This is a genomic window from Arthrobacter wenxiniae (assembly GCF_013376105.1).
Lineage (GTDB): Bacteria > Actinomycetota > Actinomycetes > Actinomycetales > Micrococcaceae > Specibacter > Specibacter wenxiniae.
In genome coordinates, this window is sequence record NZ_JAAMFM010000012.1 from 1 (window position 1) to 57,671 (window position 57,671).

The following is a 57,671-nucleotide window of genomic DNA, read 5'->3' on the forward strand; positions in this document are numbered from 1 at the left end:
TTTGGCGACGTCAGCGATTTCGCCCAGCGTTCAAGATACGGAAGTAGGGTGTAAATCCCGAGCTCCCGTCCGCCTTCCTCTTTGAACAAGGATCCTACCTGGCTGGTTGGAAAGGTGAACTTCGCGCCATGCGCCTTTAGTAGACTGTGGCCTGAGTCGGCGGCCATAAAACCGAAGTCGCGAAGGCCCTTAATCACGCGCCTAATGTCACGGATCTGAGAAATTTTGGTTTCAGGATCGCTCAGCGCGACGTCCAGATAATTACTGAGGAGAATGAAGCGCCAAGCATTTCTCGTGCGGACGGCACCCTGTGGCTCACCCGTCTTCAATTGAGGAATCTCGGCCAAAGGGAGATGAGACGCGTTTTTCATGCGCGCGAAGTAGCGGCCCTTCATGCTGGTCTTCTCGATGTACAGGCCTAGCGCCGATTTTCCTGTGCCCTTCGGTCCCAGAATAAGGTTGACTTCCCCGCTGACTACTCGCTCAATTGCGCCGTTCACGTCCACGTAGCTCTTGATGAAGTCCTCGGGGTTTGACCTCAACTCATGGTTGGGATCACTCTTTCCGAAGTACAGCTTCGTGAATGGCGTCTGATCCATGGCTCCTCGTTCGTTTGCTTTCTCGCATGTGACGATAGCACCACACAACTGTTATGTTCCGGAAGTGGGCCGAGGGTGAGGCCATCTGCACTTATACAGCGCCCTGAACAACGCAGTTCGTTGAAATACGACGGCCCGCTCTCAAAAATCGGTGACATGCCGCCTACCATGTCGAGGAACCTGCAAACGGCGATCAAACGGCGTCTCCGGCACTGTGCTGCAGGGCCTCGTCACGTTTTTGCTCACGTTCTTGAACCACAACACACGCCAATCCATGGCATACCAAAGGGGCACTGTCGTCCCGCACTACCCCGGAACCCGGCGGTTTTTGGCGTGTATCGAAGGCGGTTAACATGAGGTTCCTGAGTTTCTCTTGGCCGCCGGTTCGAGTCCGGCCCGGGGCACCAAATGTGACCCTGACCTGCGGTTATGTTCTGCGGTTCAGGGCCGCCAAGGACAATAATTGCTCCAACTCATCTTTTACTCATCTTTTTCAACGAAAGATTGCTCACGATTCCTGGCGTGTTTTCAGCCCAAAGGGGTGACCGTGTGCTCATCTTTTTCGACATCAGACCGCAAAAAATGCCTAGATTCCGCGGTTTTTACGTGCCTGAGCACCTTCGCGTTGCTGCGGGCATGAATCGAGCCTGCGATCCTCCTACTCTCGCCACTGACGACCATCGGTTTTCCCGGAACTTCCATCGAGACTGCCGGTGTCCCGGCACGGCAGACTTGATCTTCCAGCTCCCGCGATCGCGATCCCGCTGGCCAGACTCCCAACTCCTCCCCATTGAAGGAAGCATCACCGGATACCGAAAGACCGCGACCGAATGAAATCGCTCATAGAAGTCCGCCACACGGCGCGGACGATCATTGGTATTCTTCGTTCAAGGGAATCGAGGCCATGACATGGGCATTTTGATCCGTGATGCGAAGAGCGGTTGGCGTGAGCCCGCCGGCATGGGCTACGAGAATGAAAATGCCCTACAGCAGATCTTGCACGACCACCCAAACCTGGTGCCCGGTGTCTCCGAGCAGGCAGTGGCGTGCCGCGAATTCCGGTCCGGTCCCGATCGGGCGGGCGTCGTCATCTTGGACGCCCAGGGGAAGCTGACCCTCGTAGAGTGCAAGCTGGCTGCGAATCCGCAGGTGCGCCGCGAAGTGATTGGGCAAGTCCTCGACTACGCATCCAGAATGTGGCGCATGGACGTGGACGAGTTCGAGCGGGTTTGGCGGCGCACCGACGGCGGCAGGGTCTCCCCGTTCGAGGAGCTGGACGATCAGGATGGCCGAATTAGGACTGCGGTGAAGGAGAACCTCGCATCCGGCCGGTTCAATCTTGTCCTCGCCGTCGACGATCTGAACGACGACGTCAAGCGGATCGTCGAGTTCCTCAACGCCGTAACCGTCCCCGCAACCGGGGTAATCGTCGTCGAATTCACGCATGCTCAGGATCGGGGCGTCGAGATCCTCATCCCCACCGCATACGGTTCCGATCTCGTCGAGGCGAAGGCCGCAGTGCACGCCGCGAATGAGCGGACCTGGGGAGAGGAAGACTTCCTGACTTGGTGCGATGCCAACGACCCGACGGCGACGCCGCTGATCCTCGAGTTTTTAGGCGCCCTGCGCTCCGCCGGGTTCCAGATAGTCGGCGGCAGAGCACAAACCCCATCCCTGAACTGCTCGATCAGCTCGCCTCGCGGCGTGAGATGGCCGGTGGCCCTGTATACATCCGCCTCCGCGAAGGAGGTCTCGGCGAAGGTCGAGGTGAGGTTCCCCGACTATCGAGGGCAGCCCGAAGTGCGGGAGGCACTCGCGCAGGGAGTGGAGGCGATCCCCGGAATCCCGATCCCAGTCGACCTCGTACGGCAGACCGACTTCAGGAGGCGACCGAACATCCCCGCCCGAGACTTTACGGCCGAACAGCTGCGGGCGCTGCCATCTGCGGTGGCGGCCGCAATCCGAGGCTAAGCCTTCACCACCTTCCACGGTGTTGCAAGCCCGACTTTCCCAGGTCTGCTACCTGTGAGCGGAGGAGAGGAAGAGGATCCAACCGGGACGCGCACACGCTTCGCACGTACCGGAACCACCGTGACACGCTAATTTCGGCGCAACTCCCAGGGCGCGTGTGTTAGACAGAATCGCGCGGATGCCGTCAGTTTCCGAAGTCGCCTGAACAAATGACGGGGCCTTCTGCCCACCCTTCAATCAGAGACCGCATGCGCCCACTTGTGGGTCGTCTTCCGGACGATCCAAGCGCTGACCGGCACTGTCGATTTAGCACCTCGCTGAGCGTCCGTTTGGCCCCGTCCAGTGACTCGTTCGATGACGGGGCGCCATACGGTACGGTTCTAGACACTTACTGACTGGTGCAGTGCATGTGTGCGGAAGGACGGCCATCACTCTTCGTCGGATTGGGGATTAGCCTCGTGGGTTCGTCTGGCGTGGACGGATGCCGGGGACAGACGTACCCATCAACAGCACGCTGTGGCAGCGATGAGCGCATTTCTCATCTGTGATGTGCCGTTATAATTTGGAAGAAGAAGTTTGCTTGCATAGCAAGCCTTGGGTATTAGCTTGCGCAGCAAGCGCGGGGGATTAGGAAATTTCATGAAGAAGTCTTTTGCACTGATTGCCGGTGCGTCAGTGATTATCGCGCTCAGCGGGTGCGCAGGAACGACAACCGCAGCAACACCAGCGAATAGCAGCAACTCATCGACGATGAGCGCTCCGGCTGCTTCGATGGCTCCAGCGCAGGCCAGTGTTGTTTTTAAGGATGGCGTACTCATTACACCGGAAATGAAGATTGAGATCACTGATCACAAGATCATTCCAGTTGGTGCTCCCGGAAATGAATACGGCAAAAAGCCGGTCATTGCATTTTGGTACAAAATCAGCAATCTGACCGATAAGAAGATCTCGCCGATGGACTTCCTGTTCGTTTTCACGGCCTTCCAGGACAACAACCCAAACGCTGAGAACAAGCTTAATGTTGGCGCCCTCCCGGATGAGAAGTTCCTTGATTCTCAGACAGAGAACATCAAGAAGGGCGGGACCGTTGAAAACGCGGTGGCTTATGAGCTCACCGACGCAACAACTCCCGTGGACCTGGTCGCATCAAACGACATGGGCATGACTCAAATCGGGAAAATGACCTACAAGCTAAAGTAGGCACCGGCAGGAGAGGTCACTCATGTTGTCCTCTCCTGCCAAGGCTCGTCCCTGCATGCGTCGTGAGCCGGTGATGCCCGAGCTCCGGGCCTGAGTGTCGTCAGTCATGGAGCTGGTCATGGACGAACTTGGCGAACCGTTGGCCCACCCTGACGGCGTAGTCTTCGGGCGTTGGCTTTTTTAACTGACCTGTTCAGATTTGCCCGTGATGGAAAACCCAGGCTCAGTGATATTGGCGCGTCCCCGTGTTGCTGCCGATACCTCTTGCCCATCATAGTTGACGAACATGACCGGGCTGAAAACCGGAGGTGGTGGACGTAGATTCAGCCACGACGGCTGTGCCGTCAAGGTTTCGGGCGCGTCTTCAGGGTGGCGCCGATTTTCTCCACGGACGCGAACCAGGAGAGCAGGTCTTGGTCGATGGCGCCAATGACTGTCCTCATGTTGGCCAGCTGTGCCGCAATGCCGCTATTGATCAGTGGCTCCAAATGAGCAACGCGGTTGCGTAACCGGTAGACGCCGTCAACGGCCCGTTCAAGTTCGTGGACCGGTCGCCGAAGATGCGGAAAAGCATGGTGGAGTGCTTCATCCCAGAGCAGTTGCTTGCCCAGGTCCTTGCGGCCCGGAAGGAGAAACCGCCAGGTCCCCATCGACAATGCGGCAAGAATGTCAGCATGCAACGGATCGCGCTGGTCTTTGGGCCGGGTCCTGGTTGAATGGACGGCGCGATATTCTGCTTCGGGTATGTCCCGGCCAACAATTCGTTCCAACAAGATCGAGGGATCCAGAAGCCAATCACTGGAGTGCGGCTCTCCCGTGGTCGGAACAATCTGACCGGCGTTCCAAACGCAGAGTTGCTCGTCCAGGGCGTTGCGCAAGACGACCTCGAAAATATGCAGCGCCTCGTACACCGCACCGGACAGCTCCACGTTCCACCGGTAGAGCCGCACAGCACCCTGCAGGCTCCCTGCCGCATCCAAGTACGGCGCCAACCTCGGCGGGCTCAGCCGCCTCAGCAGGACGGCCTCAACACTTATTTGTTCACGGCTGTTCACAGTAGTAAACTGTAGTAGAAGACAGGGGCAGGTTCCCTGTTATGGATTACTGAGAGTCCCGCGGCCAGGAGCTGCGGGGCCCTCAGCTTTTAACTCCTTATTGGTGCCTGCCGGGCCACTGCATTCGTCATCATCCTCACCTGTTCCGTCCTCGGCAACACCGCGGGTGATCTCCTGTCTACCACCTATTCGCTCATAAACCGTCCGCAGTTTGGCGTGCGAAATTGATCCCAATTTAGGTTGACCCGGTCGGCCAATCGGAGACAAATGGACACCAAATTGGGGCGGATGGTGCTCCACTCACCCGGCAAAGCGTCAACAAAAATCACGTTTCACGGCCGACAATGGCCACACGGCTGGTGGGACCGAGACCACGCCTCAGACAACAGGAATTGTTGAACAGTGACGGACCCCCTCGCAACCAGCGACATGCCATCCGCCGTGTCGATGAACCTGCAAACGACCATCAAACAGCAGCTCCGGCGCCACGCTGCAGAGCCTCGTCACGTTTTACTCACGTTATTGAACGAAAACCAATCGCAGATCATGGCATATCGCCACAGCAATTGCCCGCTGGGCGCAGTATGGGGGTGGGCACCTTATGTTCGAAGTATCAACTTCCGGCTCCCTGAATTCCGCCTGGCCAGGAACCTTCATGATGCGCTTAGCGGGCTGAATCCTCTCGCACCGGCATTGGGTGCAAACGAAATCGGATACAGAGAATATGTCGGTTCTGTGGGATAGCGTTGACTTGTGGAAGCAAACAGACTTGCCGCGGCGGAGCTGCGGGCCGCCGATCAAACCTGGCTCCACGTGTTCCTCCGATTCGGCTTTCAGTGACCCATCGCCTCAAGGAGCTGAGGGAAATCGAATCAGTGACTACGCCTGAACACAGACACGTCGGGGGGAATGGGGACACGCCAGTGACAGGAATTTGTGGGCACTGGCAGCCAGCGTGAGACCAGCGCTTTTCAGCGACGGCGGAGCGTTCTCCGTACGGGCCAAGGGTACGACGGTGGGTGGCGACCTTTCAAGGGAAGGGCCTCCACCCGCCGTCGTACCTTTGTAGGTCCCTAGACAGCCGCCAGGGCGTCCTCGCGCAGCGACTGCAGCGCGCGCGTCCACGGCACCAGCTGGTCAAGCATGGGTGCGAGCGAGGCAGCCTGCAGCTCGGTGGGCTTGAAGGTGGAGAAGTTCTCGAAGTCGGTGAACAGGGAAAACATGCCGGTCTTCTGCACGTGCGCCACCTGGAGCTCGGAGAGGATGGCGCGCAGGTGCTCTGCGGCCCGCACGCCGAAGGCGGAGCCGTAGCCGACAATGCCGGCGGCCTTGTTGTTGAATTCCACGTTCAGGTAGGAGATGGCGTTGGCCAGGGCGGGCTGGACCGAGTGGTTGTACTCGCCGGCGATGAAGATGTAGCCGTCAAATTCGGCGATCTTGGCGGACCAGGCCTTCGTGTGGTCGTTCTGGTAGTTCTGGAAGCCGGCGGGGTAGGCCTCGTCCAGGACGGGCAGGTTGAAATCGGCAATGTCGACAATTTCGTAGTCGGCGTCGCCACGCTGCCGGGCCTGGGCCAGGACCCATTCGGCAACGCCCTTGTTGATGCGGCCGGGGCGGGTGGATCCGGTGACGATGGCGATCTTGGACATGGGTGCTGCTCCTTGGAATCAATGGCCGCCAGCTAAGTAGATGACGTGTCAACTAAAACTTGATGTTTTCCATCCTGCACTGCGATACTTGACATGTCAACAAATATGTCGAATTGTGAGGTGCTTCATGCCAGGGCAGGAACCCACAGGCGGCGCGGAGGCGTTTACGCGCTGGCTCAGCACGGACGAACAGCACCTGTGGCTGGAGCTGCGGGAGTTCCTCTCCGGCATGCCGCGGGTCGTCGACCGCCAGCTCAGCCGGGACTCCGAGGTTTCCGGCGTGGAGTATGCCGTGTTGGCAGCCGTGTCGGAGGCCCGCCCGGAGGGCGTGCGCTCCGGCGACCTCGCCGCGATCCTGGAATGGGAGAAGTCGCGGGTGTCGCACCTGCTGCGGCGCATGGAGTGCAAGGGCCTGGTGGGCAGGTGCGCCGCCAGCGACGACGGCCGCGGCCAGAAAATCTCGCTGACCGACGACGGCTGGGCCACCGTCCGTGCCGCCGCGCCGGGCCATGTGAGCCTGGTCCGCGAAACTATTTTCGACCCGCTGACGCGTGCCGAACTCGCCCAGCTGCGCGCGTCCCTCCAAAAGATCCGCGCGGCCGCCGTTGAAAAGGGCCTCTGGTAGGGGCGCCGGCCCGCTGCGCGCCCGTCGTCGGGTCCGGGAGCGGTTGGGGAATACTGGAAGCATGCAGCATCGCAAAGTGATCATCCTCGGCTCCACCGGTTCCATCGGCACCCAGGCGCTTGACGTCGTCGACCAGGCGACGCTCCCGGACGGCACGCCCCGCTTTGCCGTGACTGCGCTCTCCGCGGGCGGCGCCAAGCTCGAGCTGCTGGCCGAGCAGGCGGTCCGCACCCGCGCGCTGGCCGTGGGCATTGCCACGGACGACGCCGGCCCCCTCCGTGCGCTGATCGCCACCCGGGCCGCCGCGGCCGGGCTGGGCGGCTACGCCCCCGAAATCGTGACCGGCCCGGACGCCTCCACCGCGATCGCCGCCTGGGGCGCAGGCACTGGCGACGCGGCCGACGTCGTGCTTAACGGCATCACGGGCTCGATCGGGCTGGCCCCCACGCTCGCAGCCCTGGGAACCACGGCCATCCTGGCCCTGGCCAACAAGGAGTCGCTGATCGTGGGCGGCGCGCTCGTCAAGGGTGCCGCGTCGCCCGGGCAGCTGGTTCCCGTGGACTCCGAGCACTCCGCCCTTGCGCAGGCACTGCGCTCCGGCACGGCCGGCGAGGTGGAAAAGCTGGTCGTCACGGCTTCCGGAGGGCCGTTCCGGGGCCGTTCCCGGGACGAGCTGGCCCATGTCACCCCGGAGCAGGCCCTCAAGCACCCCACCTGGGACATGGGCCCCATGGTCACCACCAACTCCGCCACCCTGGTCAACAAGGGCCTGGAAGTCATCGAGGCACACCTGCTCTTTGACGTGCCGCTGGAAAACATCGAGGCCGTGGTGCACCCGCAGTCCGTGGTGCATTCCATGGTGCAGTTCACCGACGGCTCCACCATCGCCCAGGCGTCGCCGCCGGACATGCGCCTGCCCATCGCCCTGGGGCTCGGCTGGCCGGACCGGGTGCCAGGCGCCGCGCAGCCGTGCGACTGGACCAAGGCCGCCACGTGGACATTCGAGCCACTGGACAACGCCGCGTTTCCCGCCGTCGAGCTTGCCAAGAATGCGGCACGGAGGGGGAGTACCTGCCCCGCCGTCTACAACGCCGCCAACGAGGAAGCCGTGCACGCCTTCCATGCGGGGCGGATCGGCTTCCTGGACATCGTGGACACCATTGCTGAAGTTCTCAGCGAACATGCACCCGTTTCCGAGCTGACGCTAGAGTCCGTGCTGAACGCTGAAGAGTGGGCCCGCCGGCGCACCAACGAGGTGCTGGCAGCCAAGGCACCGGCAGGCAGGCGGCCGGACGCAGGCGGCCGGACGCAGGGTAGTTGAAGGGAAGGGCCTGAGGGGTGTTTGCTTGGAGAGGGTCGCGAGACGCGCCCGGACGACTGCAGCGAGAAAGTTCATTGTGACGGTATTGCTTTTCATCGGCGGCGTGCTCTTCGTCGCCATCGGCGTGGTGGTCTCCATTGCGCTGCACGAGGTGGGCCACCTGGTTCCCGCCAAGCTCTTCAACGTCCGCGTGACCCGGTACATGATCGGCTTCGGCCCCACCATCTGGTCCCGGAAAAAGGGCGAGACCGAGTACGGTCTCAAGGCCATTCCCGCAGGGGGCTACGTGGCCATGATCGGCATGTACCCGCCCAATCCGGTCGACGGAAGTGTCCGCCCCTCCAGCACCGGCATGTTCCAGACCATGGCCACGGAGGCCCGCAGCGTGGCCCACGAGGACGTCGGCCCGGAGGATGGAAACCGGGTGTTCTATGGGCTGCCCGTGTGGAAAAAGATCATCATCATGCTCGGCGGGCCCACCATGAACCTGTTGATCGGGATCGTCCTGACCGGCGTCCTGCTCATGGGCTTTGGCTCGCCCCAGGCCACCACCACGCTGTCCCAGGTCAGTGCCTGCCAGGTGGCCTACGGCGCCCCGGAGCCTGCCGACATGGCCAAATGCACCAAGACGCCCGCGGCCGCCGCGGGCCTGCTCCCCGGCGACACCATCAAGACCTTTGACGGCAAGGCCGTCACCGACTGGGCCGCCCTGACCGAGTGGATCCGGGCCTCCGCCGGCAAGTCAGTCGAAATGAGCTACCAGCGCGGGGACCGGACCATCACCACCGCCATCACCCCGGTCCGCACCGCCCGCCCGGTGCTGGATGCCAACGGCAACGCCAAGCTTGATGCGAGCGGCAAGGCAGTGACTGTGGAGGCCGGCTTCATCGGCATGGGGCCCACCTCCGCCCTGGTGCCCGAATCCGCCGCCGCCGTGCTGCCGGCGGTCGGCAACAGCATCGCCCAGATTGGCGGCGTCGTCTTCCAGCTGCCGCAAAAGCTGGTGGGCGTCGCCCAGGCCGCCTTCAGCTCCCAACCCCGCGACCCCAACGGCCCCATCTCCGTGGTGGGTGTGGGACGCGTGGCCGGCGAGGTGGCCTCGATGGAGCAGGTGCCGCTCGGCGCCCGCGTGGGCACGTTGGTCGGCCTGATGGCCGGGGTGAACCTGGCCCTGTTCGTCTTCAACCTGATCCCGCTGCTGCCGCTCGACGGCGGACACGTCCTGGGCGCGCTGTACGAAGGGGCGCGCCGGACCCTTGCGAAGGTCCTCAGGAAGAAGGATCCCGGCGCCTTCGACATCGCCAAGATGCTGCCCGTGACCTACGTGGCCGCCAGCCTGCTCATGGTCATGGGCGCCCTGTTGATCTACGCTGACATCGTCAAGCCGGTCAACCTGTTTGGCTAGTCCCGGACTCGGGCCGCCTCACAATCATTCAAATATGGTTGATAATTTGATATCAACCAATTATGATTCAGTCATGTTTGTCATGACGATCGACCAGCGCGGCAGCCGCAAGGGCGCCGACCTGGTGCCCGAGCTGTTGGCCGGGCTCCGGGACATCCCCGTGGTGCTGCCCTTTGAGCGTTCTGTGGGCGACGAGATCCAGGGCGTCCTCGACGATCCCCGGTCCGTGGTGGAGGTGGCCATGCGTGCGCTGCGCACCGGCCACTGGTATGTGGGCATCGGGATCGGCCCGGTGGGCCTCCCGCTCCCGGCGAGCCCCCGCGAAGGCAGCGGCGCGGCATTCGTGCTGGCCCGCCGCGCCGTGGACAGGGCCAAGAAGGCGGGGGAGCGCGTGCCGCTTTCCGTCCAGGCCGAGGAGATGGTGGAGTCCCGCGGGGCCGGAACGCCGGGGACGGACCCCGGGGGTTTCCGCGGCGGCCACGCCGCGGCGGCGGAAGCCGTCCTGGTGCTGGTGGGCGGGCTGGTCCGCCGGCGGACCGTCGCCGAATGGCGGGTGCTGGACGCGCTGAACGAGGCTGGCTCCGGCCGTCAGATCGATGCGGCCAAGGCGCTGGACATCAGCCCGCAGGCCGTCAGCAAGGCCATCCTGCGCTCCGGCCGGCAGGAGGAGCAGGCCGGCCGCGGGGCCGCCGAACTGCTCCTGGCCCATGCCGACCGCCGGTTCCGGCCGGCACGGCCCGGCGTCCAGGGCGGCGTCCAGCCCGTCGCCGCCGGATTGTCCGCCCGACTGGCTACGCTGGGAACCGAACTGGAGGACGAGTGACAATTCTGTGGATCGCACTGACGGCGGCCGTCGCCTGCCTGGGCGGCTGGCCGCTGACCGCGGGGGTCCTGCGGCTGGCCAAGTCCCGCCCCGTCCGGGCGGCCGACGCGCACGAACTCCATGCCGGCCACGCACCGGACGACGCCGGCGACGCACCTGAGGTGCGCCCCGCACCTGGGGCTCCCGACACCACCGGCGCGGGAGTCCTGCGAGGGGGACTGTTGATCGGCGTGTTGGAGAGGGCCGCCGTCGTACTGGCCATCCTGGCCGGCCAGCCCATTGCCATCGCCTACGTGGTCGCCATCAAGGGCCTGGGCCGGTATCCGGAACTCAAGCAGGCGCCGGCCGCCAGCGAACGGTTCATCATCGGGACCATGGCGTCGCTGCTGTGGGCGGCCGTGGTGGCCACCGCGGCCAAAGTCCTCCTGCTATAAGGTGAAAGCATGACGATCTTTGCTGTTGAATACGTTTATGGACCCGAAGCCGAGGATGCCCGCACGGAGCACCGGCCCAAGCACCGCGACTGGCTGGCGGCGCAGGCGGACGCCGAAGTGGTCCTGGCATCGGGCCCGTACGCGGACGGTGCCGGCGCCCTGCTGATCTTCAACGCCCCCGACGAAGCCACGCTCCATGAAATCCTCAGGCAGGACCCCATGAGCGCCGGCGGAGGCGTCACGGGCCTGAAGGTCTCCGAATGGAAGCCGGTCATCGGCCAGCTGAGCAAGTACCTGCCATAGGCAGCGCCGCCCACCCCGGCGCCAAGGCGCCTACAATTTAGAACAGACGATGCGCGAACCCATCGCGGCGCCCGAATCCAGGCGCCGCCAACGCATCGGCTGAAAAAACTTCAAGGAGCATATTTTGACCTCGGTCAGCCTCGGAATGCCGCCACTGCCGCCTCCTGTCCTCGCCCCCCGGCGCAAGACCCGGCAGATCAAGGTCGGCTCCGTCGGCGTCGGCTCGGACTTCCCCATCAGCGTGCAGTCCATGACCACCACCAAGACCACGGACATCAACGCCACCCTGCAGCAGATTGCCGAGCTCACCGCGTCCGGCTGTGACATTGTGCGCGTTGCCTGCCCCTCGGCGGACGACGCCGAGGCGCTGCCGATCATTGCCAGGAAGTCGCAGATCCCCGTCATCGCGGACATCCATTTCCAGCCCAAGTACGTTTTTGCGGCCATCGAGGCAGGCTGCGCGGCCGTCCGCGTGAACCCGGGCAACATCCGCAAGTTTGACGACCAGGTCAAGGAAATCGCGCAGGCCGCCAAGGACCACGGCACCTCCATCCGCATCGGCATCAATGCCGGCTCCCTGGAACCGTCCATCCTCAAGAAGTACGGCAAGGCCACCCCGGAGGCGCTCGTCGAATCCGCCGTCTGGGAAGCGTCCCTGTTTGAGGAGCACGGCTTCCACGACTTCAAGATCTCCGTCAAGCACAACGACCCCGTGGTCATGGTGGCCGCCTACGAGATGCTCGCCGAGCAGGGCGACTGGCCCCTGCACCTCGGCGTCACCGAGGCCGGACCCGCCTTCCAGGGCACCATCAAGTCCGCCGTCGCGTTTGGCGCGCTCCTGTCCAAGGGCATCGGCGACACCATCCGCGTCTCGCTCTCCGCACCCCCGGTGGAGGAGATCAAGGTGGGCGACCAGATCCTGCAGTCGCTGAACCTGCGCCCCCGCAAGCTGGAAATTGTCTCCTGTCCCTCCTGCGGCCGCGCCCAGGTGGACGTGTACAAGCTGGCCGAGGAAGTCACCGCGGGCCTGGAAGGCCTGGAAGTGCCCCTGCGCGTGGCCGTCATGGGCTGCGTCGTCAACGGCCCCGGGGAAGCCCGGGAGGCGGACCTTGGCGTGGCCTCGGGCAACGGCAAGGGCCAGATCTTCGTGCGGGGCAAGGTCATCAAGACCGTCCCCGAGGACCAGATCGTGGAGACCCTGATTGAAGAAGCCATGAGAATCGCCGAACAGATGGAGTCCGATGCCGACAATCCGCTCCCGGGTGGCCCCGTGGTCAGCGTCTCGTAAGGGCGCCAACCAGGGCCCTGTGCGCGTGCTGGTCCACGAGGACACGGCCGCGCTCCGGACCCTCGTGGCCCGCGACCCCGTGGCCAACGTCTTCATTGACTCGTTGCTGACCGCGGGCGGCAGCGCCGTGCCCGCGCAGCGCGGCGCCGTGATCCTGGGCTTTTTCGAGCACGACGGCGGCCAGCTGGCTTCGGCCTGCTGGGTGGGCTCCAACGTGGTCCCCGTGGGCGTCGAACCCGGCCAGGCGGCGCACTTTGGCCGTTGGATTGCCAGCCACTGGGAACCGCACGCCTCCATTTTTGGACCCGCCGGCGCCGTCCTTGGCATCATGGATGCCCTGTCGGCCGCAGGCATCAATGCGCAGGAGGTGCGGGCCAACCAGCCGCTGCTGGTCATCGAGGGGATGCCGCTGCTGGCACCGAACCCGGCCCTGGAGCCCAGTGCGAGCGGCCGCTTCAACGAGGTGCTGGCCGCGGCGGCCGCCATGTTCGAGGAGGAGGTGGGCTACTCGCCGTTTTTGGGCGGGGAGGAAAACTACCGCCGCCGGGTGGCCTGGCTGATCACCAACGGCCACTCCTTCAGCCACTGCGAACCCGACGGGGAGGTGGTGTTCAAGGCCGACCTCGGCGCCGTCACCCCCCGCGCCACCCAGGTCCAGGGCGTGTGGATGAACCCGCGCTACCGGGGACTGGGACTGAGCGCCGGGTACATGGCCGGCGTGGTGCTCTTCGCCCAGCGGCTGGCGCCGGTGACCAGCCTGTACGTCAACGACTTCAACCACCGCGCCCGCGCCGTCTACGCCAAGGTCGGCTTTGAACAGGCCGGCACGTTCGCCACCGTGCTGTTCTGACCGCTCCCGCCTTCCGCGATACGATTATGCAACTTGTTGCGCAAAGGAGTGCACGAATGTCTGCTGGCCGGTATCCAAACCTGTTCACGCCCCTGGACCTGGGCTTCACCACGCTGCCCAACCGGGTGCTCATGGGGTCCATGCACGTGGGGCTTGAGGAACTCCCCGGCGGCTTTGAGCGCCTGGCAGCGTTCTACGCGGAGCGGGCCCGCGGCGGGGTGGCGCTCATGGTCACGGGCGGCGTCTCGCCAAACGACGCCGGCCGTCCCCTGAAGGGCGGGGCGAAGCTCAGCACGCCCGAGGAGGCCGGACGCCACCGGGTGGTGACGGACGCCGTGCACGCCGAAGGCGGCAAAATCGCCTTGCAGCTGCTCCACTTTGGCCGCTACGCGTCGCAGCGGGACCTCGTGGCGCCCAGCGCCGTGCAGGCACCCATCAGCCCGCTCATGCCCCACCCGCTCAGCCAGGATGAGGTGGAGCAGACCATCGAGGACTTCGCCGTGGCTGCCAAGCTGGCCCAGGGCGCGGGCTACGACGGCGTGGAGGTCATGGGCTCCGAGGGCTACCTCATCAACGAATTTGTGGCCCAACGCACCAACCAGCGGACGGATAAATGGGGCGGCAGCTACGAAAACCGCATGCGTTTCCCGGTCGAAATTGTCCGCCGCATCCGTGAACGCGTGGGGGAGAACTTCATCATCATCTACCGGCTTTCCATGCTGGACCTCGTGGAGGGCGGCTCCACCCTCGGGGAAGTGGTCCAGCTGGCCCAGGCCGTCGAGAAGGCCGGGGCCACGCTCATCAACACCGGGATCGGCTGGCACGAGGCCCGCATCCCCACCATCGCCACCTCCGTGCCGCGGGCCGGCTTCGCCTGGGTCACAAAAAGGGTCATGGGCAAGGTTGGCATCCCGCTGATCACCACCAACCGCATCAACACCCCGGAGGTGGCCGAGGGCCTGCTGGCGGACGGCCACGCGGACATGGTCTCCATGGCCCGGCCCTTCCTGGCCGACCCCTTCTTCATGCGCAAGGCCTCCGAGGGCCGCGGCGACGAGATCAACAGCTGCATCGCCTGCAACCAGGCCTGCCTCGACCACACCTTCACGGGCAGGACCGCCTCCTGCCTGGTCAACCCGCGGGCCGGCCACGAAACGGAGCTTTTCATCGAGGCTGCCGGGCACCCCAAGCGGCTGGCCGTGGTGGGGGCCGGTCCGGCCGGGCTCGCCTTTGCCGTCACGGCGGCGGAGCGCGGCCACCGGGTGGTGCTGTTTGAGGCCGCGGGGGAGATCGGCGGCCAGTTCAACATCGCCAAGCAAATCCCCGGCAAGGAGGAATTCCACGAGACCATCCGCTACTTCAACCGCCAGATCCAGCTGCGCGGCATCGAGCTGCGGCTTAACACGCACGCCACGGCGGAGGCGCTGCTGCGGGAAGGCTTCGACGAAGTGGTCCTCGCCACCGGCGTCCTCCCGCGCATCCCCGAGATCGACGGCGTCGACCACCCCTGCGTGCTCAACTACCTGGACGTCCTTCGCGACAAGAAGCCGGTGGGGACCAATGTGGCCATCCTGGGCGCGGGCGGCATCGGTTTCGACACGGCCGAATACATCACCGCCAACGGCACCAGCGCCACCCTGGTCCCGGAAAAGTTCTACCGCCAGTGGGGGATCGACCCCGCGTACGCCGGCCCCGGCGGCATCACCGAGGCGGATCACCCGCGCCCGGACCGCCGCGTGGGCCTGTTCCAACGCAAGGAAACCAAGGTTGGCGCCGGACTCGGCAAGAGCACCGGCTGGATCCACCGCAACGAGCTGCGCGCCAAGGGAGTCCGCATGGTCCCCGGCGCCGAGTACCACAGGATTGACGACGCCGGACTCCACCTGCGCGTCAACGGCACCGACACCGTGCTCGCCGTCGACACCGTCATCCTGTGCACGGGACAGGAACCGCGGCGTGAACTGCAGGCCGCGCTGGAAGCCGGGGGCGCCGCGGTCCACCTCATTGGGGGAGCGGACGTGGCGGCCGAACTGGATGCCAAGCGGGCCATCGACCAGGGCACCCGCCTCGCGGCGCGGATCTAGCGGGCATTTTCGATGTCGCTGCCGCACGCGATCCTGACGTCACTGCTCGAAAAGCCGTGCACGGGCGCCGAGCTGGCCCGACGCTTTGACAAGTCGCTGGGCCACTTCTGGCCGGCCACCCACCAGCAGATCTACCGGGAACTGGGAAAGCTTGAGGAGGCCGGGCTGATTTTGGCCCGGGGACTGGCCACGGCACGGGGGAGCCAGCGGCATTTTGACGTCCAAGCTGCCGGCAGGGCCGAGCTGGAACGGTGGAGCCTGGCGGCCGCCGAACCCCGGCCCGTCCGCGACGCGCTGCTGGTGCGGCTCCGGGCCGCCGCCGTGCTGGGCACCGTGGACCTGGGCGGGGAAATTCGGCGCCACCGTCAGCTGCACGCGCAGACCCTGGGGCGGTACCGGGCCATCGAGGAGCGCGACTTTCCGCCCGGGAGGGCTCTCGACACCGCCGGCGGGCTGCGGCGGGCGGTGCTGCTGGCGGGCATTGCGTTTGAGGAGTCGTGGCTGGCCTGGTGCGCGGAGACGCTCGCAACAGGGTAGCGGTTGATATTGGCGGTTGGACGGTTCCTTGTCCGCGGCCCGGGTGTTCACAGCCCAGGCGGCAGCGGTTGTTCCGCGCGACGGGCTATCCATGGCCCGTGCCCGGGACAGCCGATCCGGTGCCGGGCAGCGGCCCCGTCAGATAGTGCTGCAGCACGGGTGCGATCAGAGCCGCGAGCTCGTCGTGCCCGGCCGAGGCGAGGGGTTCGGCCCGCAGCAGGTACCGGGCCACCATGAGCCCGATCATCTGGCTGGCCACCAGGACCCCCCGCCGCTCCAGCTCCGCCGCGCTGCCCGGCAGTCCGGCCATGGCCAGAGCCAGCATCCGCTTGAACAGGACCTGCCTGATCAGGGCGGCCTGGGCCTTGGACCCCGTGACGTTGCGCAGGAGCGCCAGCAGTGCCGGCTGGGCGGGGGAATCCCACAAGGTCAGCAGTGCACGCAGCAGCGCCTCACCCCTGAGTTCCGCGGGCAGTTCGCCGACGTGGCCCAGCACCTGCGCCGGATCCGCCGGAAGCTCCACGCAGGCGTTGAACAGTTCCTCCTTGCCGCCAAACCAGTGGTGGACCATGGCCGGGTCCACGCCGGCGTCGCGGGCAATTTCACGCAGGCTCGTGGCCGCGTAGCCATGTTCGGCAAACAGTTTCCGGGCGCTGCCCAGGATGAGTTCGCGCGAGGTGGTGCGGCCCTGCCTGCGGCCGCGCTGCGGCGGGGTCCGCACTGAACTAGGCCGTCCGGCGTCGGAGTGTCAGGGACGCCAGGAGCAGGACCGCCACCACGAAGCCGGCCACCACCACCAGGTCCGTGGCCATGGACGATGTTGCCTGCGAGTTCTTGGCAATTTCCTGCAGGGCGTCCACCGAATACGTCAGCGGCAACACGTTGGAAATGGCCTCCAGGACGTTATTCATCTGGTCCCGGGCCACGAACAGCCCGCACAGCAGGATCTGCGGGATCACCACCACGGGCATGAACTGCACGGCCTGGAACTCCGTGGTGGCAAAGGCCGAGCACAGCAGCCCCAGCGCCACGCCCAGCACCGAGTTCACGACGGCCACCAGCACCACCCAGCCGGCGTTGCCCAGAATGCTCATGCCGAACACCCAGTAGGCCACCGCCGTGGCCACCACGGATTGGAGGGCCGCCATCAAGGAGAATGCCAGCGCGTAGCCAAACAGGAGGTCACCCTTGTGGATGGGGGTCGTCAGCAGCCGTTCCAGGGTGCCGGAGGTCCGTTCGCGCAGCATGGTGATGGAGGTGACCAGGAACATCACGACGAACGGGAAGATGGCCAGCATCATCAGGCCCACCCTGTCAAAGGTCCGCGGCACCCCGGGCGGCAGTGTCTCATTTTGGTACAGCCAGTACACCACGGCCAGCAGCACCGAGGGCACCACCAGGATCAGGGCAATGCTGCGCGGGTCGCTCCTGAGCTGCTGCAGGACCCGCACGGTCGTGGCCCACATCATCCGCCAGTTCATCGCGCACCGTCCACGGCCGTGGTTGTCCCCGGGCCTGCCTGCGCCCGTTCATCGGCCTGGATCAGGCGCAGGAATGCCAGTTCCAGGTCGTCGGTGCCGCTGCGGCTCCGCAGCTCGGCCGGCGTGAGCCGGGCGAGCAGCCGGGCATCACGCAAGAGCAGCAGCGCGTCGCAGTGTCCAGCCTCCTCCATGACGTGGCTGGAGATCACCAGCGTCGTGCCGGACGCCGCCATGGCCGCAAACTGCGCCCACAGGTCCGCCCGCAGCACGGGGTCCAGGCCCACGGTGGGCTCGTCGAGAAAGAGCAGCTGCGGCTTGGAGACCAGCGCGCAGGCCAGGGAGACCCGGTTGAACTGCCCGCCGGAGAGGTCGCCGGCCTTGCGCCTGAGGAAGTCGCCCAGCCCGACGGCGGCCACGGCCTCCAGCGCGTCCGCCCGGCTGCGCGCGTGCATGGCCCCGAAATACCTGACATTGTCCAGGACGCTCAGGTCCCGGTAGACGCTGGGCGCCTGCGTGACGTAGCCGACGTCTTTTCGCAAGGTGGGGTCCCCGGCCGGGCGTCCCAGCACGCGCACCTCCCCGGAGGTGATCCTCTGCACCCCCACGAGGGCCCGGATCAGCGTGGTCTTCCCGCTGCCGGACGGTCCCAGCAGGCCGGTGATGCGCCCCGCAGGAATGCTGAAGCTGACGTCCCGCAACACGTCCGTCCTGCCACGGTGGACCACCAGCCGGTCCACCGTGACGCTGTCTGTCATGTGTCCGTTGGCTGCGGCGCCTGCGGGGACATGCGCGGGCACCGGGGGGTGCACCACGGCACCGTGGCTTGGCAGCTGTGCCCTGTGTGACATGCGTCCTCCCGAAAGCAGTAATTCACCATCTGATGAATTAAAGCTAGCCCTCCCGGCTGCCCTTGTCCACAGCGGGCCCCGAAAGTTTGTTGGCCAGCTGCTTTAGCGGCGGCTTCCCAGCCAAGACCACGGAGCTGTCCAACCCTTGTGGCATGGCGTGGCATGGCATGGCAGCGGCGGCGCCGTCCGGGCGCGGCTTCCACCCGGCGGAGCACGCTCACACGACGGAATGACACCCACCATGGCTGTTTGACGTTGATCTTGCGGGGGTGCTCGGGAAGGAATTTGAAGGCGGGTCACTCAAGGAAATCCTCGGTGTCCCACCAGCCGCGCTGGCGGGACTCGCCGGTGCCAAGGCCGCCGCACTCAAGGAGCGGCTGCGCATCGAGGCCATCCGTGAGCCGGGCAGCAACAAGTATTTTGCCGTCCCCGGCGTCCCGGTGGCGCTTGAAGGCATGACCGGCCGGCCCCCCCTTTATTCGATCCGGCGGCACCCCCGGCGCGGAATTTCACCGCGGCTGGTGTGCCGCCCTCCTGCTTCCTACCGGTAGATTGGTACTGGCCCTCCAACGCAAGGCGGGCGCCCAACTGCTCAAGAAACGGAAAATTCGCGTGGCCCTTCGCCTTTCCACACTCTTCCTCCGCACCCTCCGCGAGGATCCCGTTGACGCCGAGGTGGACAGCCACAAGCTGCTCCTGCGCGCCGGCTACATCCGCCGCGCCGCCCCGGGCATCTACACCTGGCTGCCGCTGGGCTTGCGCGTGCTGCGCAAGGTGGAGGCCATTGTGCGCGAAGAGATGGACGCCATCGGCGCCCAGGAAGTCCACTTTCCCGCGCTGCTGCCCAAGGAACCCTACGAGGTCACCAACCGCTGGGTGGAGTATGGCGACGGCATCTTCCGCCTGCAGGACCGCAAGGGCGCCGACTACCTGCTGGCCCCCACGCACGAGGAAATGTTCACGCTGCTGGTCAAGGACCTGTATTCCTCCTACAAGGACCTGCCGCTGTCCATCTACCAGATCCAGAACAAGTACCGCGACGAGGCACGCCCCCGCGCCGGGCTGCTCCGCGGGCGCGAGTTCATCATGAAGGACTCCTACTCCTTCGACATTGACGACGCCGGACTGGACGCCAGCTACATGGCCCACCGGGGTGCCTACCTGCGCATCTTCGAGCGCCTGGGCCTGGACGTCATCCCCGTCGCCGCCACGGCAGGTGCCATGGGCGGCTCCAGGAGCGAGGAATTCCTGCATCCGGCGTCCATCGGCGAGGACACCTTTGTGCGGTCCGCCGGAGGCTACGCGGCGAACGTGGAGGCCGTCACCACCGTGGTGCCCGAGGACATCGACTTCACGAACGCTCCGGCAGCCGAGGTTCGGGACACGCCGGACACCCCCACCATCGACACCCTCGTGGCGGCAGCCAACGAGCTGGCTCCCCGCGCCGAGGGCAGCTGGACGGCCGCGGACACCCTGAAGAACGTGGTCCTGGCCATCGACCTGCCCACCGGGGAACGCCAGCTTGTGGTCATCGGCGTCCCCGGTGACCGTGCCGTGGACCTCAAGCGCGTTGAGGCGAACATCGGCGCCCACCTCGCCATTGGCGGGGAAGTCGGCGTCGAGGCGGCCAATGACGTCGACCTGAAGAAGCACGCCGAAATCGTCAAGGGCTACCTTGGCCCGGGCCTGGCCCTGGATGCGGCCCTGCTCGGTGCCGAAGGCAGCTCCAAGCTGCTCTACCTGGTGGACCCGCGCGTCGTTTCCGGCACCACCTGGATCACCGGCGCCAACGAAGCCGGCAAGCACGTCTTCGGCCTGGTGGCCGGCCGTGACTTCGGCTGGGACGGCACCATCGAGGCAGTGGAAGTGCGCGAAGGCGACCCGGCCCCCGACGGCTCCGGCCCCCTGGAGGCGGCCCGCGGCATTGAAATGGGACACATCTTCGCCTTGGGCCGCAAGTACAGCGAGGCCCTGGACTTGAAGGTGTTGGACCGGAACGGCAAGCTGGCCGTGGTCACCATGGGCTCGTACGGCATCGGCATCACCCGCGCGGTGGCCGCCCTCGCCGAGTCGAACCATGACGACAAGGGCCTGATCTGGCCCGCCAACGTGGCACCCGCCCACGTCCACGTGGTCGCCGTGGGCCGCGGGGCCGAGATCTTCGAGGCCGCCGCAGCCCTGACCGCCGAGCTGGAGACGGCAGGGCTGGAAGTCATCTACGACGACCGCCCCAAGGTTTCCCCCGGCGTGAAATTCGGCGACGCCGAGCTCCTGGGCGTCCCCACCATCCTGGCCGTGGGCCGCGGACTCGTGGACGGCGTCGTCGAAATCAAGGACCGAACGACCGGCAACGCCGAAAACGTCCCGCTGGCCGACGCCGTCAAGTACATCCTCGACCGCCAGTAGCGACCCTCCGCCCGTCCGCCGGCTGGTCGAGCCCGCGGTGGCCGGTGGTCGGGCAGCGAGCCCTGCGAGCGCGTCGAGACCCGGCGTGGCGTGGTTGCGTCCGGCGGCGCGCACGCGGTGGCCGGGCCCGGACTTGATTGGGGTGACGATTGAGGGGGATGCATGATTTCCGGCTTTGAGGACATCACGACCGCCACGATTTTGTTGATTCTGGTGGCCGGCTTCGCCGCGGGCTGGATTGACGCCGTGGTGGGCGGGGGAGGGCTGATCCAGCTGCCGGTGATGTTGATGGTGCCGGGGATTTCGCCGGTGCAGGCGCTGGCCACGAACAAGATGGGCTCGATCTTTGGCACGGCCACGAGCTCCGTCACGTACTATCGGCGGGTCAAACCGGACCTGCGGACCGCCCTGCCCATGGCGGGGGTGGCCCTGCTGGGCAGCGTGGGCGGGGCAGTGGTGGCGGCGAGCCTGCCGGGTTCCGTGTTCAAGCCCATCATTGTCGCGGCACTGGTGGCAGTGCTGCTGTTTACGGCGTTCAAGCCTCTCATGGGGGAGGTGACGGCGCTTCGGCACTCGGGCCGGCGGCACTACATCCTGGCCGGGGGCATCGGCGGCATCATCGGCTTTTACGACGGCCTGATCGGCCCGGGGACGGGATCGTTCCTGGTGATAGCCCTCGTCAGCCTCATGGGGTACGCGTTCCTGGAAGCCAGCGCCAAGGCGAAGATCGTCAACCTCGCCACGAATGCGGGCGCGCTGATGTTCTTCCTGCCGCACGGCTCCCTGCTGTGGGGTGTGGGGCTGGTGCTCGGCGCGGCAAACATGGCCGGCGGCTACCTCGGGGCGCGCACGGCGGTCAAGCAGGGCAACAAGTTCATCCGGGTCGTGTTCCTGGCCGTGGTGACGGTGCTGATCGTCAAACTCGGCATTGACGTCTGGAACGAAAACGGGGTCGGCGCCTGGGCGACCGCCGTCCTGGGCGTCTAATCCAGCGTCTTGAGGTCGTGGGCGGCCGGAAGGCCCGGAAGCGACCTGCCGGCCATGGTGCCGGCCACCCACAGGGAACGCTGGGCGTCGCCGCCGTGGTGGGCCGATTCGAGGTACGAGAGCGCGTTCTCCACTTCCCGGACCACTGACCAGGCGGCCGCCACGTCGGCGTCAAGCCCCGCCGCGGCGGAGAGGGCTGAACAGCGACGCCGGAGCGCGGCCTCGGCGTTCCGGCGCGGCAGGTCCTGGATCCGGTTCCAGAGGCATGGCGCCACCGCAAATTCCGCGTCCCCCACCTGTGGCTGCGGATCGATGCCGAGGTAGCCGGTGCCGTCCAGCGACGCCAGGATGTTCAGGTAGTGGAAGTCCGTGTGGACCAGCACGTCCCGGGACGAGCGGCGGGACACGGCGCCGCGCGTCTGGCAGACCTCTAGCGCCGCCTCCAGCAGCCACACAGGAAATGGCCGGTTGAGGTCGTTCCAGCGGGCGGGGAGCTCGTCGCAGAACCGTTCCGCCGTCGCGGCAATGTGCGGCATGTGGAACCAGCCGGGCCTTTCGTCCGGCTCAATGGACAGCTGCCTGACCAGCGCGCCCCACACGTCCACGGCCTCCGCCATGGGGACGTCATTCAGGGACTTCCCCGCGTCCAGCCGTGCAGTGACCATGGAGCAGGTGGCCGGGTCGTGCTCGAGGATCTGTACCATGCCCTGCCCGTTCCACAGTGAGAGCGCGATGGGTTCGAGCACGGTCTCGTCGTAAGGGAAGGCGATCTTCAGGGCCGCTGCGGCGCCATCCGGGCGGCGGACGGGCACCACAATCCCCGTGTGTCCGTGCCAGGGCGGCACACCCCGGGGAAGGTCCACGGTGAGTTCCCAACGCTGCAGCGCTGCACTGATGAAGCCCGGGAGTTCGGCCAGCCAGGCCCGGCCCTCGGGACTGCGCGCGTGGCGGCGGTGCAGGTCTTCCGGGATGTCAACGGTGGCGGCCATGCAGCCAGCCTATCGTCAACCCACAAGGCCGCTGGCGCCCAGCAGGCTGCCAATCCCGAAGGTGGCGGCCAAGGCCAATGCACCTCCGGCCACCACCCGGGACGCGGCCCGGGGTTTGGAGCCGCCGCCGATCGTGGCCCCGATCCAGCCCGTGATTCCGAGGGCTGCCAGGACCACCACAAAGGTGGCCGGGACGCGCATGCCGGCCGGGGGCAGGAGGATGGCCAGCATGGGAAGCACGGCGCCAAGCGTGAACGCGATGGCCGAGGCGAACGCCGCATGCCAGGGGCTGACGACGTCGTCCTCGTCGAGGTTAAGCTCTGCGGACAGGTGTGCGCGGAGGGCGTCGCGGTCCGTCAGTTCCCGGGCCACCAGCGCCGCGGTGTCCCGGGAGAGCCCCTTTCCCTCATACAGCCCGGCCAGACCGGCCAGGTTCAGCCCGGGCTGCCGCGCCAGGTCGCGGCGCTTTTCCTCGATCATGGATTGTTGACTGTCACGCTGGCTGCTGACGGACACGTACTCGCCCAGGGCCATGGAGATGGCGCCGCCCACCAGGGCGGCCATGCCGGCGGTGAGCAGGGGGCCCGTGGCGGCGGTGGCGCCGGCAACGCCCACCACCACGGCGGCTACGGAGACGATTCCGTCATTGGCGCCGAGCACGCCGGCACGCAGCCAGTTGAGTCGTTGGGCAATTTCGGCCGTGCGCGGCAGGCGAGGCCGCGTCCCCAGATCTTCCGCACGCTTCATGCCCTCAAGCAAACCACCCGCCCTCACTGGCCGCCAGCAAGGTGAGGATGTCCTCGCTGAGGCATGCCTATCCTGCGTCCTGGACCGGCGCCGGCCCGCACGGGGCTAGGGCATGGCTGGTACGGAGCCTGTTACAGTCGGCGCGGTGCCGGCGGGGGCCGGCACCGCGGTGTTGGCAATGCCTGGCAGCGGGTCGAGGCCGCCGCCCCATTCCTGCTGGCGGCTGGCGGACCCCACCAGTCCGGCCACCGCCATTTCGCGAAGGCCCGGCAGACGGGCGGCCACGGCCTGCGCGGCCCCGGCTTTCGCCGTGGCGGGCGCGCCGGGGGACTCCTTGTCAGGCGCGCTGAGGGACGCCAGGTCGCCGTACACCAGGGCCAGCTCCCCTTCCAGCTTCGCCAGGGCGGCCTCCGGGGCCTCCGTGAATTCCCGGGCAAGCACAAATCCGGGCACGGCTGCGGCCACAGGCAGGCAGCGCCGCGCGAGTTCGGCGTTGAGGAGACCGAGGTTGTTCTCGTGGACTGCGGCCAGTTCCACCGCCCGGCCGAGTCCCGGCTCCGCTAAACGGGAGCCGGCCACCTGGTAGGCATAGGCAGCCTTCTGCTCCGCGCGGGCCGCGGCGGTGAGCGCGGCGTCGGCGCTTGTCCCGGCCTGGGGTGCCCGCGTGGACTTGCAGCTGGCGGAGGGGTCCGGCACGGGCTGAAGGGCGGCGGGGAGATAGGGGGATGGTGGGGCCGGCTTCCCCAACCGGCCGTCCAGGGCGGCGGCCAGCAGCAGCCTGTTCACGCCGGCCGCGGCGAAGGTCCTGCCCAGGGCGCCGTCCGCTGTCAGGGAGTCCGCGAGCAGGGTGTTGGCGCTGCCGGCAAGGGCCTGCGCAAAGCCGGCAGTCGTCGCGGCTGGCGCCGTGGGTGCTGCTTGGGCCGTTGCCGCGTGGCTGCCGGCGAGGGCGGCAAGTTGCAGTTCCAGGGCCGCGGCGCCGTGGGCCAGCCAGGTTTTGGTGGCGGCGTCCTTTTCCGCGTCGCGGGCGGAGCGCGCCAGGGACAGCAGCAGCTGCGTCTGGGTCCATGACGCGTCCCGAGCGGCTTCGGTGGCGGACGCGCCGCCGTCGGCGTCGTCTGCCGGGACCACGGTCCCGAGGCCCAGCACCATGGCGCCAATCAGGACCAGGAACAACAATCCACGCGCCCAGGCCCACCCGCCCTTTCGGCGTTTCAGGGCTGCCGCCGCCCGTGCAGGCGGCGCGGCTGGCGCCGTGCCCCTTTCGGTGGGCGGGGGCACGGCGGCGGCTTCCGGACTGACGTCCTCGGCCAGCCGTCTGGCGCGCCGGGTCAGCGGGGCAGGAGCGGGCTCTGCGTCGGCTGCCTTAACGGACCCGACTCCTTCATCGGGCCCGCGTTCATCGGGTTCGCGCGACGGTGCCGGCCCGGCCGCGGGCTCGGCAGGAGTTTCCGGTTCGGCGTCCGGCTGGGCGTCCGGCTGGGCGGACGCAGCCGGTTCGGCCTGGGCTTCTGTCTCCGACGCGGGTTCGTCGTGGGGTCCCTTTTCGACGGCTGCGCCGGCCCCGCCGGCGGATCCCACGGCGGCCCGTGCAGGCGGCTCGGCAAGGTGGGTTTCGGCGTCGACCTTCACGGGGGCGGCAGAAGCAGCGCCGGGGGAAGGGACCAGCTTCCCGTCGGGGCCGAACACCAGCAGGGCCGGCGCCGCGGATGCCGACGCGGGGGCACCGGCGGGCGAGGAGGCCCGCCGCGCCCCGGTCCGCAGCGGACGGGCGGCTGCCTTCGTGGACCGCACATCCACGGATGGGTCCGTGGCGGGCTCGGCTGGGGACGGGGAATTAGTCACAACTGTTGATGATCTCATGATGTGGCGGCCCCCTGCACACCGGGGCTTGCCAGCCGGGTCCGGACATGGGCATCATGCGTTCTTACTCACACTTACTCACAGTAAAATCGTTCTGCGGCACGTCCGGAAACTCGGTAGTGTAGATATCCACAACATCATTTAAGGGAGGCGGTCCGTTCCATGGCCAAGCCGGACAGGCCCAAAGCGGCCCGAAACTCGGGGAATTTCCGCTCGGCCGTCGACCCCATCGCCGAAGCACAGCGGCTGACCGCGCTGCTGGCCCCCACCGTTACTGCGGCCGGCCTGTTCCTGGAGGACGTCAAGGTGCAGATGGCGGGGATGCACCGCACGGTTTCCGTGGTGGTCGACCTGCCCGAAACCCAAACCGGGGGTGTTGGCCTGGACGCCATCGCCCAGGTTTCGAAGGCGCTCTCCGACACCATGGACGCCGACCCCAACGACGACGGCCAGCCCTACAACCTGGAAATCTCCTCCCCGGGTGCAACGCGCCCGTTGACGGAACCGCGCCACTGGCGCCGGGCCATGGGGCGCATGGTCAAGGTCAACGCCGTCGGCCGTGAAAACCTGGTGGGGCGCGTCCTGGCCGTGGACGGCGACGGGGTGCTGCTGCTCCCTGAAGTGCCCGTGAAGAAGGGCATGAAGGCCAAGCACGGTGAGCCCGAGAAGGTGTTGTTTTCAGCAATCCGCCGCGGCGTTGTTGAAATAGAGTTCGCTCGCCTGGACCAGGCCGAGCTTGATTTGGAATTTGAACCGACCGGCGGCGACGCTGTCGACGGAGAGGAAAGCTGACCATGGACATTGATATGAGCGCGTTGCGAATACTGGAGCGCGAGCGTGAAATTCCCCTGGATCTGCTGATCCCCACCATCGAGCAGGCCCTGCTCATGGCCTACCACAAGTCCCCGGGAGCCATTGAGCAGGCCCGCGCCGAACTGGACCGCAAAAGTGGGCATGTCACCATCTGGGCCGCCGAGCTCGATGAGGACGGTGAGCGGGTTGGCGAGTTTGACGACACCCCGGCGGGCTTTGGCCGCATCGCCGCCAGCACGGCCCGCCAAATCATTCTCCAGCGCCTGCGCGACGTCGAGGACGACAACGTCTTGGGCGAGTTCCGTGGGAAGGAAGGCGAACTGGTCGCGGGCCAGATCCAGCAGGGCAACAACCCGAACATGATCCAGATCAACCTGGGCGCCGTCGAAGGCGTGCTTCCGCCCAATGAACAGGTCCCCGGTGAAAGCTACCGCCACGGCAACCGACTGCGGGCGTTCGTGGTGGACGTGCACCGCGGCCTGAAGGGCCCTTCCATCACGTTGTCCCGCTCCCACCCCGGACTGGTGCGCAAGCTCTTCGAGATGGAAGTGCCGGAGATCGCGGACAACACCGTGGAGATCGTCGCCCTGGCCCGGGAAGCCGGACACCGCACCAAGATTGCCGTCAAGGCCAACAAGGCCGGCGTCAACGCCAAAGGCGCCTGCATCGGTGAAATGGGTTCGCGCGTGCGTGCCGTCATGACCGAATTGAACGACGAAAAGATCGACATCGTCGATTACCACGACGACCCGGCCACGTTCATCGCCAATGCACTGTCCCCGTCCAAGGTGATTTCGGTCACAATCGTGGATGCGGATTCCCGCTCGGCCCGTGTGGTGGTTCCCGACTACCAGCTGTCGCTGGCCATCGGCAAGGAGGGGCAGAACGCCCGCCTGGCCGCCAAGCTCACCGGGTGGCGCATCGACATCAGTTCCGATGCCGCCGCTGAATAGGTAGCGGACCGTTGGCACGCTAGACTAGGGGGGGACCGGGCCTTAGGGCCGTCTGTGACCAAAATATTGTTAGGCATCGCGCAGTTGGTAAAGAACGCTGTCACGGCAGGGGGCCCCGCCCCCACCTTTACCGGAGCTGCACGAACCTGCATTGGGTGCAGGCAAACCGCCGCCCGGGATCAACTGGTGCGACTTGTGAGGACAACCAGCGGATCCGGGGAGCCGGAAGCGCTGGTTGATTTACGACGTCGCATGCCTGGCAGGGGAGCGTGGCTGCACCCCAGCCCGGACTGTTTGCAGCTGGCTTTCAAACGCCGAGCCATTGGGCGGGCCCTTCCGGGCGTCACCAATGCCGGCGACCTTGCAGAGCGGCTTGCAGGCCTGTCTCGAGACGGCGTCCAATCACTACGAACCGACATTGTCCCTTTGTGAAAGCGGGTCAGAAAACCGATGGAAACCCGATGAGTACCCAGCGATGAGTACCCAAAAATGAGCATCTTCGTGCTCTCCAACGCCGCCCATTCCGACATGGAATGTTGCAGTAAGAATTAAGCGGTTCGTACCTGTCCGGTGCGGGCCGAGACAGGAGTAATGTGGCCAAGGCCCGCGTACACGAGCTTGCAAAAGAGCTCGGCATCACCTCAAAGGAAGCAGTGACCAAACTGCAGGAGCTCGGCGAATTTGTTCGCTCGGCGTCCTCCACCATTGAGGCCCCCGTCGTGAAGAAGCTTCGCGACGCATTCCCCGTTGCCCCCACGGCAGCGGAGTCCAAGCCCGCCGCGGCGGCACCTGCCAAGGCAAGGCCGGCCGAAGCCGCGCCGGCGCCCGCCGCCCCCGCCCCGCAGGCAGCACCCGCCCCGCAGGCAGCACCCGCGGCTGGGGCCTCGGGGCCCGCAATGGTGCCCGGCCCCAAGGCCGCGGCGTCGTCCAAGCCGGCAACGCCCGCCGCTCCGGCACCCGCCGCTCCGGCGCCCGCTGCCCCGGCAGCACCGGCGCCCGCTGCCCCGGCAGCACCGGCGCCCGCCCCGGCTGCCGGGCCGCGCCCGGGCAACAACCCCTTCGCCTCCTCCCAGGGCATGCCGCGCTCCGGCCGCCCCGAGCGTGGCGAGAGCCGTGACGGCAACCGTGCCCCGCGTCCCGCCGGTTCCGGCAGTGCGGGCCCCCGTCCGGGCAACAACCCGTTTGCACCATCCCAGGGCATGCCCCGTCCGGGTGCACCGCGCAGCGCCGAGCCAGGCGCCGGCGGACCCCGTCCGGGCGGCCCCCGCCCCGGGGCTCCCCGTCCGGGCGCCCCGCGTCCCGCCGGCGCCCCCGGTGCGGGCGGACCCCGTCCGGGCGCCCCGCGTCCCGGCGGTGCCCGCCCCACACCGGGCATGATGCCCAACCGCACCGAGCGCCCCGCGGCACCCGGCCGCGGCAGCGACCGTCCCGGCGGTGCCGGTCGCGGTCGTCCCGGCGCGCCGGGGGCGACCCCCGGCGGCGCACCGGGCGGCGCTCCCGCCGGTGGCGGCTTTGGCAAGGGCGGCCGCGGTCGCGGCGGTACCCAGGGCGCCTTCGGCAAGGGCGGCGCAGGCCGCGGCAAGCAGCGCAAGTCGAAGCGTGCCAAGCGCCAGGAACTGGAGCAGATGAGCGCTCCGTCCCTGGGCGGCGTCAGCGTACCCCGCGGCGACGGCAGCACCGTTGTGCGCCTGCGCCGCGGCTCCTCAATCACGGACTTTGCCGACAAGATTGAGGCAAATCCCGCAGCACTGGTGACAGTGCTCTTCCACCTGGGCGAAATGGCCACGGCCACGCAGTCCCTGGATGAAGACACGTTCGCCTTGCTGGGCGAGGAGCTGGGCTACAAGGTCCAGGTCGTTTCCCCCGAGGACGAAGAGCGCGAACTGCTCAGCAGCTTCGACATCGACTTCGATGCCGAGCTTGAGGCAGAGGGCGACGAAGACCTTGAGGTCCGTCCGCCGGTGGTCACCGTCATGGGCCACGTGGACCATGGTAAGACCCGCCTGCTGGATGCCATCCGCAAGTCGGACGTTGTGGCCGACGAGCACGGCGGCATCACCCAGCACATCGGCGCCTACCAGATCGTGCACGATCATGAAGGCATCCCGCGTGAGATCACCTTTATTGACACTCCCGGACACGAGGCGTTCACCGCCATGCGTGCCCGTGGTGCCAAGGTCACCGACATTGCCATCCTGGTGGTCGCGGCCGATGACGGCGTCATGCCCCAGACCATTGAGGCACTCAACCACGCCCAGGCGGCCAATGTGCCGATCGTGGTCGCGGTCAACAAGATCGACAAGGACACGGCGAACCCGGAGAAGATCCGCGGCCAGCTGACCGAGTACGGCCTGGTGCCCGAGGAATACGGTGGCGACACCATGTTCGTTGACGTATCGGCCCGCAACAACATCAATATCGAGGAACTCCTCGAAGCTGTGCTGTTGACGGCAGACGCCGCCCTGGACATGCGCGCCAACCCGAACAAGGACGCAAGAGGCATCGCGATTGAAGCGAACCTGGACAAGGGCCGCGGTTCCGTGGCCACCGTCCTGGTGCAGTCAGGCACCTTGCACGTTGGCGACACCATTGTGGCCGGTACGGCCCACGGCCGCGTCCGTGCCATGTTTGACGAGAACGGTGACGCCATCACCGAGGCCGGTCCGTCGCGTCCGGTCCAGGTGCTGGGCCTGTCCAACGTTCCCCGCGCAGGTGACACGTTCTTCGTCACGGGCGATGAGCGCACGGCCCGCCAGATCGCCGAAAAGCGTGAGGCTGCCGACCGCAACGCGGCCCTGGCCAAGCGCCGCAAGCGCATCAGCCTGGAGGACTTCGACCAGGCCGTGGCGGAGGGCAAGGTTGACACCCTCAACCTCATCCTCAAGGGTGACGTGTCCGGTGCCGTCGAGGCATTGGAAGACTCGCTGCTCAAGATCGATGTGGGCGACAGCGTGCAGCTGCGCGTCATCCACCGCGGTGTGGGTGCCATCACGCAGAACGACGTCAACCTGGCCACGGTGGACAACGCCATCATCATCGGCTTCAACGTCAAGCCGGCCGAGCGTGTTGCCGAACTGGCCGACCGCGAGGGCGTTGACATGCGCTTCTACTCGGTCATCTATGGCGCCATCGATGACATTGAGCTTGCACTCAAGGGCATGCTCAAGCCCGAGTACGAGGAAGTTGAACTGGGTACCGCGGAAATCCGCGAAGTGTTCCGCTCTTCCAAGTTCGGCAACATTGCCGGCTCGATCGTCCGCTCCGGCACGATCCGACGCAACTCGAAGGCCCGCGTGCTCCGTGGCGGCAAGGTCATCGGCGAGAACCTCACCGTTGACTCGCTCAAGCGCTTCAAGGATGACGCAACCGAAGTCCGCACGGACTTCGAGTGTGGTATCGGTTTGGGATCGTTCAACGACCTGCAGGCCGAGGACATCATCCAGACGTTCGAGATGCGCGAGAAGCCGCGCGTCTAGGATCGTCTCAAGAGGCGGGGCGCCTCCAAGTTGTTGGGGGGCGCCCCGCCCCTTCGGGTGGCCGCTCGGGACTTGCGTCCTGAGCGGCCACGCTCCCTGGCGCCCCCACAACTTTCCGGCTTCCGTCGTAGACCCGCCTTGGTCTCACGGAACGGATCTGGACATGGACAGTCGCTGAACCGCGGCGGCCGTCTACCGTCCCCTTTATCCTTTAGGAGAACACCATGGCTGATTCAGCCCGCGCCGCCAAGCTGGCCCAGCGCATCAAGGTTGTTGTGGCCGAAGGCCTCCGCCGCCGGGTCAAGGACCCGCGCGTCGAAGGCATCACCGTCACCGACGCCCGTGTCACGAACGACCTCCAGCACGCCACCGTCTACTACACGGTCTTGGGCGACGAGACAGCCCAGTCCGAGGCCAAGACAGGACTCGAGCGCGCCAAGGGCGTGCTCCGTGCCGAGGTGGGCAGGAACATCACGGTGCGCCTGACGCCCACCCTTGAGTTCGTGGCGGATGAAATCCCCGTCAACGCCTCCAACCTGGAAGCCCTGCTCCGCGTGGCGAAGGAGCGCGACGCCAAGCTGGCCGAGCTCTCCGCCAACGCCGAGTTCGCCGGCGACGCGGACCCGTACAAGAAGGACGAAGAGGACGAGGACGCCTAGTCCCGGGCACGACGGCGGCCGGCCACCTTTTGCAGGAAAGGTGGCCGGCCCGTTCGCTGCCTTCCATGCCTCCCAAGCCTGCCAAGCCTCGCACGCTCGGTTCGGGACCCCCGGCAGCTCCCTTACCGGCGCTTCGTGAGTACCAACTTCACCTCAGCCGCATCGTGACCAGGCTGCCTCCGTTCTCTTCGTCCAATGCGCCGGTGACTGCCGCCAGGGTGGTGCCCCTGACGGCAACGTCGGCGGCCATCGCGGCAGGCAGCACCGTCGTGGCCTTGCCGTTCTTGACCACGGAGACGCCGTCGCCGAAGAGCTGGGCGACGTAGACGTTGTTTTTGCCGTCCACGGCGATCCCGGTGGGCGCTGCCAACCCTTGTGCCACGAGCTGCGTCGTGCCGCTGTGCACGTTCATCCGGTATGCCTTGCCGACCCCCAGGCTTTCACCCGGTACGCCGGGCAGCACGGTGTAGTAGAGCCACTGTCCGCTGAGCGTGATGTCCGTGGGCACCGCCTGGGCGTAGTACTTCAGCCCCACCATGCACTGCGGGATGTCCATGCCCATCCCGGCGGCCATGGCAACCACCTGCGCGTCGATGGTGATGGGTTCGGCGGGCAGGACCTTGACGAGCTTGACCTTGCCCGTATCTGTCACGTGCAGGATGCTGTTGGCACCTGCGTCGGCCACGTACACTCCGCCGTTGACGGGCACGGAGGCGTACGGGTGCGAGAAGACTTCGCCGGCGGTCTGCAGGTACGGTGCCTGGGCGAGGCAGGCCGGCGCGGCGTCGCGGACGCCGTAGACGGTCTTGCCGTCGGGGTTGTGGGCACCTTCAAAGACGCTCAGGTCCGCGATCTGGCGGGTGTTGCCGCGGTGGTCGATGCTCATGAGCCGCGCCGGCAGCAGTTCCGCCCCCGGCTCCGGGCCCGTACCCTGGTCGTTGTTGAAGTAGTACGTGGTGCCGTCCCGGTGCGAGACGCCGCCAATCTCCTGTCCCGGCGCGCTGACCACGGTGGTCTTCACGCCCTTGGCGGAAATGCTGGTCAGCTTCCCGACAAACGATTCCGTCACCAGGTAGCTGCCCTTCGGCCCGAAAGCGACCTTCAGCGGGCTGATCAACTGGGACGCCACGACCGTGGCGGGCGTGGGGTGGTGCTTCTTGGCATGGTGGCTGCCCTGATGTGCCGCGGCGGGTCCTGCCGCCACGGCGATTGCCAACACGCCCGCGGCTGCTGCCGCGGCTATTCTTGACCTCATTTTTGTTCCCTTGGGGAGGGCCCGGTGATGACGGGCGGAGCGATGAAGGGGACCCGCCCGCCTCAGGCAGTGGCTGTGCGGCAACGGGCCAGACACGCGCGGCCGATGCCGGCCCGGTGAACTGGATGTTGCCCCAGCATCAACTCTCCACAAGACGCCGTCCGGGTGGGACCGGACGCGTCGGCCCAGCCTATGTGATGGTCGTCACAGGGTCAAGCATTTGTTTCCCGCCCGATATACTTCAAAGCGTGCTTTCCGGACTGGTAATCGTTGACAAACCGCAGGGATGGACCAGCCATGACGTGGTTGGCCGGATGCGGAGGCTTGCGGGGACCCGTAAAGTGGGCCACGCCGGCACGCTGGACCCCATGGCCACGGGCGTTCTGGTGGTGGGCGTCAACAAGGCCACCCGGCTGCTGACCTACATTGTGGGCACCACGAAGGCATATGACGCCACCATCCGGCTGGGCGCCACCACCGTCACGGACGACGCCGAGGGTGAGCTTGTGCACACCGGCTCGACGGCGGCCGTCACCGACGCCGCAATCCGTGCCGGCGTCGCGGCCCTCACCGGGGCCATCAGCCAGGTCCCCAGCAGCGTCAGCGCCATCAAGGTCAACGGGGAACGCGCCTATGCCCGCGTCCGCTCCGGCGAGGACGTCAAGCTCGCGGCCCGGCCCGTCACCATCCACTCCTTTGACGTCCTGGGCATCCGCCGCGGCGCACACGAAGGCGGTGCGCACGCCGGGACCGAGTACATCGACGTGGACGCCACGGTTGAATGTTCCTCCGGCACCTACATCCGCGCCCTGGCCCGCGACCTGGGCGCCGGGCTTGGCGTGGGCGGCCACCTGACCGCGCTGCGGCGCACCAGGGTCGGCCCGTATTCGATCGGCCAGGCACGGACCCTGGAGCAGCTGGCCGCGGACCTGCGCCTCCTCGACATCGCCGACGCCGCCCGCGCGCTAATGCCCGTGCGGGAACTGACGGCGGAAGAGGCCGTGGAACTGTCCTTCGGCCGTCGCATCGCGGCCAGCCCGGACGGCCTGCACACGGCCGCCAACCCTGCCGCCGCGTTCGCCCCCGACGGCACGCTCGCGGCCCTGCTGGCCGACGCCGGAAGCTACGCGAAACCGGTGCTGGTCTTCCCCCGGGAGTCCGCCCAGTGACCGTGGACGGCTGGTTTTACGTTGGGCTGGTGGTGGGCCTGGCCTCCACCATCATCTGCGTCGTTGCGGCGGTGACCAGGAAGAAACCCAACGACATCACCCTGGTCTCGCTGGCCGGCGTCGAACTTTTCATCCTCGTGTATGCGGGCGCCTCCCTGGTCCGACTGGCCACGGGGGAGCACCTGGCGGGTGCCGGCTGGGAGTTTTGGGGCTACATGTTCACCGCGGCCGCCCTGCCCGTGGCCGGCTTCTACTGGGCCATGATGGAACGGACGTTTTGGTCCAACTACGTCATGGGGGCCGTGGGCGTGACCGTGGTGGTCATGATGGCCCGCATGGCACAGATTTGGTACGGCCTGAGTCCGGCCGTACAGCACCTGCAACCTGGAATTGGACAATGAAGAACAAGTTAAGCAATACCGGCGGCACCCCGGACGCGCCGGCACCGGGCCGGACCACGGGCGCGGGGCGGCTCCTGATCACCGTGTACGGCATTTTCGCCATCTCCGCCAGCGCCCGTGCCGGGTTCCAAATCGCCACGGCCTTCAAGGACGCGCCCCTGGCGTACCTGCTCTCCGCCTTCGCCGCGGCCGTCTACATCGTGGCGACCGTGTCGCTGGCACGCCGCGGGCACAAGTGGGCCGTGGCCGCCACGGTGTCCATCTGCATTGAACTGGCCGGCGTGCTGGTGGTGGGACTGCTCAGCGTCTTTGACGCCCGCGCATTCCCGCACGCCACCGTGTGGAGCATGTTCGGGCAGGGCTACGGCTACGTGCCGCTGGTCCTGCCGCTGGTCGGCCTGTGGTGGCTCTACCGCCACCGCGACCGCGCGGCAGCCCCGAAGTGAGCGCGCCCGCCTTGGAACGCACGACGCCGGACCTCCCCCGGGGCGGCGGGCCCACCTCCCTGCGCCGGTTCACGGCGGCCGACGCCGCCGCCTTTGCCGCAATCCACCAGGACCCCCTCAACGTGAAGTGGGCCGGCGCGGATCCGGGAATGACGGTGGAGCGTGCCGCGGCGCTAATCTCGGGCCCCATCGCCGAAGGCTGGGACGACGGGTCCCTGCTGCGCTTTGCCATCGTGGAGGAACTCCGCGGCGGGGCCGCCGTCATTGGCACGGTCAGCCTCCAGGACGTCCAGCGCCCGCCGGCCGGAGGAGCTGCCTCCGTCGGCATCAAGCTGCTGGCCACGGGCCGGGGCCGGGGGAGCGGGCGCCGCGCCGTGGAGCTCGCCTGCGACTATGCCTTCGGCGCCCTGGGGCTCTCCGTGCTGCACTGGCGCACCACGGTGGGCAACCATGCCAGCCGGGCGCTGGCGGAACGCTGCGGCTTCCGGCTCGTAGCCGAAATCCCCGGCCACGGCCACGTCGACGGCGAAATCGCCGACGGCTGGGTGCTGGTGCGGGAAGCGGCACCCGCGCCCGCCGGGCCCGACGCCCCGGAGCTGCAGGTTCAGGCCGTGGTGCCGCGCCTCACCGACGGCTCCGTGCTGCTGCGTGCCCTGCGGGATTCGGACGCCGAGCAACTGGTGGCCAACTGCTCCGACCCCGAGGCCGTCCGCTGGACGACCGTGCCGCTGGGCTACACGCGCGGGCACGCGGCCCACTTCATCCACACCATTGCACCAGATGGCTGGCGCAGCGGCGCCACCCTGACCTTTGCCGTTGCGGACCGCGCCACCGACGGGCTGCTGGGCACGGTGGACCTGCAGTGCAAGCACCCGGGGGCGGCGGCTGTCGGCATAAACTTTGGCGAGCACGCGCGCGGCACGGGCGCGGCGGAAAGGGCCGTGCGGCTGCTGGCCGACCATGCGTTCAACCAGCTCAACCTCAGCTACCTGCACTGGTCCGCCATGGTGCCCAACTGGGGCAGCCGCAAGCTTGCCTGGAAGCTGGGGTTCACCCTGGAGGGCCAGGTCCGAGGCGGGTTCAACAACCGCGGGACGCCCGCCGACCGGTGGATCCTGACGCTTGCCGCCACCGATCCGCGCACGCCGCAGGGGCCCTGGGACGGGCCGCCGGCCGCCAGGCGGTAATCTTGAAAAGTCTGCCCGCGGGCAGCTTGCCGGCACGCCAAACGCAAGAGGATGAGCAAGTGCACATATGGAACACACTGGAGCAGGTGCCGGCGGGGTTCGGCCCCAGCGTGGTCGCGCTGGGAAACTTTGACGGGCTGCACCGGGGGCACCAGCAGGTGCTCGGACTGGTCAAGGCCGAGGCCGTGCGCCGCGGCGGGCAGGCCATTGCCCTGACCTTTGACCCGCACCCGGCGCTGGTGCACCGGCCGGAGACGGCCCCGGCGCAGATCATGGGCCTGGCGGACAAGCTGGCCGCCATGGAGAAGCTGGGCATGGACGGCGTGCTGGTGGTTCCCTACACCCTGGAATTCGCCCAGCAGACGCCGGAGGAGTTTGTCCGCAACGTCTTCGTTGACACCCTCGGCGCCCGCGCCGTGGTGGTGGGCCACGACGTCCGCTTCGGCCGGGGCAACTCCGGTGACCTGGCGGCCATGGTGGCGCTCGGCACCCAACTTGGATTCGACGTCGTGCCTGTCCAGGACGAAGGCCACGACCGCCGCTGGTCCTCCACATGGGTGCGGGAGGCCTTGGCCAAGGGCGACGTCGACACCGCCGCCGAGGTCCTGGGCCGCTGGCACAGCATGAGCGGGGAGGTGGTGCACGGGGCCGCGCGCGGGCGTGCCCTGGGCTTCCCGACGGCGAACCTCTCACCGGACGCCTGCGGCATCATCCCGGCCGACGGCGTCTACGCCGGCTGGCTGACCGACCAGCACGGCCACCGGTGGCGGGCCGCGATCTCCGTCGGATCGAACCCCACCTTCGTGGGCGTCAGCCGGCAGGTCGAGGCCTTCGTCATCGGGCGCCCGGAAGAGCCAGTGGAGGCCTTTGACCTGTACGGCCAGCGCGTGGTGGTGGAATTTGTCCGGCGGCTGCGCGGCATGGTGACGTACACCGGCCCCGAGGCGCTCATTGAGCAGATGCACCAGGACGTGGACCAAAGCCGGGAAATCCTGCAGGGCTGACCGGAGCGACACCGCGCCCGCTTCGACTTAACGGCTTCATCTGCCGTAAACTAGGGGATTGAGTCCGGCTGCAGTCCGTGGTGGCTGGATTCCGCCGTGTTCGGGGGTTCCCTTGAATGCGGTGACACCACGTTCACGGCACATCAATAGGAGTTACTTGTGGCACTTGAAGCCGCTGTAAAGCAAGAAATCATGCAGGCTTTCGCAACCAGCGAAGGTGACACTGGTTCGCCTGAGGTTCAGATCGCGATGCTCTCACGCCGCATCTCGGACCTGACCGAGCACCTGAAGATGCACAAGCACGACCACCACACCCGCCGCGGCCTCATGGCCCTGGTTGGCCGCCGTCGTCGCCTGCTCAGCTACCTGAAGGACACTGACATCACGCGCTACCGTACGCTCATCGAGCGCCTCGGCCTGCGCCGCTAGCATGGTGTGGGAGGCGGCCTTCCCCGCGCTGCGGGGGAGGCCGCCTTCACAGTATTGACGCCAGGCGGCGCGCACCCGCGCACCGGCCCGGCAGCTTGAGCCAAGGACGCCAACCGTCCGCCGCGCATTCGCGGTCCTCGGTAGTGGTCTCCGGGAACGGCCCTTCAGGGGCGCCCGTGGACCTCGATCGAAGACCGGGTGTTGTACAGGTCCCCGCAGCATGATCCGGTGGGGTGCCTGGGCTGGTGGTGGAGCGCTTCGTACGGTGCAAGCGTTTTTGAACACCTACAAGGAAATGGAGGTGACTCTCCATGGAGGGTCCCGAGATTCAGTACGCAGAGGCCGTCATTGACAACGGCCGTTATGGCAAGCGCGTCGTCCGCTTTGAGACCGGCCGCCTTGCCCAGCAGGCCGCCGGTTCCGCGATGGTCTACATCGACGAAGACACCGTCATGCTTTCGGCCACCACGGCGGGCAAGCACCCGCGTGAAGGCTTCGACTTCTTCCCGCTGACCGTTGATGTGGAAGAGCGCATGTACGCCGCCGGCCGCATCCCGGGCAGCTTCTTCCGCCGCGAGGGCCGCCCCTCCACGGACGCCATCCTGGCCTGCCGCCTCATGGACCGCCCGCTGCGCCCCGCCTTCAAGAAGGGCCTGCGCAACGAGGTCCAGATCGTCGTCACCATCCTGGCGATCAACCCGGACGTGCTCTACGACGTGGTGGCAATCAACGCCTCCTCCATGTCCACCCAGCTCTCCGGCCTGCCGTTCTCCGGCCCCATCGGCGGCGTCCGCGTTGCCCTGGTCGACGACGGCAAGGGCGCCCAGTGGGTTGCCTTCCCGAAGCACTCCGAGCTGGAAAACGCCGTGTTCAACATGGTGGTGGCCGGCAAGGTCACCGGCGACGACGTTGCGATCATGATGGTCGAGGCTGAGGCCACGGACAACTCCTGGAACCTCATCAAGGAACAGGGCCACACGGCCCCCACCGAAGAGGTTGTGGCCGAGGGCCTCGAGGCCGCCAAGCCGTTCATCAAGGCCCTGTGCGACGCCCAGGCCGACCTGGCCGCACGCGCCGCCAAGCCCACCGTCGAGTTCCCGGTCTTCCTGGACTACGAGGAGGACGCCTATGCCGCCGTCGAGGCAGCCGCGGCCGTCAAGCTGGCAGCGGTGTTCTCGATCGCCGACAAGCAGGATCGCGACAACGCCTCCGACGCCTTGAAGGACGAGACCGTCGCCGCCCTGGCCGCGGACTTCGAAGGCCGCGAGAAGGAGCTGTCCGCAGCCTTCCGCTCCGTGACCAAGCAGGTCATCCGCCAGCGCATCCTCACCGAGCAGGTCCGCATCGACGGCCGCGGACTGACGGACATCCGCCAGCTCACCGCCGAGGTCGAGGTCCTGCCGCGCGTGCACGGCTCCGCCATCTTTGAACGCGGCGAGACCCAGATCCTGGGTGTCACCACGTTGAACATGTTGAAGATGGAACAGCAGATTGACTCGCTGAGCCCGGTAACGCGCAAGCGCTACATGCACAACTACAACTTCCCGCCGTACTCCACCGGTGAAACCGGCCGCGTGGGCTCGCCCAAGCGCCGCGAAATCGGCCACGGCGCCCTGGCAGAGCGCGCCATCATGCCGGTGCTGCCCTCGCGTGAAGAGTTCCCCTACGCCATCCGCCAGGTGTCCGAGGCGCTCAGCTCCAACGGCTCCACCTCCATGGGTTCCGTTTGCGCATCGACCCTGTCGCTGCTCAACGCCGGCGTGCCCCTGAAGGCGCCGGTTGCCGGCATCGCCATGGGCCTGGTCTCCGACCAGGTGGACGGCCAGACCCGCTACGCCGCCCTGACGGACATCCTCGGCGCCGAAGACGCCTTCGGTGACATGGACTTCAAGGTTGCCGGCACGTCAGAGTTCGTCACGGCCATCCAGCTGGACACGAAGCTCGACGGCATCCCGGCCTCCGTGCTGGCCGCCGCCCTGAAGCAGGCCCGCGAGGCGCGCCTGCACATCCTCAGCGTCCTTAACGCCGCCATCGACGTCCCGGACGAGCTCTCCGAGTTCGCGCCGCGGGTCATTGCGGTCAAGATCCCCGTTGACAAGATCGGCGAGGTCATTGGGCCGAAGGGCAAGATGATCAACCAGATCCAGGAAGACACCGGTGCCGACATCTCCATTGAAGATGACGGAACCGTGTACATCGGTGCGACGAACGGCCCCTCCGCGGATGCCGCCCGTTCAGCGATCAACGCCATCGCGAACCCGCAGGTTCCGGAAATCGGTGAGCGTTACCTGGGAACCGTTGTCAAGACCACCACGTTCGGCGCGTTCATTTCGCTCACGCCCGGCAAGGACGGACTGCTGCACATCTCCGAGCTGCGCAAGCTCTCCGGCGGCAAGCGTGTTGACAACGTTGACGACGTGGTCTCCGTCGGCCAGAAGATCCAGGTGGAAATCACCAAGATCGACGACCGCGGCAAGCTGTCCCTGTCCCCGGTTGTTGCCGAGGAAGAGACCGCCGAAGAAGCAGTTGCCGAAGGCGTTGCTGAATAGTTCATGGCAATTACCCTTTTGCCGCTGACCTCCGCTGCCGACGGACTGGCGGATTCAGGATCCTCGCTCATCTCGGGCACGGCGGGCGGCGCAGCAGTGCGCCGTTCCGTCCTGCCCGGGGGTGTGCGGGTCCTCACCGAGTCCATGCCGGGGCAGCGAAGCGCGACAATCGGCTTTTGGGTCGGTGTTGGCTCCCGGGATGAAACCGAGGGCCAACGCGGCTCGACCCACTTCCTTGAACATCTGCTGTTCAAGGGCACCCTGCGCCGGACAGCGCTGGAAATCGCCTCCGCCTTTGACGAGGTGGGCGGCGAATCCAACGCGGCCACGGCCAAGGAAAGCACCTGCTACTACGCGCGGGTGCTCGACACCGACCTGCCCATGGCCATCGACGTCATCGCCGACATGGTCACCTCCGCCGTGCTGGACCCGGCCGAGCTGGAGCAGGAACGCGATGTCATCCTGGAGGAAATCGCCATGGACAGCGACGACCCCACCGACGTCGCCCACGAAAAGTTTGTTGAGGCCGTCATGGGCCGCCACGCCCTGGGACGCCCCATCGGGGGAACGCCCGAGGCCATCAAGGCCGTCCCGCGCGACTCCGTCTGGGCGCACTACCAAAAGCACTACCGGCCCGAGACACTCGTCATCACCGCCGCCGGCGGCCTTGACCACGACGCCGTCTGCGAGCACGTCCTCTCCGCCCTGCGCACCGCCGGCTGGTCCCTGGACGACGGCGTCGCCCCGGCTCCGCGCCGCGACTCCGCCCCCGCCGCCATCACCGGCACGGCCGGGCTGCACGTGGTCGCCCGCCAGGTGGAGCAGGCCAACATCATCATCGGCTGTCCGTCGCTGACGGCCACCGACCCCCGCCGCTACGTCATGAGCGTGTTGAATTCCGTCCTGGGCGGCGGCATGTCCTCGCGGCTGTTCCAGGAGATCCGCGAAAAGCGCGGCCTGGTCTACTCCACGTATTCCTTTGCCTCCTCCTACGCCGATGCCGGCTACTTTGGCATGTATGCGGGCTGTTCGCCGCTAAAGGTCGGCCAGGTCATCGGCCTGCTGACGGCCGAGCTGGAGAAACTGGCGGCCGACGGGATCACCGAGGCTGAACTCGCCAAGGCCCTGGGCCAAATGTCCGGCGGGATCGTCCTGGCCCTTGAAGACACCGGCTCGCGCATGTCACGTCTGGGCCGGGCGGAACTGGTCTCCGGCGAATTCCTCGACATCGACGAGACCCTCGGCCGCATCCGCGCCGTCACCACCGCGCAGGTGCGTGACCTGGCCCGTGAACTCGCCGCCGCGCCCCGCACCATCACCGTGGTGGGCCCCTTCGAGGAATCCGAGACCTTCGGCCTGTAGCCGCCTGCCGTGGCGGGCGCGGTTACCCGCCGGCGAACGGCGGCAGGACGTCAACGACGTCGTCCGGGGCCAGCTCGGCGGCGAGGTTCCGCTGGGAGATCTCATTGACCAGGAAGCTGCAGCGGGTCAGCAGCTCGGACAGCGGGGGAGTGCTGGGTGAGGCCGACACCGGAAACGACGCCACCAGCAGCCTGGACAGCTCGCCCAGCGTGAAGGGGGCCGCGCCCGCCACGGAGGCCACGTCCACCACCTGCTCCTCAACACCCGTGGCCGCCGCGGCGGCGGCAAAAAATCGTACGTCCATTCTCAGCCTCCTATGGCGCTCATGCTGCGGTCGGGTTGGACAAAGTCGGCATCGCCCAACCCCGGGTGGCCCATGCCGTGGGCCTTCGGCTTGGCCCACATGGCGTCCTGCCAGCGGGCGGCGACGGCGTCGTCGTCGTCCGGGGACGTGCCGGCACGCAACAGGGCCAGCAGGTCGACCTCCGTGCGGGAAAACAGGCAGCTCATCACCTTGCCTTCGGCGGTGATGCGGGTGCGGCGGCAGTCGGCACAGAACGGCTCGGTCACGGAGGCGATGATGCCCACAGTGCCCAGGAGTGCCGGCGAGCCCGGGTGCCGCACTTCAAAGCGTTCGGCGGGGGCGCCCTCCCGCGAGCGGGGGTCGGGCGCGAGCTCAAAGGTTCCGCCGAGCAGCCCGCGGATCTCGGCCGCTGTGATCATGCCGTCGCGGGTCCAGCCGTGGTCGGCGTCCAGGGGCATCTGCTCGATGAAGCGCAGCTCGTAGCCGCGGTCCAGGCACCAGCCCAACAGCCCGGCGGCGTGGCCGTCATTGACGCCGCGCATCAGGACGGCGTTGACCTTGAGGGGGCGCAGGCCCGCGGCGTCGGCGGCCTCGATCCCGGCCAGCACCTGGTCGAGGAACGGGCGGCGTGTCAGCTGCAGGAAGGCGTCGTGATGCAGGGTGTCCATGGAGACGTTCAGCCGCGTCAGCCCGGCCTCGGCCAGGGCCTGCGCCTTCCCGGCCAGCCCGACGCCGTTGGTGGTCAGCGAAATCGGCAGTGACGGGTGGTTGCGGCGCAGGGCCGCGATGATGTCCACGAGGTCCGCGCGCACCAGTGGTTCCCCGCCGGTCAGCCGCAGCTCGCGCACGCCCAGCCGCTCCACGCCCAGGCCCACCAGCCGCACAATCTCCGCGGCGGTGAGCAGTTTGGACTTCTTCAGCCACTCCAGTCCGTCCTCCGGCATGCAGTAGTGGCAGCGCAGATTGCACTTGTCCGTCAGTGAGAGCCGCATGTCCGAGGCAACGCGGCCAAACTGGTCCACCAGGCCCGAAAGGGCCGGCCGCGGAGCCGCGGCCGGCAGGCTGGCGGAGGCGGCGGCGGGAACCGCCGGCATGCCGAGTGTAATGCGTCCCGTGTCCATGGCTCCACGCTACGCCATGGGCGCCATTTGGGGGCAGGCGGCGCTTTGTGCCGGCCCCGAAACTAGACTTGTGGCATGGTGCCGGGCGGGTATTCGGCCCAAAGGAGGGATGCCATGGAGGCGCGTCGGTACTGGGCCTTGGCGGCAGTGGTGTGCACGGGCGTCGGGGTGGCGGCAGGCGAACTCGTCGCGGCGGTGCTCAGCCCGTCTGCGTCGCCGGTGAGCGCCGTGGGCCAGGGCGTGATCGGCGCCCTGCCCGGCGGCGTGAAGGAGTGGGCCATCCACCTGTTCGGCACCTCGGACAAGACGGTCTTCCTGGCCTCCATGGTGGTGGTCATGGCTGTGCTGGCCGCCGTCGCCGGGCTGCTTGAACGCGCCAGGCGCGGCCGTGGACTGGTGCTCATCGCGGTGTTCGGTGTGGCGGGCATCGTGGCCGTCGCGTCCCGGCCCGACGCCTCCAGCCTGGCCTTTGTGGCACCCGTGGCCGCCGGCGGGCTGGCGATGGCGCTGCTCGCCTGGGTCCGCGGCAGGCTCCTGCGGCCGGCCCCGCCCCGGGCATTCCAGGGGGAGCGCGGCGCCGGCCCCCGCCGGCCCGACGCCGCCCCGCCGCCGGGGCCCGCCGCGCCCGGCCGCTCCACGACCCGGCGCGGCTTCCTCGGCTACATGGGTGCCGGTGCGGTGGTCGCGGCGGCGGCCGGCGGTGCCGCGGTGGTGCTGCGCAGGGCGTCGGTGGCCGTGGCCGGGCTGCGCGCCAAGGTCACGTTGCCGCGCGCCCTCAAGCCCGCCCCTGCCGTCCCCGCTGCCGCCGTCCTGGACGTTGCCGGCCTCACCCCGCTCGTCACCGATCCCAACAATTTCTACCGGATAGACACGGCACTGGTGGTCCCGGCAGTGAATTCGGACACCTGGAAGCTGGCAGTGACCGGGCTCGTGGAGCGCGAGGTCACGCTGACGTTTGCCGAGCTGCTCTCCAAGCCCCTCGTGGAGCAGTACGTGACCATTGGCTGCGTCTCCAACGAGGTGGGCGGGGACCTGGTGGGGAACGCGCGCTGGCTCGGCTGGCCGGTCCGGGAGCTCCTGGCGGAGGCGGGCACCGTTCCCGGCGCGGACATGGTCCTCTCGCGCAGCACGGACGGCTTCACCGCCGGAACCCCGCTCGCGGCGCTGACGGACGCCCGGAACGCCATGATCGCCGTGGGGATGAACGGGGCGCCGCTGCCGCTGGTGCACGGCTACCCGGCCAGGCTCATCGTGCCGGGCCTCTACGGCTATGTCTCGGCCACAAAGTGGCTGGCCGAACTGAAGGTCACCACCTTCGCGGCGGACCAGGGCTATTGGACGCCGCTGGGGTGGAGCGCGCTGGGACCCATCAAGACGGCGTCGCGCATTGACGTCCCGCGCAACGGGGCGGACCTCGCCGCCGGCCGCTTCACGGCAGCCGGGCTGGCGTGGGCGCCGGAGCGGGGCATCTCCGCCGTGCAGCTCCAGCTCGACGGCGGACCCTGGCAGGGCGCGTCGCTCGCGGCCGCGCTGAACAAGGACACCTGGGTCCAGTGGCAGGCCCCCCTCACGCTCACGGCCGGCAGGCACCAGCTGAGGGTGCGGGCGCTGGACGGGGCCGGGGCCGTGCAGACCGGGGTCCCGGCACCGCCGGCGCCGAACGGGGCCACGGGCTGGCACACGGTGGAATTCACGGCGAGGTGAGCGGACTCGCCTAGGATGGGTTTACAGCGCGCCGCCGTGCGTGGTTCCGGGAGGAAAACTGATGCGTAGAACAGTCGCCGAGCACCAACAGGCCGTGCTCGAGGTCCTGGCCCGCGCCTGGAAGGGTGAGGCCGGCGCCCCCTTGCTGCACGACGCCGGAACGCGGGTTCCGCTGGCCGACGCAGCGGGCCGCGTGCTGGCCGCGGAGCTGCGCGCGCCCATTGACCTGCCGCCCTTTGCCAATTCCCAGATGGACGGCTTCGCCGTCTGGGCGGAGGCGCGGCAAGAGCAACCCAAAGACGTTGATTCTGCCACATCAACCGTTTACCGTGTCGCGGCGGCAATCCCCGCCGGCATCCTTCCGCCGCGGCTCGAAGCGGGCACGGCTGCCCCCATCATGACCGGTGCCATGCTCCCCGAAGGGGCCAACGCCGTGGTGCCCGTGGAGCAGGCGCACCCCGCGCATTTCCCGGCGGAAGGCGGGACCGTGGAACTGCCTGCCACCGCTCCGGGCACCTTTGTCCGGGCCAGGGGCAGCGACCTGCCCGCCGGCAGCGCCGCCATTCCTGCCGGGGCGCTGCTGAACGCGGCGCACATCGGGCTGGCCTCCGCGCTGGGCCGCAGTTCCCTGATGGTGCGCCCGCGCCCGCGCGTCCTTCTGGTGACCACGGGCGACGAAGTGCTGCTGCCCGGGGATCCCCGGGCTGCGGACGGCCTGCCGGAAGGCCGGATCTTCGACGCCAACATGGCATTGTTGCGCGCCAACTTGCAGCAGGCCGGCGTTGAGGTGGTGCTGGCCCCCGTGGTCCTCGACGACCCGCACGCGCTGCTGGAGGTGCTGGACGGCTACGTGGACACGGTTGACCTGGTCCTGTCGACGGGAGGCATCAGCGCCGGCGCCTTTGAGGTCGTGAAGCAGGCGCTCTCCGGCTTGGAGGTGGACTTTGTGTCGCTCGCCCTGCAGCCCGGCGGCCCGCAGGCACTGGGCAGCTACAAGGGCGTGCCCTTCATCGGCTTCCCGGGGAACCCCGTCAGCGGCGCGGTGTCCTTTGAACTGTTCCTGCGCCCCGCGCTGGCGCAGCTCCTTGGCGCCCCGGCGCCGCGCAGGCGCGTGCTGGCCGCACTGGAGCGCCCACTTTCCTCTCCTGCCGGCAGGTACCAGGTCCGGCGGGGCATCTACGAGGGCCCCGAGTACGAGTCCGCAGCCTCGGTGCGCGAGGTGGGCGGGCCGTCGTCGCACCTGCTGGGGGCACTTGCCCAGGCCAACGCACTCATCCACATCCCGGCGGGCGTCACGGAATTGCATGCCGGGGCAAAAGTGGAAGTATGGCTGTTGTGAGCAAGCCCCAGCCCCCCGAATTAACCCACCTGCGCCAGGACGGCACGGCGCAAATGGTGGATGTTTCCGCCAAGGCCGTCACCGTCCGGGAGGCCACGGCGGCCGGCACGGTGCACACCACCGCCCAGGTCATGGCCCTGCTCGGCGCCGGCGAGCTGCCCAAGGGCGACGCGCTGGCCGTGGCGCGGGTGGCCGGCATCATGGCCGCCAAGAAGACGCCCGAGCTCATTCCGCTGTGCCATCCACTGCCCATCTCCAAGGTCACGGTGGACTTTGACCTGGGCGCCACCGCCGTCACCATCAACGCCACCGTCAAGACCCGCGGCGTCACGGGAGTGGAGATGGAGGCGCTCACGGCCGTGTCCGTCGCCGCGCTGAGCGTGTATGACATGGTCAAGGCCGTGGACAAGCACGCGGTCATCTCCGGCATCCACGTGCTGGCCAAGAGCGGCGGCAAGAGCGGGGACTGGACGGTGGACGCCGGGGAAGCGGGACCAGGGGCCGGCGCCGGACCGTGGGCCGGGCCGGGAGCCAGGGCATGAGCGCCTGCGAGCCCGGCACGGGCCAGGACACGGCGGGCGTGGTCATCGCCTCCACCCGCGCGGCCCTGGGCGTGTACGCCGACAAGACCGGCCCCATCATTGCCGGCTGGCTGCGTGAACACGGCTTCGAAGTCGGCGAACCGGTGGTGGTGCCGGACGGCGCCCCCGTCGGCGCTGCCCTCCGCGCCCTGCTTGCGCAACATCCCGCCGTCGTGGTTACCAGCGGCGGCACCGGGCTGAGCCCCACCGACGAAACCCCCGACGTGACACTTCCCCTCCTGGACCGCGAGGTCCCAGGCATCATGGAGGCCATCCGTGCCGCCGGGCTGGCCAAAACGCCCATGGCCGCCCTCAGCCGCGGGCACGCGGGCCTGGCCGGGCGGACGTTCGTGGTGAACCTGCCGGGCTCGCCCTCCGGCGTCATGGACGGGCTGGCCGTGCTGGACCCGCTCCTGCCCCACATCTGCGAGCAGGCGGCCGGCGGCCATGGACACTAACGTTGAGGTGGTGGCCGCGCTGCTGAGCGCCGGGCCCATCTCCGTGGACGCCGCCATCGCGGCCGTCGAGTCCGACACCGCCGGCGCCGTGGTCAGCTTTAGCGGCATTGTGCGCAACCACGACGCCGGAAAGCAGGTGGCGCGGTTGTCCTACAGCGCCCATCCGCTCGCCCGGGGCGTCCTGGACGCCGTGGTGGCCTCCGTCACCGAAGGGGCCGCGGATCCGGACGGGCACCCCGTACGGGTCTGGGTGGCGCACCGCGTGGGGCCGCTGGAGATCGGTGAACCAGCCCTGGTCGCCGCCGTCGCATCCTCGCACCGGGCAGAGGCCTTCGCCGTGTGTTCGGAGCTGGTGGAGCGGATCAAGGCCGAGGTTCCGATCTGGAAGGAACAGTTCTTCGCCGACGGCACCGCGGAGTGGGTGGGCGCCGGCGCGCTCCCCGGCGAAGCTGCCGGGGATGACGCGGCGGACCACCCTGCGGACCACACTGCGGACAATCCGGGGACCGAAAGCCAGTAGTCTTAAAAGCATGAGTGAAATGCTGAAGGTGGCCGTGCTCGGTGCCAGGGGACGAATGGGAACGGCCGCCGTGGCGGCCATTGACGGGGCCGCCGGCATGGAGCTCGTGGCCGCGCTGGGCCGGAAAGACCCCCTGGACGTCCTGGTGGACAAGGGTGCGCAGGTCGTGGTCGACCTGACCGTCCCCGGCTCCACCGAGGCCAACGTCCGCTTCGCCGTGGAGCACGGCATCCACGCCGTGGTGGGCACCACCGGCTGGGACGCAGCACGCCTGGCCGCCCTGGCGGAACTGCTCGCGGCCCACCCCGAAACCGGGGTGCTGATCGCACCCAACTTCGCCCTGGGCTCCGTTTTGGCCACACACTTTGCCGCCAGGGCAGCCAAGTACTTCGAGTCGGTGGAGATCATCGAGCTGCACCACCCAGGCAAGGTGGACGCCCCGTCCGGAACCGCCCTGCGCACCGCACAGCTCATGGCCAAGGCACGGGCCGAGGCCGGCGTCCCGGCAGCGCCCGACGCCACGGAAACCGCCCTCGACGGCGCGCGCGGCGCGTCCGTGGACGGCATCCCCGTGCACAGCGTCCGCCTCGCCGGCCTGGTGGCCCACCAGGAGGTGCTGCTGGGCAGCCCGGGGGAGGCGCTGACCATCCGCCACGACTCCTTCAACCATGCCTCCTTCATGCCCGGGGTGCTGCTGGGCGTGCGCTCCGTGGGCGCCCGCCCCGGGCTGACCGTGGGCCTCGACGGCTACCTTGACCTTGAAGGCTGAGCGCATGCCAAAGGTAACCGGGCGGGGGATCCGCATTTCAAGGACCAAGATCTGGGTCGGACTGATCTGCCTGCTGCTGGTGTTTTACCTGGTGGTCATGCTCCAGCGTTCGTTCACGCTCATGTTCGTCTCACCGGAATGGCAGGCCAAGGCCCTGGGCGCGGCGTATTTTGTCATCCCGTTCGTGGCCGCATGGGCGCTCGTCAGCGAGGTGCTCTTCGGCGCCCGCACGGAGAAGCTGGCCAATGTCCTCGAAGCCGAGGGAGGGCTGCCGGAGGACAGGCTGCCGCGCACGCCCGGCGGCCGCATCATCCGTTCCGCCGCGGATGCCGAATTTGAAAAGTACAAGCTGGCGGCGGAGGCCGCGCCGGATGACTGGCGCTCCTGGTTCCGGCTCTCCTGCGCCTACGACGCCGCCGGGGACCGCAGGCGCGCCCGCAGGGCAATGCGCGACGCGATAGCGCTGTCCCGCCGCCCCCAACCCCAACTGTGACGCACTCGGTGCTGTTTGTGCGCGAATTTCCAGCAACCAGTGCGTCACAGATCCCGAAAGAGAGCGAAGGCGATGGCGAGCAGGACACACAACCCGGATGACGGGGTCGAACTCTCCTACGACGTGGCGGGGGAGGGGGAGCCCATCCTGCTCATCCACGGCAGCGCCCTCAGCCGTGCCATCTGGCGCGGATTTGGCTACACCAAGGCGCTGCGCGAAAACCACACCGTCATCACGATGGACCTGCGCGGGCACGGGCGCTCCGGCAAGCCCCACACGCAGGCGGCGTATGCCATGGACGTGCTCGTGGCCGACGCCCTGGCGGTCCTGGATGCCGCCGGCGCGCCGCGCGCCCACTTTGGCGGCTACTCCGTGGGGGCGCGGGTTGGCTTCTCGCTGGCCGTGGCCGCCCCTGAGCGCCTGCTCTCACTGACCACGCTCGCCGGCACCTTCCGCATCCAACCCGGCAGCGTCGGGAAGCTGTTCTTCCCCGAGTACGACGCCGCCCTCGGCTCAGGCGGGATGCCCGCCTTTGTGGCGGGCTGGGAAGCGCGCATCGGCGGACCGCTGGACCCGCAGACCAGGGCCGCCTTCCTGGGCAACGATCCCACCGCCCTGCGCGCCTATTTCCGCCAAACCGAGGCGGAGCCGGCCATCGCCGAGTCCGACGTGGCGGCCCTGGATCTGCCCGCGCTGCTCCTGGCCGGCACGGCGGACCGGGACCGGCTGGCCGACTCCCGGCGTGCAGCCGAGCTCATGCCCAACGCCCGGGTGGTGGAACTGCGGGGGCGCAACCACGGCACCACCCTCTTCCCCGCGCAGCCGATACTCGACGAATGGCTGCCGTTCCTGGCGGCTGCCCGCGCTCGCGGCGGCACCTGAGGCCCGCCGTTCCAAGGTTCGGGCACCGGCCGGCCCCTTCCGGTGGTACGGCCGTGGCTGCTCCGGGCCAACAGGGCCCGCCAGAGGCGTGCTGTGGGCGAAAATGCGGCCGGTCGGAGGGAAAGGCGGAAGGGGAGTCCGTCACCCGGCCGCCCTGCGAAGCCCGCCGGAGGGGATTTTGGCGAGGATGCCGGCAGTGGAGGCGGACCGTCCACGAAGTGGCGCCCGTTGAACGAAACCGCCGGAAAGCAGGTAACGTTTTACCCATGTCTGAACCTGATATTGCCACCCGCCCCTTCGGAACATTGGTGCCCGCCATGGTCACCCCCTTCACCGCCGACGGGGCTGTCGACTACAAGCAGGCCGCCGCGCTGGCCGCGAAGCTGGTCGACGGCGGCTGCGACGGCATCCTGGTCACCGGCACCACGGGCGAAACCCCCACCCTGACGGACGAGGAAAACCTTGGCATGTTCCAGGCCGTCCTGGACGCCGTCGGGGACCGGGCCCGCGTCATCGCCGGCACCGGCACCAATGACACGCGCCACTCCATCAGCCTGTCCCGGCGCGCCGCGGCCCTGGGCGTCCACGGCCTGCTGATCGTGACCCCGTACTACAACAAGCCCAGTCAGGCCGGCATCCAGGCGCACTTTGAGGCCATCGCGGACTCCACCGAACTGCCCGTCATGCTCTATGACATTCCCGGCCGGACCGGGGTCCCCATTGCCACCGAGACCATCATCAGGCTGGCCGACCACCCGCGCATCACCGCGCTCAAGGACGCCAAGGCCGACTTCAGCGCCACCACCCGCGTGCTGGCCAACACCGGCCTTGACGTCTACTCGGGCGACGACGGACTGACGCTGCCGCTCATGGCCGCCGGCGCCGTCGGACTGGTCAGCGTCAGCGCCCACGTGGCGCCGCAAAAGTTCCGCGCACTCATTGACGCTGCGGCGGCCGGCGACTTCGCCACAGCCCGCCGCCTCCATTTTGAGCTCGACCCGGTCATCAGGGCCACCATGGGCCACGTCCAGGGCGCCGTGGCGGTCAAGCAGATTCTCAAGTGGCAGGGAATCCTGCCCACCTCGGTGGTCCGGCTGCCCCTCGTGGAGCCGGACGAGGCCGAGATCGCCCTGATCAAGGCTGACCTTGCGGAAGCTGGAATGGAATTGTAACCATGTCCCAAATGACCGAGTCCGGGCTCCGCACCCCGCCCGCACTCGCACCGGACACGCTGCGCATAGTTCCCCTCGGCGGCATTGGCGAGATCGGCCGCAACATGACCGTCTTCGAAATCGACGGCAAACTGCTGATCGTTGACTGCGGCGTGCTCTTCCCCGAGGAGGACCAGCCCGGCGTGGACCTCATCCTGCCGGACTTCTCCTACATCGGGGACCGGCTCGAGGACGTGGTGGGCGTGGTGCTCACGCACGGCCACGAGGACCACATCGGCGCCGTCCCCTACCTGCTGCGCCTGCGCAACGACATCCCTCTCATCGGCTCCCAGCTGACGCTGGCCCTTGTCGAGGCCAAGCTCGCCGAGCACCGCATGCAGCCGTGGACGCTGACCGTCACGGAGGGACAGTTGGAGCAGTTGGGCCCGTTCCAATGCGAATTCGTGGCCGTCAACCACTCCATCCCGGACGCCCTGGCCGTGTTCATCCGCACCGCCGGCGGCACCGTGCTCCACACGGGCGACTTCAAGATGGACCAGCTGCCCCTGGACGGGCGCCGCACGGACCTGCGCCACTTCGCCCGCCTGGGCGAGGAGGGCGTGGACCTGTTCCTGGTGGACTCCACCAACGCCGACGTCCCAGGCTTCACCACCAGCGAGGCGGAGATCGGGCCCACCCTGGAGGTCCTGTTCGGCAAGGCCGGCAAGCGCATCATCGTGGCCAGCTTCTCCTCCCACGTCCACCGCGTCCAGCAGGTGCTCAACGCCGCCGTGCTGCACGGGCGCAAGGTGGCCTTCGTGGGCCGCTCCATGGTGCGCAACATGGCCATCGCCGCGAAGCTGGGCTACCTCAACGTCCCCGCCAACGTGCTGGTGGACCTGAAGGACGTGGGCAAGCTGCGTGATGACCAGGTGGTCCTCATGTCCACCGGGTCCCAGGGCGAGCCGATGGCCGCCCTCTCCCGCATGGCCAACGGCGACCACAAGATCGCGGTGGGCATCGGCGACACGGTCATCCTGGCCTCCTCGCTGATCCCCGGCAACGAAAACGCCGTTTACCGCATCATCAACGGCCTGCTCAAGCTCGGCGCCGACGTCATTCACAAGGGCACCGCCAAGGTGCACGTCTCCGGCCATGCGGCCGCCGGCGAACTGCTGTACTGCTACAACATCCTGCAGCCCAAAAACGTCATGCCCGTTCACGGGGAAACCCGCCACCTGATTGCCAACGGCAGGATCGCGCAGTCCTCGGGGGTACCGGCGTCCAACGTCCTGCTGACCAGTGACGGGGCGGTGATCGACCTGGCCGAAGGCCGCGCACGGATCGTGGGCCAGGTCGAGTGCGGCTTCGTCTACGTCGACGGCCAGAGCGTGGGGGAAATTACCGACGAGGACCTGAAGGACCGCCGGATCCTCGGCGACGAAGGCTTCATCTCCATCATCACCGTCGTCAACCGGTCCACCGGAAAGATCGTTTCCGGCCCGGACATCCACGCCCGCGGCGTCGCGGAGGACGACTCCGTCTTTGACGAGATCAAGCCAAGGATCGCCGCCGCCCTCGAGGAAGCCGTCACCGCCAGCACCGACCACACCACCCACCAGCTCCAGCAGGTGGTGCGCCGCGTGATCGGCACCTGGGTCAACCGCCGGCTCCGCCGCCGCCCCATGATCATCCCGGTGGTCCTCGAGGCGTAGCCCGTCCCAGCTGTGCCGCGGTAGTTGGGGATTTTCAGCAACTACCGCGTCACAGCTGCGTGGGACCGGATGGGGACTTTCGATGCAGCGCCTCTCCGCCACCGCCGGCGTTGGGAGCCGAAATCCGCGGACATGTGCGCCAAAGCGGGTAGCTTTGGGGGTATGGCGACTCGTTCTTCCCCCGCTCGCGCGTCCGCCGGCAAACAAGGCGGCGCTTCCGCGCGCCCCGGGAAGACCGCCAAAATGCCGGGCACCCGCAGCAAGCAAACCGTTCCCGAGCAGAGGCTTGTCTGGCCGCTGCGCCTGGCCGTCGGCCTGTGGCAGGGCCTGGGGCACCTGATCGGCGGGGCCATCCGGCGCATGGGCGCCGACGTCAGCGGCATCGCCCCCGAGGACCGCCGGGACGGCAGCGGCCTGTTCTTCATCCTCCTGGCCGCCCTCATCGCCACCTTTGAGTGGTGGGGCCTCTCCGGCGGGGTGGCCGACGCCGTCCACGGCATCTTTCAGGGGACCTTTGGCTGGTTCGCGGCCATGCTGCCGCCCATGCTGCTGGTCTTCTCCATCCTGGTGTTCCGCCAGCCCGCCAACGTGCGCGCCAACAACCGCGTGGCCATCGGCTTCTCCCTCATGATCGTCTCCGGCTGCGCCCTGGCCCACGTGGCGGGCGGCATGCCGGACGCCGCGCGCGGCTTTGCCGGCGTCAGCCTGGCCGGCGGCATGGTCGGCATGATCGCCGGCGGGCTCGTGGCTGCCGCGAGCCCCGTGCTGGCCGTCGCGGTGTTCTCGATCCTGGCATTCTTCAGCGTCCTGATCCTGACGGCCACCCCCATCCGGCACATCCCGGACCGGCTGCGCGGCCTGTACGAGCAGCTGGTGGGCGCCGCACCTGCGCGTGACGGCGCCGACGGCGGCCACGACCAGAGTTACCTGTACGACCGCGACGGCCTTCCCAGGGAGAACAAGCCGCGCGCCCAGCGCGGGCGCAAGAAGGCCGCCGCGGAAGCCCTCGAGCAGGGCTGGGACACCGAAGGCGCCTTCGAGACGGCGCTGGTTGACGCGGACGACGACGACGCCCGGCCCGCGCCGTCGGCCGCGCCTTCCCTGCCGCCCGGCGTCCGGCGCCCCACGCGCGATGAACTGGCAGCGGATAAGATCAAGGCCCGCCAGGGCCTGCCCACCTCCTCCGGCGGCCACGAGGCCGCGGACGGGGCGGGGCGCGGGCCGGAAGCGGTCACCGAGGCCATCGGGATTGTGGCGGCCAACGCCGCCGCGCATGCGGTCCCGGCGCCGCCCAGCCTGCAGGCGCCCATCCCGGCACGGTCCGAGCAGCTCCAGCTCTCCGGCGACGTCACCTACACGCTGCCGGAATCGGACTTCCTGCCCGCCGGGCCGCCGGCGAAGGACGCCACGGACGCCAACGACGCCGTCGTCGCGGCGCTGACGGACACCCTGAACCAGTTCAACGTGGACGCGGCCGTGACCGGCTTCAGCCGCGGCCCCACCGTCACCCGCTATGAGATTGAGCTGGCGTCCGGCACCAAGGTGGAGCGCGTCACCGCCCTGAGCAAGAATATTTCCTACGCCGTGGCGTCTTCGGACGTGCGCATCCTCAGCCCCATCCCGGGCAAGAGCGCCATCGGCATTGAAATTCCCAATGCGGACAAGGAGATCGTGGTCCTTGGCGACGTGCTGCGCTCGGCCAACGCCCGGCGCACCGACCACCCCATGGTCATGGGCGTGGGCAAGGACGTCGAGGGCGGCTTCGTGGTGGCCAACCTGGCCAAGATGCCGCACCTGCTCGTGGCCGGCGCCACGGGAGCCGGAAAGTCCTCCTTCGTCAACTCCATGATCGTCTCCATCCTGATGCGCTCCACGCCCGACGAGGTCCGCATGGTCATGGTGGACCCCAAGCGCGTGGAACTCACCGCCTACGAGGGCGTGCCGCACCTGATCACGCCCATCATCACGAACCCCAAGAAGGCCGCCGAGGCGCTGCAGTGGGTCGTGCGTGAGATGGACCAGCGGTACGACGACCTCGCCAATTACGGCTTCAAGCACATTGACGAGTTCAACAAGGCGGTCAAGGCCGGCAAGGTCCACCCGCCCGTGGACTCCAAGCGCGTGATCCGGCCCTACCCATACCTGCTGGTGATTGTCGACGAGCTCGCCGACCTCATGATGGTGGCCCCGCGCGACGTGGAAGATTCCATTGTGCGCATCACCCAGCTGGCGCGTGCCGCCGGCATCCACCTCGTGCTGGCCACCCAGCGCCCGTCCGTGGACGTTGTGACGGGGCTGATCAAGGCCAATGTTCCCTCCCGCATGGCCTTTGCCACCTCCTCCGTCACCGACTCCCGCGTGGTCCTGGACCAGCCGGGCGCGGAGAAGCTGCTGGGCCAGGGTGACGCCCTTTTCCTGCCCATGGGCAAGTCCAAGCCCATCCGCGTCCAGGGCGCCTGGGTCACGGAGGCGGAGATCAAGCGCGTCGTGGACCATGTCAAGGGCCAGCTCACCGTCCACTACCGCGACGACGTGGCGGTGGAGGCGCCCAGGAAGCAGATCGACGACGACATCGGCGACGACCTCGAACTGCTGCTGCAGGCCACCGAGCTGGTGGTCACCACGCAGTTCGGCTCCACCTCCATGCTCCAGCGCAAGCTGCGGGTCGGCTTCGCCAAGGCCGGGCGCCTCATGGACCTGCTCGAGTCCCGCGGCGTGGTGGGCCCGTCAGAGGGCTCCAAGGCCCGGGACGTACTCGTCAAGCCGGACGACCTCGCCGCCACGCTCGCGGCCATCCGCGGCGGGGGCGTCGGAGGGGACACGGACGGGAGCGCCGGCGGGGAAGCGGACGGGGGCGTCGGCATCGGGTCTTCCGGCGGCGGTCCGGGCTCGCCCGCCGGCGACGCAATGACCGCGGCCCTGGCGGAAAACGCCAACGCCAACCACGGCTGGGGCACGGACCTGGTGGCCGAGGATTTGGCCAACCGCACCGAAGCCGTCGACTACGGCGACGACGAGGAAGGCGGCGAGGACGCCTGGTCGCTGACCGGACGGTAGGCGCGCCCGCCGTCCAGCGTCCCTTCCCGCCGCGCCGCCGCCTAGCTGCCCGGCCCGGAATGACGGTAGCCTTGCACAGTGACTGACAACGCCGTACCCGCCCAGCCCGGCCCTTCCAACTGGAACCTGCCCAACGCCCTGACCATGCTGCGGATCGTGCTGGTCCCGTTCTTCATCTGGTTCTTCCTGGCCGACGGCGGCGCCTACGGCTGGTGGCGCTGGGCGGCCGTGGTGCTGTTCCTCGTGGCCATTTATACTGACAAGCTCGACGGCGACATCGCCCGGGCGCGCGGGCTCATCACCAGCTTCGGCAAGATCGCGGACCCGATTGCCGACAAGCTGCTCATCGGATCGGCCCTCGTCATGCTCTCGGCCGTCGGGGAGCTGTGGTGGTGGGTCACAGTCCTGATGCTGGTGCGCGAGGTCGGCATCACGGCACTGCGCTTCGTGGTGATCCGTTATGGCGTCATGGCGGCCTCCAAGGGCGGCAAGCTCAAGACCGTGCTGCAGACCGTGGCCATCTTCCTCTACCTGCTGCCCGTCACCCCCGCCACCCCGTGGCTGTCCGTCGCCGCCCTGGTGGTCATGCTGGCGGCACTGGCCGTCACGCTGGTCACCGGCGTCGACTACATCATCAAGGCCGCGCAGCTGCGCACCGCCGGCCGCGGGGCGGCATAGCCGTGGCCGTCCCCGGCATGGACCTGGCCGCCCTGGTGGCGGATGCAACGGCCGCCGGCCTGACCGTGGCCACGGCCGAATCGCTGACCGGCGGGCTGCTGACGGCCGCGCTGGTGGAGGTCCCGGGCGCGTCGGGCATGCTCAACGGCGGGGTCATTGCCTACCAAAACGACGTCAAGGTGCGGGCGCTCGGCGTGCCGGCCGAACTCCTGGCCGAGCATGGCGCTGTCGACGCCCGGGTGGCCTGCGCCATGGCGCTGGGCGCGTGCCACATGGCGGGCGCCAGGGTGGGCCTGTCAACCACCGGGGTGGCGGGGCCCGAACCCCACCAGGGGAAGGCCGTGGGCCATGTGTTCATCGGTGTCGCCCTGGACGGTGAAGCCCAGGCCTATGAATACCACTTTGGCGGGGACCGGGCGATGGTGCGCCAGCAGGCCGTCGACGAGGCGCTGGCGCTGCTGCAGCAGGTGGTGGCGGCGGCCCGGGAACAAAAGTTGTAACCGGATAGTTAGTGATAGTGAACGCTTTGGCGGGTGAATCCCCCATTAGGATAAGATCACCAACTGGGCGTAGCCTTTTCGGACCAGCCGAAGAGGATGAATGCAAATGGCGAGGAGTAAGGCGATACCGATGGTGAAACAACCCGTATCCGTAAACGGCGTGGTGCGCTGGCGGGATGTGGGTTTGGCGGACGAGGCAAAACATCAGCAGAAGGAGCGCAAAATGGTGGTTTTACGCCACGAAATTGGAGACGTTCTGCGGGATGTTCGCCAGCGTCAAGGCCGCACACTCCGCGAAGTCTCACACAACGCACGCGTCTCACTGGGCTACCTGAGTGAAGTTGAGCGTGGACAGAAGGAAGCATCTTCGGAACTGCTTTCCTCAATCTGCTCGGCTCTCGAGGTGCCCCTCTCACTCATGCTCCGTGAAGTGAGCGACCGTTTGGCCATTGCCGAAGGCGTGGCCGTCCCGGACACCGTTCCCCAGGAATTCGCGGCGCGCTACGGTCGCGACCTCAACGAGGAACTCTCCGACGAACTGAGCAAGGGGCTCATCTCCAGCGCCTTTTAGGCCTCGAGGTAACGTCGTAACACGGCTCCTGCCCCTCCATCCCCCCGCAACGGCCGACAGCCGGAATGCGGCCCACCATCTCGCAAGCCCCCACGGTGTGTGGCCGGCTTGGAACGCAAGGCGGCCCCCGTCCCAGGACGGGGGCCGCCTTGCGTGTACGCCATGCTTCCGGTGCCGTCAGCGGCCGTGGTCGGCCAGGCCGGGCACCGGGGTCAGCCGCCGGCGTCGGCGTTGAGCCGGGAGATCAGGGCGGCCAGGGTTGTCAGGTCCTTGGTGTCCCAGTGGGCGAGCAGGCTGTGGAAGGCCTGCTGCCGCCCGTCATGGACCTGGCGCATTTTGGCCAGCCCCCTTGGCGTGAGTTCAATCAGCTGTGCACGCCCGTCGCGGGGGTCCGCCTCCTTGCGAACCAGCCCCACCCCTTCCAGGAAACTGATCTGGCGGCTCACCGACGGCTTCCCGACCCCGATGCAGCGCGCCAGCTCGGTCAGGCGCATGTCACCTTGGTTCAGCAGGACGGAAAGCAGGCCGTAGGCGGCCGGCTCGAGGTCCGGATGGACGCTGCGCGAGACCGCGTGGCTGCTGGCCCGGGCGCGGCGCCACAACAGGCTGAGTTCAACTTCCAGCGCCTCGATGGCCGCCCTCGTCTCCGCGGGCAGGGACGGC

At 67.8% G+C, this 57,671-nt stretch carries 54 protein-coding genes and 1 pseudogene (1 of these 55 running past the window's edge); 42 read left to right on the plus strand and 13 right to left on the minus strand.

The features are described from left to right. The coding region (locus tag G6034_RS09580) for an ATP-binding protein (protein WP_176634889.1) at positions 1–599 on the minus strand (599 nt) is incomplete at its 3' end. 909 nt (positions 600–1,508) lie between these two features. On the opposite strand from G6034_RS09580, the gene G6034_RS09585 reads away from it, so the two are divergent. Together G6034_RS09585 and G6034_RS09590 are read left to right on the plus strand one after the other, a co-directional pair. Next, entirely contained in the window at positions 1,509–2,570 is a 1,062-nt protein-coding gene (locus G6034_RS09585; protein WP_176634890.1) for a hypothetical protein, read from the plus strand. A 639-nt stretch (positions 2,571–3,209) separates the two neighbouring features. Further along, positions 3,210–3,770, plus strand: a complete 561-nt coding sequence (locus G6034_RS09590; RefSeq protein ID WP_218063770.1) for a DUF5067 domain-containing protein — start codon at positions 3,210–3,212, stop codon at positions 3,768–3,770. Between the two features lie 344 nt (positions 3,771–4,114). Here G6034_RS09590 and G6034_RS09595 read toward each other — a convergent pair whose 3' ends face one another. Both G6034_RS09595 and G6034_RS09600 read right to left on the minus strand, forming a co-directional pair. Next, positions 4,115–4,750 (minus strand): Abi family protein, encoded by a 636-nt coding sequence (locus tag G6034_RS09595; protein WP_218063771.1) that lies wholly within the window; start codon positions 4,748–4,750, stop codon positions 4,115–4,117. Between the two features lie 1,148 nt (positions 4,751–5,898). Further along, entirely contained in the window at positions 5,899–6,474 is a 576-nt protein-coding gene (locus G6034_RS09600) for an NADPH-dependent FMN reductase (RefSeq protein ID WP_176634892.1), read from the minus strand. A 127-nt stretch (positions 6,475–6,601) separates the two neighbouring features. On the opposite strand from G6034_RS09600, the gene G6034_RS09605 reads away from it, so the two are divergent. From G6034_RS09605 to G6034_RS09650, 10 genes are all read left to right on the plus strand, one after another. Further along, positions 6,602–7,099: a MarR family winged helix-turn-helix transcriptional regulator gene (locus G6034_RS09605; RefSeq protein ID WP_176634893.1), complete on the plus strand. Its 498-nt coding sequence runs from the start codon at positions 6,602–6,604 to the stop codon at positions 7,097–7,099. A gap of 61 nt (positions 7,100–7,160) precedes the next feature. After that, positions 7,161–8,420: a 1-deoxy-D-xylulose-5-phosphate reductoisomerase gene (dxr, locus tag G6034_RS09610; RefSeq protein WP_176634894.1), complete on the plus strand. Its 1,260-nt coding sequence runs from the start codon at positions 7,161–7,163 to the stop codon at positions 8,418–8,420. Between the two features lie 73 nt (positions 8,421–8,493). Next, entirely contained in the window at positions 8,494–9,825 is a 1,332-nt protein-coding gene (locus G6034_RS09615) for a site-2 protease family protein (protein WP_176634975.1), read from the plus strand. A gap of 73 nt (positions 9,826–9,898) precedes the next feature. Then, positions 9,899–10,648 carry a helix-turn-helix domain-containing protein gene (locus G6034_RS09620; RefSeq protein ID WP_246295584.1) on the plus strand — a complete coding sequence of 250 codons (750 nt, stop codon included), beginning with the start codon at positions 9,899–9,901 and terminating at the stop codon, positions 10,646–10,648. Next, complete coding sequence (locus G6034_RS09625) at positions 10,645–11,082, plus strand: hypothetical protein (RefSeq protein WP_176634895.1); 438 nt, start codon at positions 10,645–10,647, stop codon at positions 11,080–11,082. Before G6034_RS09620 ends, G6034_RS09625 begins: the two co-directional genes overlap by 4 nt. A gap of 9 nt (positions 11,083–11,091) precedes the next feature. Continuing rightward, positions 11,092–11,385 carry a YciI family protein gene (locus tag G6034_RS09630; protein ID WP_176634896.1) on the plus strand — a complete coding sequence of 98 codons (294 nt, stop codon included), beginning with the start codon at positions 11,092–11,094 and terminating at the stop codon, positions 11,383–11,385. 124 nt (positions 11,386–11,509) lie between these two features. Next, positions 11,510–12,673: a flavodoxin-dependent (E)-4-hydroxy-3-methylbut-2-enyl-diphosphate synthase gene (gene ispG, locus G6034_RS09635; RefSeq protein ID WP_176634897.1), complete on the plus strand. Its 1,164-nt coding sequence runs from the start codon at positions 11,510–11,512 to the stop codon at positions 12,671–12,673. Positions 12,674–12,692: 19 nt separating this feature from the next. Beyond that, entirely contained in the window at positions 12,693–13,523 is an 831-nt protein-coding gene (locus G6034_RS09640) for a GNAT family N-acetyltransferase (protein WP_343038006.1), read from the plus strand. Between the two features lie 56 nt (positions 13,524–13,579). After that, positions 13,580–15,607 carry an oxidoreductase gene (locus G6034_RS09645; RefSeq protein WP_176634899.1) on the plus strand — a complete coding sequence of 676 codons (2,028 nt, stop codon included), beginning with the start codon at positions 13,580–13,582 and terminating at the stop codon, positions 15,605–15,607. A 12-nt stretch (positions 15,608–15,619) separates the two neighbouring features. Continuing rightward, positions 15,620–16,144 (plus strand): PadR family transcriptional regulator, encoded by a 525-nt coding sequence (locus G6034_RS09650; protein ID WP_176634900.1) that lies wholly within the window; start codon positions 15,620–15,622, stop codon positions 16,142–16,144. 85 nt (positions 16,145–16,229) lie between these two features. On the opposite strand, the gene G6034_RS09655 is transcribed toward G6034_RS09650, so the two are convergent. From G6034_RS09655 to G6034_RS09665, 3 genes are read right to left on the minus strand one after another with little or no spacing between them, the layout of a single operon-like run. After that, entirely contained in the window at positions 16,230–16,865 is a 636-nt protein-coding gene (locus tag G6034_RS09655; RefSeq protein WP_176634901.1) for a TetR/AcrR family transcriptional regulator, read from the minus strand. Positions 16,866–16,869: 4 nt separating this feature from the next. Continuing rightward, on the minus strand, positions 16,870–17,613 hold the full coding sequence (locus G6034_RS09660; protein ID WP_218063773.1) for an ABC transporter permease: 744 nt from the start codon (positions 17,611–17,613) through the stop codon (positions 16,870–16,872). 8 nt (positions 17,614–17,621) lie between these two features. Further along, on the minus strand, positions 17,622–18,380 hold the full coding sequence (locus G6034_RS09665) for an ABC transporter ATP-binding protein (protein WP_176634976.1): 759 nt from the start codon (positions 18,378–18,380) through the stop codon (positions 17,622–17,624). A 362-nt stretch (positions 18,381–18,742) separates the two neighbouring features. Here G6034_RS09665 and G6034_RS19500 point away from each other — a divergent pair, with 362 nt between their 5' ends. The 3 genes from G6034_RS19500 (at position 18,743) to G6034_RS09680 (ending at position 21,866) form a co-directional block, all read left to right on the plus strand. Continuing rightward, a complete protein-coding gene (locus tag G6034_RS19500; RefSeq protein ID WP_218063774.1) occupies positions 18,743–19,024 on the plus strand; it encodes a hypothetical protein in 282 nt (93 codons plus the stop codon). A gap of 61 nt (positions 19,025–19,085) precedes the next feature. Further along, on the plus strand, positions 19,086–20,879 hold the full coding sequence (locus G6034_RS09675; protein ID WP_176634903.1) for a proline--tRNA ligase: 1,794 nt from the start codon (positions 19,086–19,088) through the stop codon (positions 20,877–20,879). Between the two features lie 162 nt (positions 20,880–21,041). After that, positions 21,042–21,866 (plus strand): sulfite exporter TauE/SafE family protein, encoded by an 825-nt coding sequence (locus G6034_RS09680; RefSeq protein ID WP_176634904.1) that lies wholly within the window; start codon positions 21,042–21,044, stop codon positions 21,864–21,866. Here G6034_RS09680 and G6034_RS09685 read toward each other — a convergent pair. From G6034_RS09685 to G6034_RS20295, 3 genes are all read right to left on the minus strand, one after another. Beyond that, positions 21,863–22,855 (minus strand): aminoglycoside phosphotransferase family protein, encoded by a 993-nt coding sequence (locus G6034_RS09685; protein ID WP_176634905.1) that lies wholly within the window; start codon positions 22,853–22,855, stop codon positions 21,863–21,865. The two genes, G6034_RS09680 and G6034_RS09685, sit on opposite strands and share 4 nt — an antisense overlap. A 15-nt stretch (positions 22,856–22,870) precedes the next feature. Then, positions 22,871–23,602: a VIT1/CCC1 transporter family protein gene (locus tag G6034_RS09690; protein WP_176634906.1), complete on the minus strand. Its 732-nt coding sequence runs from the start codon at positions 23,600–23,602 to the stop codon at positions 22,871–22,873. 105 nt (positions 23,603–23,707) lie between these two features. Beyond that, entirely contained in the window at positions 23,708–25,444 is a 1,737-nt protein-coding gene (locus G6034_RS20295) for a DUF4439 domain-containing protein (RefSeq protein WP_176634907.1), read from the minus strand. A gap of 180 nt (positions 25,445–25,624) precedes the next feature. Here G6034_RS20295 and G6034_RS09700 point away from each other — a divergent pair, with 180 nt between their 5' ends. The 5 genes from G6034_RS09700 to rbfA all read left to right on the plus strand — a co-directional run bounded on the left by G6034_RS09700 (position 25,625) and on the right by rbfA (position 31,363). Then, on the plus strand, positions 25,625–26,254 hold the full coding sequence (locus tag G6034_RS09700) for a ribosome maturation factor RimP (protein ID WP_176634908.1): 630 nt from the start codon (positions 25,625–25,627) through the stop codon (positions 26,252–26,254). 2 nt (positions 26,255–26,256) lie between these two features. Beyond that, complete coding sequence (nusA, locus tag G6034_RS09705) at positions 26,257–27,228, plus strand: transcription termination factor NusA (protein WP_176634909.1); 972 nt, start codon at positions 26,257–26,259, stop codon at positions 27,226–27,228. 54 nt (positions 27,229–27,282) lie between these two features. Continuing rightward, positions 27,283–27,660, plus strand: a complete 378-nt coding sequence (locus G6034_RS20460; RefSeq protein WP_425485496.1) for a YlxR family protein — start codon at positions 27,283–27,285, stop codon at positions 27,658–27,660. Positions 27,661–27,821: 161 nt separating this feature from the next. Continuing rightward, positions 27,822–30,704, plus strand: a complete 2,883-nt coding sequence (infB, locus tag G6034_RS09715; protein ID WP_176634910.1) for a translation initiation factor IF-2 — start codon at positions 27,822–27,824, stop codon at positions 30,702–30,704. Positions 30,705–30,928: 224 nt separating this feature from the next. After that, on the plus strand, positions 30,929–31,363 hold the full coding sequence (gene rbfA / locus G6034_RS09720) for a 30S ribosome-binding factor RbfA (protein WP_176634911.1): 435 nt from the start codon (positions 30,929–30,931) through the stop codon (positions 31,361–31,363). Positions 31,364–31,511: 148 nt separating this feature from the next. On the opposite strand, the gene G6034_RS09725 is transcribed toward rbfA, so the two are convergent. Beyond that, positions 31,512–32,618 carry a ScyD/ScyE family protein gene (locus G6034_RS09725; protein WP_176634912.1) on the minus strand — a complete coding sequence of 369 codons (1,107 nt, stop codon included), beginning with the start codon at positions 32,616–32,618 and terminating at the stop codon, positions 31,512–31,514. 248 nt (positions 32,619–32,866) lie between these two features. Here G6034_RS09725 and truB point away from each other — a divergent pair, with 248 nt between their 5' ends. The 8 genes from truB to G6034_RS09765 all read left to right on the plus strand — a co-directional run bounded on the left by truB (position 32,867) and on the right by G6034_RS09765 (position 41,165). Beyond that, positions 32,867–33,787, plus strand: a complete 921-nt coding sequence (gene truB / locus G6034_RS09730) for a tRNA pseudouridine(55) synthase TruB (RefSeq protein ID WP_343038008.1) — start codon at positions 32,867–32,869, stop codon at positions 33,785–33,787. Beyond that, positions 33,784–34,188 (plus strand): hypothetical protein, encoded by a 405-nt coding sequence (locus tag G6034_RS09735; protein ID WP_425485497.1) that lies wholly within the window; start codon positions 33,784–33,786, stop codon positions 34,186–34,188. The genes truB and G6034_RS09735 overlap by 4 nt, the downstream gene beginning before the upstream one ends. Next, complete coding sequence (locus tag G6034_RS09740; protein ID WP_176634914.1) at positions 34,185–34,634, plus strand: hypothetical protein; 450 nt, start codon at positions 34,185–34,187, stop codon at positions 34,632–34,634. The genes G6034_RS09735 and G6034_RS09740 overlap by 4 nt, the downstream gene beginning before the upstream one ends. Beyond that, the gene (locus G6034_RS09745) at positions 34,631–35,821 is read left to right on the plus strand and encodes a GNAT family N-acetyltransferase (RefSeq protein WP_176634915.1); all 1,191 of its coding nucleotides are present in this window, start codon (positions 34,631–34,633) and stop codon (positions 35,819–35,821) included. Before G6034_RS09740 ends, G6034_RS09745 begins: the two co-directional genes overlap by 4 nt. 59 nt (positions 35,822–35,880) lie before the next feature. Beyond that, positions 35,881–36,825 carry a bifunctional riboflavin kinase/FAD synthetase gene (locus tag G6034_RS09750; RefSeq protein ID WP_176634916.1) on the plus strand — a complete coding sequence of 315 codons (945 nt, stop codon included), beginning with the start codon at positions 35,881–35,883 and terminating at the stop codon, positions 36,823–36,825. 159 nt (positions 36,826–36,984) lie between these two features. Continuing rightward, entirely contained in the window at positions 36,985–37,254 is a 270-nt protein-coding gene (gene rpsO / locus G6034_RS09755; RefSeq protein ID WP_176634917.1) for a 30S ribosomal protein S15, read from the plus strand. Between the two features lie 311 nt (positions 37,255–37,565). Next, complete coding sequence (locus tag G6034_RS09760; protein ID WP_176634918.1) at positions 37,566–39,803, plus strand: polyribonucleotide nucleotidyltransferase; 2,238 nt, start codon at positions 37,566–37,568, stop codon at positions 39,801–39,803. A gap of 3 nt (positions 39,804–39,806) precedes the next feature. After that, positions 39,807–41,165, plus strand: coding sequence for a M16 family metallopeptidase (locus G6034_RS09765; RefSeq protein WP_176634919.1), 1,359 nt, complete (start codon positions 39,807–39,809; stop codon positions 41,163–41,165). 22 nt (positions 41,166–41,187) lie between these two features. Here G6034_RS09765 and G6034_RS09770 read toward each other — a convergent pair whose 3' ends face one another. Next, positions 41,188–41,469, minus strand: a complete 282-nt coding sequence (locus G6034_RS09770; protein WP_176634920.1) for a MoaD/ThiS family protein — start codon at positions 41,467–41,469, stop codon at positions 41,188–41,190. Positions 41,470–41,471: 2 nt separating this feature from the next. After that, entirely contained in the window at positions 41,472–42,590 is a 1,119-nt protein-coding gene (gene moaA, locus G6034_RS09775; protein WP_425485498.1) for a GTP 3',8-cyclase MoaA, read from the minus strand. Between the two features lie 114 nt (positions 42,591–42,704). Between moaA and G6034_RS09780 the strand changes: the two genes are divergently transcribed. The 14 genes and pseudogenes from G6034_RS09780 (at position 42,705) to G6034_RS09845 (ending at position 57,008) form a co-directional block, all read left to right on the plus strand. Then, entirely contained in the window at positions 42,705–44,294 is a 1,590-nt protein-coding gene (locus G6034_RS09780) for a molybdopterin-dependent oxidoreductase (protein WP_246295594.1), read from the plus strand. Between the two features lie 61 nt (positions 44,295–44,355). Then, a complete protein-coding gene (locus G6034_RS09785) occupies positions 44,356–45,633 on the plus strand; it encodes a molybdopterin molybdotransferase MoeA (protein WP_176634922.1) in 1,278 nt (425 codons plus the stop codon). Between the two features lie 53 nt (positions 45,634–45,686). Further along, positions 45,687–46,175 (plus strand): cyclic pyranopterin monophosphate synthase MoaC, encoded by a 489-nt coding sequence (gene moaC / locus G6034_RS09790; RefSeq protein ID WP_425485503.1) that lies wholly within the window; start codon positions 45,687–45,689, stop codon positions 46,173–46,175. Next, positions 46,172–46,672, plus strand: coding sequence for a MogA/MoaB family molybdenum cofactor biosynthesis protein (locus G6034_RS09795; RefSeq protein WP_176634924.1), 501 nt, complete (start codon positions 46,172–46,174; stop codon positions 46,670–46,672). Before moaC ends, G6034_RS09795 begins: the two co-directional genes overlap by 4 nt. After that, positions 46,662–47,105, plus strand: a pseudogene (locus tag G6034_RS09800) (molybdenum cofactor biosynthesis protein MoaE); the annotation flags it as partial. The gene G6034_RS09795 and the pseudogene G6034_RS09800, both read left to right, overlap by 11 nt. Before the next feature lie 97 nt (positions 47,106–47,202). Next, positions 47,203–47,961, plus strand: coding sequence for a 4-hydroxy-tetrahydrodipicolinate reductase (dapB, locus tag G6034_RS09805; protein ID WP_176634926.1), 759 nt, complete (start codon positions 47,203–47,205; stop codon positions 47,959–47,961). A 4-nt stretch (positions 47,962–47,965) separates the two neighbouring features. Next, complete coding sequence (locus tag G6034_RS09810; RefSeq protein WP_176634927.1) at positions 47,966–48,454, plus strand: hypothetical protein; 489 nt, start codon at positions 47,966–47,968, stop codon at positions 48,452–48,454. A gap of 72 nt (positions 48,455–48,526) precedes the next feature. Then, positions 48,527–49,336, plus strand: coding sequence for an alpha/beta fold hydrolase (locus G6034_RS09815; RefSeq protein WP_176634928.1), 810 nt, complete (start codon positions 48,527–48,529; stop codon positions 49,334–49,336). Between the two features lie 266 nt (positions 49,337–49,602). Continuing rightward, positions 49,603–50,508, plus strand: a complete 906-nt coding sequence (gene dapA, locus G6034_RS09820; protein WP_176634929.1) for a 4-hydroxy-tetrahydrodipicolinate synthase — start codon at positions 49,603–49,605, stop codon at positions 50,506–50,508. Positions 50,509–50,510: 2 nt separating this feature from the next. Continuing rightward, positions 50,511–52,202 (plus strand): ribonuclease J, encoded by a 1,692-nt coding sequence (locus G6034_RS09825; RefSeq protein WP_425485499.1) that lies wholly within the window; start codon positions 50,511–50,513, stop codon positions 52,200–52,202. Positions 52,203–52,364: 162 nt separating this feature from the next. After that, positions 52,365–55,259: an FtsK/SpoIIIE family DNA translocase gene (locus G6034_RS09830; protein ID WP_176634930.1), complete on the plus strand. Its 2,895-nt coding sequence runs from the start codon at positions 52,365–52,367 to the stop codon at positions 55,257–55,259. A gap of 78 nt (positions 55,260–55,337) precedes the next feature. Next, on the plus strand, positions 55,338–55,937 hold the full coding sequence (gene pgsA / locus G6034_RS09835; protein ID WP_176634931.1) for a CDP-diacylglycerol--glycerol-3-phosphate 3-phosphatidyltransferase: 600 nt from the start codon (positions 55,338–55,340) through the stop codon (positions 55,935–55,937). Between the two features lie 2 nt (positions 55,938–55,939). Next, complete coding sequence (locus G6034_RS09840) at positions 55,940–56,437, plus strand: CinA family protein (RefSeq protein WP_425485500.1); 498 nt, start codon at positions 55,940–55,942, stop codon at positions 56,435–56,437. Positions 56,438–56,567: 130 nt separating this feature from the next. Beyond that, the gene (locus G6034_RS09845) at positions 56,568–57,008 is read left to right on the plus strand and encodes a helix-turn-helix domain-containing protein (RefSeq protein WP_176634932.1); all 441 of its coding nucleotides are present in this window, start codon (positions 56,568–56,570) and stop codon (positions 57,006–57,008) included. Between the two features lie 212 nt (positions 57,009–57,220). On the opposite strand, the gene G6034_RS09850 is transcribed toward G6034_RS09845, so the two are convergent. Next, a protein-coding gene (locus G6034_RS09850; RefSeq protein ID WP_176634933.1) for a MarR family winged helix-turn-helix transcriptional regulator crosses the window boundary here: on the minus strand, positions 57,221–57,671 show its 3' portion. It continues 35 nt past the right edge of the window; 451 of the gene's 486 nt are visible here — the last part of the coding sequence; its start codon lies beyond the right edge, outside the window; the stop codon is at positions 57,221–57,223.

Excerpts from the sequence above, each read along its gene's own strand:
- G6034_RS09585 (WP_176634890.1), top strand. The coding sequence starts at position 1,509 with ATGGGCATTTTGATCCGTGATGCGAAGAGCGGTTGGCGTGAGCCCGCC.
- G6034_RS09590 (WP_218063770.1), top strand. The coding sequence starts at position 3,210 with ATGAAGAAGTCTTTTGCACTGATTGCCGGTGCGTCAGTGATTATCGCG.
- G6034_RS09600 (WP_176634892.1), bottom strand. The coding sequence starts at position 6,474 with ATGTCCAAGATCGCCATCGTCACCGGATCCACCCGCCCCGGCCGCATC.
- G6034_RS09605 (WP_176634893.1), top strand. The coding sequence starts at position 6,602 with ATGCCAGGGCAGGAACCCACAGGCGGCGCGGAGGCGTTTACGCGCTGG.
- dxr (WP_176634894.1), top strand. The coding sequence starts at position 7,161 with ATGCAGCATCGCAAAGTGATCATCCTCGGCTCCACCGGTTCCATCGGC.
- G6034_RS09620 (WP_246295584.1), top strand. The coding sequence starts at position 9,899 with ATGTTTGTCATGACGATCGACCAGCGCGGCAGCCGCAAGGGCGCCGAC.
- G6034_RS09630 (WP_176634896.1), top strand. The coding sequence starts at position 11,092 with ATGACGATCTTTGCTGTTGAATACGTTTATGGACCCGAAGCCGAGGAT.
- G6034_RS09645 (WP_176634899.1), top strand. The coding sequence starts at position 13,580 with ATGTCTGCTGGCCGGTATCCAAACCTGTTCACGCCCCTGGACCTGGGC.
- G6034_RS09650 (WP_176634900.1), top strand. The coding sequence starts at position 15,620 with ATGTCGCTGCCGCACGCGATCCTGACGTCACTGCTCGAAAAGCCGTGC.
- G6034_RS09660 (WP_218063773.1), bottom strand. The coding sequence starts at position 17,613 with ATGATGTGGGCCACGACCGTGCGGGTCCTGCAGCAGCTCAGGAGCGAC.
- G6034_RS09665 (WP_176634976.1), bottom strand. The coding sequence starts at position 18,380 with ATGACAGACAGCGTCACGGTGGACCGGCTGGTGGTCCACCGTGGCAGG.
- G6034_RS09680 (WP_176634904.1), top strand. The coding sequence starts at position 21,042 with ATGATTTCCGGCTTTGAGGACATCACGACCGCCACGATTTTGTTGATT.
- G6034_RS09685 (WP_176634905.1), bottom strand. The coding sequence starts at position 22,855 with ATGGCCGCCACCGTTGACATCCCGGAAGACCTGCACCGCCGCCACGCG.
- G6034_RS09690 (WP_176634906.1), bottom strand. The coding sequence starts at position 23,602 with ATGAAGCGTGCGGAAGATCTGGGGACGCGGCCTCGCCTGCCGCGCACG.
- G6034_RS09700 (WP_176634908.1), top strand. The coding sequence starts at position 25,625 with ATGGCCAAGCCGGACAGGCCCAAAGCGGCCCGAAACTCGGGGAATTTC.
- nusA (WP_176634909.1), top strand. The coding sequence starts at position 26,257 with ATGGACATTGATATGAGCGCGTTGCGAATACTGGAGCGCGAGCGTGAA.
- rbfA (WP_176634911.1), top strand. The coding sequence starts at position 30,929 with ATGGCTGATTCAGCCCGCGCCGCCAAGCTGGCCCAGCGCATCAAGGTT.
- G6034_RS09725 (WP_176634912.1), bottom strand. The coding sequence starts at position 32,618 with ATGAGGTCAAGAATAGCCGCGGCAGCAGCCGCGGGCGTGTTGGCAATC.
- G6034_RS09740 (WP_176634914.1), top strand. The coding sequence starts at position 34,185 with ATGAAGAACAAGTTAAGCAATACCGGCGGCACCCCGGACGCGCCGGCA.
- G6034_RS09760 (WP_176634918.1), top strand. The coding sequence starts at position 37,566 with ATGGAGGGTCCCGAGATTCAGTACGCAGAGGCCGTCATTGACAACGGC.
- G6034_RS09765 (WP_176634919.1), top strand. The coding sequence starts at position 39,807 with ATGGCAATTACCCTTTTGCCGCTGACCTCCGCTGCCGACGGACTGGCG.
- G6034_RS09770 (WP_176634920.1), bottom strand. The coding sequence starts at position 41,469 with ATGGACGTACGATTTTTTGCCGCCGCCGCGGCGGCCACGGGTGTTGAG.
- moaA (WP_425485498.1), bottom strand. The coding sequence starts at position 42,590 with ATGGACACGGGACGCATTACACTCGGCATGCCGGCGGTTCCCGCCGCC.
- G6034_RS09780 (WP_246295594.1), top strand. The coding sequence starts at position 42,705 with ATGGAGGCGCGTCGGTACTGGGCCTTGGCGGCAGTGGTGTGCACGGGC.
- G6034_RS09785 (WP_176634922.1), top strand. The coding sequence starts at position 44,356 with ATGCGTAGAACAGTCGCCGAGCACCAACAGGCCGTGCTCGAGGTCCTG.
- moaC (WP_425485503.1), top strand. The coding sequence starts at position 45,687 with ATGGTGGATGTTTCCGCCAAGGCCGTCACCGTCCGGGAGGCCACGGCG.
- G6034_RS09795 (WP_176634924.1), top strand. The coding sequence starts at position 46,172 with ATGAGCGCCTGCGAGCCCGGCACGGGCCAGGACACGGCGGGCGTGGTC.
- dapB (WP_176634926.1), top strand. The coding sequence starts at position 47,203 with ATGAGTGAAATGCTGAAGGTGGCCGTGCTCGGTGCCAGGGGACGAATG.
- G6034_RS09810 (WP_176634927.1), top strand. The coding sequence starts at position 47,966 with ATGCCAAAGGTAACCGGGCGGGGGATCCGCATTTCAAGGACCAAGATC.
- G6034_RS09815 (WP_176634928.1), top strand. The coding sequence starts at position 48,527 with ATGGCGAGCAGGACACACAACCCGGATGACGGGGTCGAACTCTCCTAC.
- dapA (WP_176634929.1), top strand. The coding sequence starts at position 49,603 with ATGTCTGAACCTGATATTGCCACCCGCCCCTTCGGAACATTGGTGCCC.
- G6034_RS09825 (WP_425485499.1), top strand. The coding sequence starts at position 50,511 with ATGTCCCAAATGACCGAGTCCGGGCTCCGCACCCCGCCCGCACTCGCA.
- G6034_RS09830 (WP_176634930.1), top strand. The coding sequence starts at position 52,365 with ATGGCGACTCGTTCTTCCCCCGCTCGCGCGTCCGCCGGCAAACAAGGC.
- G6034_RS09845 (WP_176634932.1), top strand. The coding sequence starts at position 56,568 with ATGGTGAAACAACCCGTATCCGTAAACGGCGTGGTGCGCTGGCGGGAT.